The organism is Salinifilum aidingensis, assembly GCF_054782015.1.
Genome location: NZ_BAAGTH010000005.1, coordinates 1 through 57,366, shown reverse-complemented (window position 1 = coordinate 57,366; position 57,366 = coordinate 1). Strand labels below are relative to the sequence as shown.

52 protein-coding genes and 3 tRNA genes (1 of these 55 only partly in view) are annotated in these 57,366 nt (G+C 72.4%); 42 read left to right on the top strand and 13 right to left on the bottom strand.

Features of this window, described 5'->3' with window-relative positions; translation table 11 throughout:
• The 7 genes from ilvN to ACYVJE_RS08715 all read left to right on the top strand — a co-directional run.
• Positions 1–173 carry the end of an acetolactate synthase small subunit gene (gene ilvN / locus ACYVJE_RS08745; protein ID WP_461144075.1) on the top strand. The gene continues 337 nt to the left of window position 1, outside the view, so only the last 173 of its 510 coding nucleotides appear in the window; the start codon falls outside the window, past its left edge; it ends in the stop codon at positions 171–173.
• Positions 174–201: 28 nt separating this feature from the next.
• Positions 202–1,197, top strand: coding sequence for a ketol-acid reductoisomerase (gene ilvC / locus ACYVJE_RS08740; protein WP_459156965.1), 996 nt, complete (start codon positions 202–204; stop codon positions 1,195–1,197).
• A gap of 107 nt (positions 1,198–1,304) precedes the next feature.
• Positions 1,305–1,550, top strand: coding sequence for a DUF397 domain-containing protein (locus ACYVJE_RS08735; protein ID WP_459156964.1), 246 nt, complete (start codon positions 1,305–1,307; stop codon positions 1,548–1,550).
• Positions 1,551–1,762: 212 nt separating this feature from the next.
• Positions 1,763–3,358, top strand: a complete 1,596-nt coding sequence (serA, locus tag ACYVJE_RS08730) for a phosphoglycerate dehydrogenase (RefSeq protein ID WP_461144074.1) — start codon at positions 1,763–1,765, stop codon at positions 3,356–3,358.
• A gap of 148 nt (positions 3,359–3,506) precedes the next feature.
• Positions 3,507–4,559 carry a 3-isopropylmalate dehydrogenase gene (locus ACYVJE_RS08725; RefSeq protein ID WP_461144073.1) on the top strand — a complete coding sequence of 351 codons (1,053 nt, stop codon included), beginning with the start codon at positions 3,507–3,509 and terminating at the stop codon, positions 4,557–4,559.
• Between the two features lie 546 nt (positions 4,560–5,105).
• Positions 5,106–6,779, top strand: coding sequence for a citramalate synthase (gene cimA / locus ACYVJE_RS08720; protein WP_461144072.1), 1,674 nt, complete (start codon positions 5,106–5,108; stop codon positions 6,777–6,779).
• Positions 6,780–6,968: 189 nt separating this feature from the next.
• On the top strand, positions 6,969–7,751 hold the full coding sequence (locus ACYVJE_RS08715) for a fumarylacetoacetate hydrolase family protein (RefSeq protein WP_459156960.1): 783 nt from the start codon (positions 6,969–6,971) through the stop codon (positions 7,749–7,751).
• 147 nt (positions 7,752–7,898) lie between these two features.
• On the opposite strand, the gene ACYVJE_RS08710 is transcribed toward ACYVJE_RS08715, so the two are convergent.
• Entirely contained in the window at positions 7,899–9,128 is a 1,230-nt protein-coding gene (locus tag ACYVJE_RS08710; protein ID WP_461144071.1) for an FAD-dependent oxidoreductase, read from the bottom strand.
• A gap of 176 nt (positions 9,129–9,304) precedes the next feature.
• Between ACYVJE_RS08710 and gltX the strand changes: the two genes are divergently transcribed.
• From gltX to ACYVJE_RS08685, 5 genes are all read left to right on the top strand, one after another.
• Positions 9,305–10,807, top strand: coding sequence for a glutamate--tRNA ligase (gltX, locus tag ACYVJE_RS08705; RefSeq protein ID WP_461144070.1), 1,503 nt, complete (start codon positions 9,305–9,307; stop codon positions 10,805–10,807).
• Between the two features lie 116 nt (positions 10,808–10,923).
• On the top strand, positions 10,924–11,673 hold the full coding sequence (locus tag ACYVJE_RS08700; protein WP_461144069.1) for an HAD family hydrolase: 750 nt from the start codon (positions 10,924–10,926) through the stop codon (positions 11,671–11,673).
• A gap of 194 nt (positions 11,674–11,867) precedes the next feature.
• Positions 11,868–11,939 (top strand) — tRNA-Gln (locus tag ACYVJE_RS08695).
• 39 nt (positions 11,940–11,978) lie between these two features.
• Positions 11,979–12,051: transfer RNA gene (locus tag ACYVJE_RS08690), tRNA-Glu, on the top strand.
• 159 nt (positions 12,052–12,210) lie between these two features.
• Positions 12,211–12,283, top strand: a tRNA-Glu gene (locus ACYVJE_RS08685).
• A gap of 40 nt (positions 12,284–12,323) precedes the next feature.
• Here ACYVJE_RS08685 and ACYVJE_RS08680 read toward each other — a convergent pair.
• The gene (locus ACYVJE_RS08680; RefSeq protein ID WP_459156956.1) at positions 12,324–13,025 is read right to left on the bottom strand and encodes an IclR family transcriptional regulator; all 702 of its coding nucleotides are present in this window, start codon (positions 13,023–13,025) and stop codon (positions 12,324–12,326) included.
• A gap of 82 nt (positions 13,026–13,107) precedes the next feature.
• Between ACYVJE_RS08680 and leuC the strand changes: the two genes are divergently transcribed.
• The 3 genes from leuC (at position 13,108) to ACYVJE_RS08665 (ending at position 16,323) form a co-directional block, all read left to right on the top strand.
• A complete protein-coding gene (leuC, locus tag ACYVJE_RS08675; RefSeq protein WP_459156955.1) occupies positions 13,108–14,511 on the top strand; it encodes a 3-isopropylmalate dehydratase large subunit in 1,404 nt (467 codons plus the stop codon).
• A gap of 51 nt (positions 14,512–14,562) precedes the next feature.
• Positions 14,563–15,165, top strand: coding sequence for a 3-isopropylmalate dehydratase small subunit (gene leuD, locus ACYVJE_RS08670; RefSeq protein ID WP_461144068.1), 603 nt, complete (start codon positions 14,563–14,565; stop codon positions 15,163–15,165).
• Positions 15,166–15,399: 234 nt separating this feature from the next.
• On the top strand, positions 15,400–16,323 hold the full coding sequence (locus tag ACYVJE_RS08665; protein WP_461144067.1) for an HU family DNA-binding protein: 924 nt from the start codon (positions 15,400–15,402) through the stop codon (positions 16,321–16,323).
• A gap of 411 nt (positions 16,324–16,734) precedes the next feature.
• Here the strand turns inward: ACYVJE_RS08665 and ACYVJE_RS08660 are convergent, their stop codons facing one another.
• The 3 genes from ACYVJE_RS08660 to cofC form a co-directional block, all read right to left on the bottom strand.
• On the bottom strand, positions 16,735–17,700 hold the full coding sequence (locus tag ACYVJE_RS08660) for an NUDIX hydrolase (protein WP_461144066.1): 966 nt from the start codon (positions 17,698–17,700) through the stop codon (positions 16,735–16,737).
• A gap of 20 nt (positions 17,701–17,720) precedes the next feature.
• Positions 17,721–20,009, bottom strand: a complete 2,289-nt coding sequence (locus ACYVJE_RS08655; RefSeq protein WP_461144065.1) for an RNA degradosome polyphosphate kinase — start codon at positions 20,007–20,009, stop codon at positions 17,721–17,723.
• Positions 20,010–20,153: 144 nt separating this feature from the next.
• Entirely contained in the window at positions 20,154–20,954 is an 801-nt protein-coding gene (gene cofC / locus ACYVJE_RS08650; RefSeq protein WP_461144064.1) for a 2-phospho-L-lactate guanylyltransferase, read from the bottom strand.
• 192 nt (positions 20,955–21,146) lie between these two features.
• Between cofC and ACYVJE_RS08645 the strand changes: the two genes are divergently transcribed.
• The 6 genes from ACYVJE_RS08645 (at position 21,147) to ACYVJE_RS08620 (ending at position 27,553) form a co-directional block, all read left to right on the top strand.
• Positions 21,147–21,959 carry a lysophospholipid acyltransferase family protein gene (locus ACYVJE_RS08645; protein ID WP_461144063.1) on the top strand — a complete coding sequence of 271 codons (813 nt, stop codon included), beginning with the start codon at positions 21,147–21,149 and terminating at the stop codon, positions 21,957–21,959.
• A complete protein-coding gene (locus tag ACYVJE_RS08640; RefSeq protein WP_461144062.1) occupies positions 21,943–23,007 on the top strand; it encodes an NAD(P)H-dependent glycerol-3-phosphate dehydrogenase in 1,065 nt (354 codons plus the stop codon). The genes ACYVJE_RS08645 and ACYVJE_RS08640 overlap by 17 nt, the downstream gene beginning before the upstream one ends.
• Positions 23,004–24,119, top strand: a complete 1,116-nt coding sequence (locus tag ACYVJE_RS08635) for a cystathionine gamma-lyase (protein ID WP_461144061.1) — start codon at positions 23,004–23,006, stop codon at positions 24,117–24,119. Before ACYVJE_RS08640 ends, ACYVJE_RS08635 begins: the two co-directional genes overlap by 4 nt.
• 307 nt (positions 24,120–24,426) lie before the next feature.
• Complete coding sequence (locus ACYVJE_RS08630) at positions 24,427–24,891, top strand: cysteine dioxygenase (protein ID WP_459156946.1); 465 nt, start codon at positions 24,427–24,429, stop codon at positions 24,889–24,891.
• 93 nt (positions 24,892–24,984) lie between these two features.
• On the top strand, positions 24,985–26,397 hold the full coding sequence (pdxR, locus tag ACYVJE_RS08625; RefSeq protein ID WP_459160056.1) for a MocR-like pyridoxine biosynthesis transcription factor PdxR: 1,413 nt from the start codon (positions 24,985–24,987) through the stop codon (positions 26,395–26,397).
• Between the two features lie 64 nt (positions 26,398–26,461).
• Complete coding sequence (locus ACYVJE_RS08620; protein ID WP_461144060.1) at positions 26,462–27,553, top strand: D-alanine--D-alanine ligase family protein; 1,092 nt, start codon at positions 26,462–26,464, stop codon at positions 27,551–27,553.
• 180 nt (positions 27,554–27,733) lie between these two features.
• On the opposite strand, the gene ACYVJE_RS08615 is transcribed toward ACYVJE_RS08620, so the two are convergent.
• Positions 27,734–29,050 carry an MFS transporter gene (locus ACYVJE_RS08615; RefSeq protein WP_461144059.1) on the bottom strand — a complete coding sequence of 439 codons (1,317 nt, stop codon included), beginning with the start codon at positions 29,048–29,050 and terminating at the stop codon, positions 27,734–27,736.
• 447 nt (positions 29,051–29,497) lie between these two features.
• Between ACYVJE_RS08615 and ACYVJE_RS08610 the strand changes: the two genes are divergently transcribed.
• Positions 29,498–29,899, top strand: coding sequence for a MerR family transcriptional regulator (locus tag ACYVJE_RS08610; RefSeq protein ID WP_461144214.1), 402 nt, complete (start codon positions 29,498–29,500; stop codon positions 29,897–29,899).
• 399 nt (positions 29,900–30,298) lie between these two features.
• Positions 30,299–31,774 (top strand): SulP family inorganic anion transporter, encoded by a 1,476-nt coding sequence (locus tag ACYVJE_RS08605; protein WP_461144058.1) that lies wholly within the window; start codon positions 30,299–30,301, stop codon positions 31,772–31,774.
• A gap of 382 nt (positions 31,775–32,156) precedes the next feature.
• On the opposite strand, the gene ACYVJE_RS08600 is transcribed toward ACYVJE_RS08605, so the two are convergent.
• Both ACYVJE_RS08600 and ACYVJE_RS08595 read right to left on the bottom strand, forming a co-directional pair.
• Positions 32,157–32,735: a DUF3515 domain-containing protein gene (locus ACYVJE_RS08600; protein WP_461144057.1), complete on the bottom strand. Its 579-nt coding sequence runs from the start codon at positions 32,733–32,735 to the stop codon at positions 32,157–32,159.
• An 89-nt stretch (positions 32,736–32,824) separates the two neighbouring features.
• Positions 32,825–33,058 carry an Lrp/AsnC ligand binding domain-containing protein gene (locus ACYVJE_RS08595; protein WP_459156939.1) on the bottom strand — a complete coding sequence of 78 codons (234 nt, stop codon included), beginning with the start codon at positions 33,056–33,058 and terminating at the stop codon, positions 32,825–32,827.
• Between the two features lie 96 nt (positions 33,059–33,154).
• On the opposite strand from ACYVJE_RS08595, the gene ACYVJE_RS08590 reads away from it, so the two are divergent.
• From ACYVJE_RS08590 to ACYVJE_RS08580, 3 genes are all read left to right on the top strand, one after another.
• Positions 33,155–34,120: a thiamine-phosphate kinase gene (locus tag ACYVJE_RS08590; protein WP_461144056.1), complete on the top strand. Its 966-nt coding sequence runs from the start codon at positions 33,155–33,157 to the stop codon at positions 34,118–34,120.
• Positions 34,121–34,221: 101 nt separating this feature from the next.
• Positions 34,222–34,896, top strand: coding sequence for a uracil-DNA glycosylase (locus ACYVJE_RS08585; protein ID WP_461144055.1), 675 nt, complete (start codon positions 34,222–34,224; stop codon positions 34,894–34,896).
• A 228-nt stretch (positions 34,897–35,124) separates the two neighbouring features.
• A complete protein-coding gene (locus tag ACYVJE_RS08580; RefSeq protein ID WP_459156936.1) occupies positions 35,125–35,706 on the top strand; it encodes an Rv1733c family protein in 582 nt (193 codons plus the stop codon).
• 68 nt (positions 35,707–35,774) lie between these two features.
• Here ACYVJE_RS08580 and rpmB read toward each other — a convergent pair whose 3' ends face one another.
• Positions 35,775–35,966 (bottom strand): 50S ribosomal protein L28, encoded by a 192-nt coding sequence (gene rpmB, locus ACYVJE_RS08575; RefSeq protein ID WP_459160054.1) that lies wholly within the window; start codon positions 35,964–35,966, stop codon positions 35,775–35,777.
• Positions 35,967–36,372: 406 nt separating this feature from the next.
• Here rpmB and ACYVJE_RS08570 point away from each other — a divergent pair, with 406 nt between their 5' ends.
• On the top strand, positions 36,373–37,968 hold the full coding sequence (locus tag ACYVJE_RS08570) for a DAK2 domain-containing protein (RefSeq protein WP_461144054.1): 1,596 nt from the start codon (positions 36,373–36,375) through the stop codon (positions 37,966–37,968).
• Between the two features lie 304 nt (positions 37,969–38,272).
• Here the strand turns inward: ACYVJE_RS08570 and ACYVJE_RS08565 are convergent, their stop codons facing one another.
• Both ACYVJE_RS08565 and ACYVJE_RS08560 read right to left on the bottom strand, forming a co-directional pair.
• A complete protein-coding gene (locus ACYVJE_RS08565) occupies positions 38,273–38,476 on the bottom strand; it encodes a DUF397 domain-containing protein (protein WP_461144053.1) in 204 nt (67 codons plus the stop codon).
• An 11-nt stretch (positions 38,477–38,487) separates the two neighbouring features.
• Entirely contained in the window at positions 38,488–39,342 is an 855-nt protein-coding gene (locus ACYVJE_RS08560) for a helix-turn-helix domain-containing protein (RefSeq protein WP_461144052.1), read from the bottom strand.
• A gap of 424 nt (positions 39,343–39,766) precedes the next feature.
• Here ACYVJE_RS08560 and ACYVJE_RS08555 point away from each other — a divergent pair, with 424 nt between their 5' ends.
• A complete protein-coding gene (locus tag ACYVJE_RS08555) occupies positions 39,767–39,943 on the top strand; it encodes a hypothetical protein (protein ID WP_461144051.1) in 177 nt (58 codons plus the stop codon).
• Positions 39,944–40,729: 786 nt separating this feature from the next.
• Complete coding sequence (locus ACYVJE_RS08550) at positions 40,730–41,419, top strand: YdcF family protein (RefSeq protein ID WP_461144050.1); 690 nt, start codon at positions 40,730–40,732, stop codon at positions 41,417–41,419.
• 222 nt (positions 41,420–41,641) lie between these two features.
• On the opposite strand, the gene ACYVJE_RS08545 is transcribed toward ACYVJE_RS08550, so the two are convergent.
• Entirely contained in the window at positions 41,642–42,103 is a 462-nt protein-coding gene (locus ACYVJE_RS08545; RefSeq protein WP_461144049.1) for a hypothetical protein, read from the bottom strand.
• A 55-nt stretch (positions 42,104–42,158) separates the two neighbouring features.
• On the opposite strand from ACYVJE_RS08545, the gene ACYVJE_RS08540 reads away from it, so the two are divergent.
• From ACYVJE_RS08540 to ACYVJE_RS08520, 5 genes are all read left to right on the top strand, one after another.
• Complete coding sequence (locus ACYVJE_RS08540; RefSeq protein ID WP_459156930.1) at positions 42,159–42,857, top strand: response regulator transcription factor; 699 nt, start codon at positions 42,159–42,161, stop codon at positions 42,855–42,857.
• The gene (locus ACYVJE_RS08535; RefSeq protein WP_461144048.1) at positions 42,857–44,149 is read left to right on the top strand and encodes a sensor histidine kinase; all 1,293 of its coding nucleotides are present in this window, start codon (positions 42,857–42,859) and stop codon (positions 44,147–44,149) included. Before ACYVJE_RS08540 ends, ACYVJE_RS08535 begins: the two co-directional genes overlap by 1 nt.
• A 105-nt stretch (positions 44,150–44,254) precedes the next feature.
• Complete coding sequence (locus tag ACYVJE_RS08530) at positions 44,255–44,788, top strand: PepSY domain-containing protein (protein WP_461144047.1); 534 nt, start codon at positions 44,255–44,257, stop codon at positions 44,786–44,788.
• Positions 44,789–44,936: 148 nt separating this feature from the next.
• A complete protein-coding gene (recG, locus tag ACYVJE_RS08525) occupies positions 44,937–47,204 on the top strand; it encodes an ATP-dependent DNA helicase RecG (protein ID WP_461144046.1) in 2,268 nt (755 codons plus the stop codon).
• Positions 47,205–47,729: 525 nt separating this feature from the next.
• On the top strand, positions 47,730–51,107 hold the full coding sequence (locus ACYVJE_RS08520; RefSeq protein ID WP_461144045.1) for a pyruvate carboxylase: 3,378 nt from the start codon (positions 47,730–47,732) through the stop codon (positions 51,105–51,107).
• On the opposite strand, the gene ACYVJE_RS08515 is transcribed toward ACYVJE_RS08520, so the two are convergent.
• On the bottom strand, positions 51,088–51,381 hold the full coding sequence (locus tag ACYVJE_RS08515; RefSeq protein WP_461144044.1) for a phenolic acid decarboxylase: 294 nt from the start codon (positions 51,379–51,381) through the stop codon (positions 51,088–51,090). The two genes, ACYVJE_RS08520 and ACYVJE_RS08515, sit on opposite strands and share 20 nt — an antisense overlap.
• Before the next feature lie 366 nt (positions 51,382–51,747).
• Between ACYVJE_RS08515 and rsmD the strand changes: the two genes are divergently transcribed.
• From rsmD to mutM, 8 genes are all read left to right on the top strand, one after another.
• Positions 51,748–52,398 carry a 16S rRNA (guanine(966)-N(2))-methyltransferase RsmD gene (rsmD, locus tag ACYVJE_RS08510; protein WP_461144043.1) on the top strand — a complete coding sequence of 217 codons (651 nt, stop codon included), beginning with the start codon at positions 51,748–51,750 and terminating at the stop codon, positions 52,396–52,398.
• 69 nt (positions 52,399–52,467) lie between these two features.
• Positions 52,468–52,950, top strand: a complete 483-nt coding sequence (gene coaD, locus ACYVJE_RS08505) for a pantetheine-phosphate adenylyltransferase (RefSeq protein WP_461144042.1) — start codon at positions 52,468–52,470, stop codon at positions 52,948–52,950.
• 273 nt (positions 52,951–53,223) lie between these two features.
• Positions 53,224–53,685 carry a guanyl-specific ribonuclease gene (locus ACYVJE_RS08500; RefSeq protein ID WP_461144041.1) on the top strand — a complete coding sequence of 154 codons (462 nt, stop codon included), beginning with the start codon at positions 53,224–53,226 and terminating at the stop codon, positions 53,683–53,685.
• A gap of 178 nt (positions 53,686–53,863) precedes the next feature.
• Positions 53,864–54,604, top strand: coding sequence for a DivIVA domain-containing protein (locus tag ACYVJE_RS08495; protein ID WP_461144213.1), 741 nt, complete (start codon positions 53,864–53,866; stop codon positions 54,602–54,604).
• Between the two features lie 182 nt (positions 54,605–54,786).
• Entirely contained in the window at positions 54,787–55,356 is a 570-nt protein-coding gene (locus ACYVJE_RS08490) for a YceD family protein (protein WP_461144040.1), read from the top strand.
• A gap of 2 nt (positions 55,357–55,358) precedes the next feature.
• Complete coding sequence (gene rpmF, locus ACYVJE_RS08485; RefSeq protein WP_461144039.1) at positions 55,359–55,541, top strand: 50S ribosomal protein L32; 183 nt, start codon at positions 55,359–55,361, stop codon at positions 55,539–55,541.
• A 14-nt stretch (positions 55,542–55,555) separates the two neighbouring features.
• Positions 55,556–56,320 carry a ribonuclease III gene (rnc, locus tag ACYVJE_RS08480; protein WP_459156920.1) on the top strand — a complete coding sequence of 255 codons (765 nt, stop codon included), beginning with the start codon at positions 55,556–55,558 and terminating at the stop codon, positions 56,318–56,320.
• A gap of 23 nt (positions 56,321–56,343) precedes the next feature.
• Positions 56,344–57,243, top strand: a complete 900-nt coding sequence (gene mutM / locus ACYVJE_RS08475) for a bifunctional DNA-formamidopyrimidine glycosylase/DNA-(apurinic or apyrimidinic site) lyase (protein WP_461144038.1) — start codon at positions 56,344–56,346, stop codon at positions 57,241–57,243.
• The last annotated feature ends 123 nt before the right edge of the window (positions 57,244–57,366 follow it).

Below are 57,366 nucleotides of genomic sequence, written 5' to 3'. Positions count from 1 at the left end.
TGGTGGACGCCTCGCCGGAGGCGCTGACCGTGGAGGCCACGGGCACCGCCGACAAGCTCGACGCGTTGCTGCGCATGTTGGAGCCGTACGGGATCCGCGAGATGGTGCAGTCCGGCACCATCGCGATCGGTCGCGGCCCCAAATCGATCACGGCCACCGCCCCCGTGCGGTGACGAGCACAGCCGGAAAGGAAGAGGACCATTGGCAGCTGAGACTTTCTACGAAGCCGACGCCGACCTCGGCATCATCCAGAGCCGCAAGGTGGCCGTGATCGGCTACGGCAGTCAGGGCCACGCGCACGCGCTGAGCCTGCGGGACTCGGGCGTGGACGTGCGGATCGGCCTGCACGAGGGCTCGAAGTCGCGCCAGAAGGCCGAGGAGGACGGTCTGCGCGTGGCCACCGTCGCCGAGGCCGCGGCCGAGGCCGACGTCATCATGCTCCTGACGCCGGACACCAAGCAGCGCGAGATCTACGCCAACGACATCGCGCCGAACCTGAAGAGCGGTGACGCGCTGTTCTTCGGCCACGGCTTCAACATCCGCTACGACCTGATCCAGCCGCCGTCCGATGTGGACGTGGCGATGGTCGCGCCGAAGGGGCCGGGCCACCTGGTGCGGCGGCAGTTCGTCGACGGCAAGGGCGTGCCGTGCCTGATCGCCGTGGAGCAGGACCCCTCCGGGCGGGCCCAGGCGCTGGCGCTGGCCTACGCGGCCGGCATCGGCGGTGCCCGCGCCGGCGTCATCAAGACGACCTTCACCGAGGAGACCGAGACCGACCTGTTCGGCGAGCAGGCGGTGCTCTGCGGCGGCACGAGCGCGCTGGTGCAGAACGGCTTCGAGGTGCTCGTCGAGGCGGGCTACCAGCCGGAGATCGCCTACTTCGAGGTGCTGCACGAGCTCAAGCTGATCGTCGACCTCATGTACGAGGGCGGCATCGCCGGGCAGCGCTACTCCTGCAGCGACACCGCCGAGTACGGCGACCTCACCCGCGGTCCGCGGGTCGTCGACGACCACGTCAAGGAGTCGATGCGCAAGGTCCTCGGCGAGATCCAGGACGGCAGCTTCGCCAAGGAGTGGGTGTCCGAGGACGACAACGGCCGCCCGAACTTCAACCGGCTGCAGCAGCAGGGCAACGAGCACCAGATCGAGGAGGTCGGTCGCGAGCTGCGCTCGCTGATGTCCTGGACGATGAAGTGAGGGAGTCCGCGCGCTGAGCTCGTCCGCGACCCCGCCGCACTTCCCGGCGCGGCGGGGTCGCGGGCCGCGTTGCCCGGTTCCGCTGCGTGGGCGCTAGAGTTCGCAGCGTGCCAGAGGACGACGAGACCTACGACGACAAGGCGCACATCCGCGACGATCTCGATTTCAGCGCTGCGGAGTGGATTCCGAGCACCGACGACCCGGCGGAACCGGGAGTGGAGATCGCGTTCGTCGACGGTTACATCGGGATGCGCAACGGTGCCGATCCGGAAGGTCCGGTGCTGGTGTTCACCCCGGAGGAGTGGGACGCGTTCGTCGCGGGGGCCAAGGACGGCGAATTCGACGAGCCCTGACGGCCCCGCGGCTGATCCATTCGGGCGACACTCGAGTACCCGCGCGATGGCCTTGCTGACCTGCGAAGATTCACGAAAGAGCAATATTCTTCGCGGTGATCCGGGCTACACCCTTGTGAACGAGTTCTCAAATTGTCGCTAGACTGCGCCGCGTTCGGGACACAACGAGGTGCCCGTGCATCGACCGTGATCCCTCGCAATGGAGCTTTCTCGTGACCAATGCAAGCCGTCCTGTCGTGCTGATCGCAGAAAAGCTGGCGCCGTCGGTGATCGAGGCGCTGGGCAACGAGGTCGAGGTGCGCCAGGTCGACGGTACCGACCGCCCCGCGCTGCTGGAGGCAGTGGCCGACGCCGACGCGCTGCTGGTCCGCTCCGCCACGAAGGTCGATGCCGAGGTCCTGGCCGCGACCACCCAGCTGAAGGTGGTCGCTCGCGCCGGTGTCGGCCTGGACAACGTGGAGGTACCGGCCGCGACCGAGCGCGGCGTCATGGTGGTCAACGCGCCCACCTCGAACATCGTGTCGGCCGCTGAGCACGCCATCGCCCTGCTGCTGTCCGTGGCGCGGAACGTGCCGGCCGCGGACCAGAGCCTGCGCGGCGGCGAGTGGAAGCGCAGCGCCTACACCGGCGTCGAGCTCAACCAGAAGACCATCGGCGTGGTGGGCCTCGGCAAGATCGGCCAGCTGGTGGCGCACCGGTTGGCCTCCTTCGAGGCCAAGATCATCGCCTACGACCCCTACGTGTCCAAGGCGCGCGCCGCCCAACTGGGCATCGAGCTGGTGAGCTTGGACGAGCTGCTCTCCCGCGCGGACGCCATCTCCATCCACCTGCCCAAGACCCCGGAGACGCTGGGGCTCATCGGCGCGGAGGAGCTCAAGAAGACCAAGCAGGGCGTCATCATCGTCAACGCCGCCCGCGGCGGGCTCGTCGACGAGGAGGCGCTGGCCGACGCGGTGCGCAACGGGCACGTCGGCGGTGCGGGCATCGACGTGTTCAAGGAGGAGCCCACCACCTCCAGCCCGCTGTTCGAGCAGCCCAACGTCGTGGTGACCCCGCACCTGGGCGCCTCCACCGTGGAGGCGCAGGACCGCGCGGGCATCGACGTGGCGAAGTCGGTGCGCCTGGCGCTGGCCGGCGAGTTCGTGCCGGACGCGGTCAACGTCCAGGGCGGTGCCGTCGGCGAGGAGGTGCGCCCGTACCTGCCGCTGACGCAGAAGCTGGGGCAGCTGCTGGCCTCCCTGGCGGGCACCACCCCCACCTCGGTCACGGTCGAGGCGTGCGGCGAGCTCGCGGACGAGGACGTCTCCGTGCTGCAGCTGGCCGCTCTGCGGGGCGTCTTCGCCGGAGCGGTGGAGAGCCAGGTCACCTTCGTCAACGCGCCGCAGATGGCCGAGGAGCTCGGCGTGTCGGTGGAGGTGCAGAAGAGCCCCGAGAGCCCGAACCACCGCAGCCTCGTGACCGTCCGCGCCGGCATGCCGGACGGCTCGATCGCCCGCGTGTCGGGCGCGCTGACCGGTTCGAACCTCGTCGAGAAGGTCGTCGAGGTCAACGAGCGGCACTTCGACCTGCGCGCCGAGGGCAACATCCTGCTGCTGGAGTACCCGGACCGCCCCGGTGTCATGGGCAAGGTCGGAACCCTGCTCGGCGAGGTCGGCGTGAACATCGACGCCGCCACGGTCAGCCAGACTACCGAGCGGGACAACGCCGTCATGCTGCTGCGCGTGGACCGTCCGGTGGACGCCGGCGTGTTGGAGCCGATCGGTAACGCGGTCGGCGCGCGCATCGTGCGTACGGTGAGCTTCGAGTGACGAGCGGGGTGGGCAGGTCGTCCCACCGAGTGGGATATGTGAACCACTAGGTGGGTCGGCCTGCGGCCGCCGCCACGGGAACGAGTAGCCTTCGGCGCAACGGTTTCGAGGCCCCGCGACACGGGGTGTTCGCTCGGGAGGTGTGTAGATGCGGCTCGCTGTGATCCCCGGTGACGGGATCGGGCCGGAGGTGGTGACCGAGGCGCTGAAGGTCCTCGGTGAGGTCGTCCCGGACGCCGAGATCACTCGCTACGACCTGGGAGCCGCTCGGTGGCACGCGACGGGGGAGCTGTTGCCCGAGTCCGTCCTCGGGGAACTGCGCGAGCAGGACGCGATCCTGCTCGGCGCCGTCGGTGACCCCTCGGTGCCCAGCGGGATCCTCGAGCGCGGTCTGCTGCTGCGGCTGCGGTTCGAACTCGACCACCACGTGAACCTGCGCCCGGCGCGGTTGTACCCGGGCGTGTCCAGCCCGGTCAGCGATCCGGGCGAGATCGACATGGTGGTGGTCCGGGAGGGGACCGAGGGTCCCTACGCGGGCAACGGTGGGCTCCTGCGCAAGGACACGCCGCAGGAGGTGGCCACCGAAGTCAGCCTGAACACGGCGTTCGGGGTGGAGCGCGTGGTGCGCGACGCGTTCGCGCGCGCCAACGTGCGCCCGCGCAAGCACCTGACCCTGGTGCACAAGACGAACGTGCTCAGCCACGCGGGATCGCTGTGGTCGCGCGTGGTGGAGGAGGTGTCCCTGCAGTACCCGGACGTGACCGTGGCTTACGAGCACGTGGACGCGGCCACGATCCACCTGGTCACCGACCCGGGCCGGTTCGACGTCATCGTCACCGACAACCTGTTCGGCGACATCCTCACCGACATCGCCGGCGCGGTGACCGGCGGTATCGGTCTGGCGGCCAGCGGCAACATCGACGCCACCGGCCGGAACCCGAGCATGTTCGAGCCGGTGCACGGCAGTGCCCCGGACATCGCCGGGCACGGCGCGGCCGATCCGACCGCGACCGTGCTGTCGCTGGCGATGCTGCTCGACCAGCTCGGCGCGGCCGAGGCCGCGCGGCGGGTGGAGGCCTCGATCTCCTTCGACCTGGCCACGCGCGATCACGCCGCCCCGGGGACGACCCAGGCGATCGGTGACCGGCTCGCGGCGCTGGTCTCCTCGCGGGAGGTCGCCGTGTCGAGCAACAGCGCCTGACGCGCCCGCCCGCGGCCGTCCGGTCGTGCGCACCGCTGCCGTGTCGGGTGCCTTCCGCGGAAGGCACCCGACACGCGTGTGCGCGGCCCCGTTGGCGTTCCCGAGCTGCGGCGTCCCCGCGCTGGTGTTCTCGCGTCGGCGTTCCCGCTCGCGTGCCCGGTGGTCCCCGCCGGCCGCTGCCGCGACCACCGCGGTGGTGTGACCGGACGCACAGCTCGAGCTCCGCGGTGGCGGCCGCTCGCGCCGCCGCGCGGCCTGAACTGCGCGAACGTCCGCGGGCAGCAGCGGACCCCGCGGGTCGGCGACGGTGCGCGAATCGTTCAACATGCGGGAAGCGGCGCCCGACGAGTGATCCCGCTTGCCGGATGTGGCAGCATAGCGGCGTGGCTTACCGCATCACCATTATTGGCGGGCGCGCCGGGTAGGAGACTCCGCACTCCCCGGCGCGCAGACCTCTCGCATCCCGCGGGGGGTCTTTTTTGTTGCCACGGCCAGGCACGCAGTCAGCACGCAGTCAGCAACACTGAACCAGTCGAGGAGCAGGCAGTGACGCGCACGACCCCGGCAGCGACCCCTCTGGGCGACTCGTTCCACGTTTACGACACCACGTTGCGGGACGGGGCCCAGCGGGAAGGCATCTCCTACTCGGTCACCGACAAGCTCGCGGTGGCGCGGCAGTTGGACTCGCTCGGCGTCGGGTTCATCGAAGGCGGCTGGCCGGGCGCGCTGCCCAAGGACACCGAGTTCTTCCACCGCGCCGCGCAGGAGCTCGAACCGCAGCACGCCGCGCTCGTCGCGTTCGGGGCGACGCGGCGGCCCGGTGCCCGGGCCGAGGACGACCAGCAGGTGCGCGCCCTGCTCGACGCCCGGGCCCCCGTGGTCACGCTGGTGGCCAAGGCCGACCGCAGGCACATCGAACGGGCGCTGCGCACCGAGGTCGCCGAGGCCTGCGCCATGGTCTCCGACACCGTGCGGCACCTGGTCGCCGAGGGCCGGCGGGTGTTCCTCGACGCCGAGCACTTCTTCGACGGCTACGACCACGACCCGGACACCGCGCTGCGCGTGCTCGAAGCCGCGGGCGGGGCAGGCGCCGACGTCGCCGTGCTCTGCGACACCAACGGCGGGCAGCTGCCCATGCGGCTGGCCGAGACCGTCGGCGAGGTCATCGCGCGCACCGGTCTGCGGGTGGGGATCCACTGCCAGGACGACACCGGCTGCGCCGTGGCCAACAGCGTGGCAGCGGTGCAGGCGGGCGCCACCCACGTGCAGTGCACCGCGAACGGGTACGGCGAGCGCGCGGGCAACGCGGACCTGTTCGCCGTCGTCGGGAACCTGGCCACCAAGCTCGACATGCCGGTGCTGCCGGGGGGCAAGCTCGCCGAGATGACGCGCGTGGCCCAGGGGGTCACCGAACTGGCCAACCTCTCCCGGGACACGCACCAGCCGTACGTGGGGGACGCCGCGTTCGCGCACAAGGCCGGTCTGCACGCCAGCGCGATCAAAGTGGACCCGGAGCTGTACAACCACATCGACCCGGCCCTCGTCGGCAACGACATGCGCGTGCTCGTCACCGAGATGGCCGGACGAGCCAGCCTCGAGCTCAAGGGCGCCGAGCTCGGTGTGGATCTCGCGTCCAATCCGGACGCCGTGACCGGTGCGGTCCGCCGCGTGAAGGAGCTCGAAGCCCACGGCTGGTCGTTCGAAGCGGCCGACGCCTCGCTGGAGCTGCTGCTGCGCCGCGAGATCGCGGCCACCGAGACCGAATCCACCGGGAGCGAGCCGGAATCGGGGAGCCCGCAGGGCGAATCCCGCTTCGCCGCGCCGTTCTCGCTGGAGTCCTACCGGGTCGTGCTGGACCACCGCCCCGACGGCAACGTGGTCTCCGAGGCGACGGTGAAGGTCGTCGTCGACGGCGAACGAGTCATCGCGACCGCCGAGGGCAACGGCCCGGTCAACGCGCTCGACGCGGCGCTGCGCGAAGCGCTCGTGCCGCACCTGCCGTGGGTCGGCGACGTGGACCTGGTCGACTACAAGGTGCGCATCCTCACCGATGCGGCCGGCACCGACGCGGTCACCCGCGTGCTCGTGGAGTCCCGCGACGGCGAACGCGAGTGGAACACCGTCGGCGTGCACGGCAACATCGTCGAGGCCAGCTGGATGGCGCTGTGCGACGCGCTGGCGTACAAGGCGGCCCACCGCAACGCCCTCACGACCGGCTGAGGAAGGTGAGGTCGGGGCGCCTGCGCGGTCCTGCAGCCGAACCTCCGGGGCACACCGCGTGGTGTGCCGGCCACGGTGGGGGCGCGGGTCCCGGTCCCCGCTGCCCGTGCGCGTGGAGCGGCTGCGCACGCGGGTTAGGCTGGGTGCTTCCGACTGTCGATTGTTCCCATCCCTGTCAGGGAGGTCGCTGTGCGCCTGGCTCGCGTAGCCCACTCCGACGGCGTGTCGTTCGTCGCGCTCGAACCGGATCCGCAGAACCCGCAGGAGAAGGTCCTCGCGGTGGAGATCGACCAGCACCCGTTCGGCGATCCCCAGTTCACCGGCCGCAAGTGGCCGATGTCCGAGGTCCGGTTGCTCGCGCCGATCCTGCCGACCAAGGTGATCTGCGTCGGCAAGAACTACGCCGAGCACGCGCGCGAGATGGGCGGGGAACCGCCGGCGAACCCGGTGATCTTCATGAAGCCCTCGACGAGCGTGACCGGGCCGCACGCGGCGATCAAGCGGCCGCCGAGCTCGAACCGCGTGGACTACGAGGGCGAGCTCGCCGCGGTGATCGGCCAGCCGTGCCGCAACGTCCCCGAGGCCCGCGGGACCGACGTGCTGCTGGGCTACACCATCGGCAACGACGTGACCGCGCGCGACCAGCAGCAGGAGGACGGGCAGTGGACCCGGGCCAAGGGCCACGACACCTTCTGCCCGATCGGTCCGTGGATCGACACCGCCGTGGACCCCGGTGATCTGGGCATCCGGACCGAACTGGACGGTGAGATCAAGCAGGAGTCCCGCACCTCGCTGCTGCAGCACGACGTGGGCGGCCTGGTCGCCTGGGTCTCCGCGGTGATGACCCTGCTGCCGGGGGACGTGATCCTCACCGGCACGCCCTCGGGCGTGGGCCCGATGGAAGCGGGGCAGAAGGTCTCGGTGTCCATCGACGGCCTGGGCACGCTGACGAACACCGTGCAGGACGCCTGACCCCGCGCCACGCTCGACCCAGCGCGCCCGGGACGCGGGCGGGCCGACCGCGCGGCGGGTCCGCGTCCGGGGTTCGTCCCGCTGGCCCTCGCGCACCGCGCACGAGGGGGTGGACATTTCGCGCGAAATGTCCACCCCGGCCGGGCGTCACGTCTGCAGCGCGGCCGCGGGCGGGCGTTCCGGCACGGCCCCGTAGGCGATGATGTACGGCGGGACGCGGCGCAGCCGGGGCACGCGCCCGGCCAGTCGCAGCGGCAGCGGAGGACGTGCCGCGGACAGGTCGAGCTCGCCGCGCAGCGCCGGCCCGACCACGTTGTCGTGCGCGAGCCGCTGCAGCCGCTGCACCAGGGCGGTCGCGGGGTACCGGCGGCGCTGCACCGCCGCGACGTGCCTGCGCTGCAGCGTTCCGGTGCGCAGCGGTTCGGCGAGGTGGCGGGCGGCAGCTACGGCGTCCTGCACCGCCAGGTTGATGCCCACGCCGCCCACCGGCGACATCGCGTGCGCCGCGTCGCCGAGGCACAGCAGACCGGGGCGGTGCCACCGGCGCAGCCGGTCCAGGCTCACCCGCAGCAGCTTCACCTCGGACCAGTCGGCGACGAGCGCGCGGCCGTCGCCGAGCCACGGCAGCGCCGCCACGAGGTCGGCGTTGAGCTCCTCGACGGGCACGTTCCCGCGGCGGTGGGCGTCGCTGTCCTTGGAGATGGTCGAAGCGACCTGGTAGTAGTCGCCGCGGTCGATCAGCACGGTGAACCGGCGGTCGGCGATCGAGCCCAGCCCCCCGGCCGGATCGGTGTCCCGCCGCGGCAGGCGGAACCACTGCACGTCCATCGGAGCGGGGAAGTCCCGCAGCGGCAGGTCCGGCAGGTCGCGGGCGAAGGAGCCGCGGCCGTCGCAGGCGACGGTGATCGTCGCGCGCAGTTCCCCGGTGGCGCCGTCGCCGGTGCGGTAGCGCACCCCGTTGACGCGCCCTCCCTCCCGGATCGGCTCGGTGACCTCGGTGCCCATCCGCAGCGTGAACGCGGGTTCCCGCCCGGCGGCGTCGGCGAGGAGGTCGAGCAGGTCCCACTGCGGGACCATGGCGATGTAGTTGTACGGCTCCGGCAGCGTGCGCAGGTCGCCGAGCACGCGGGGCTGCCCGTCGAGGAGGAGGCCGACCGTCTCGAGGCGCCGCTGCGGCAGCCGGGCGAAGTCCTCGAACAGGCCGAGCTCGTCCAGCAGGCGCAGCGTGGTCGGGTGCACCGTGTCCCCGCGGAAGTCGCGGAGGAAGTCGGCGTGCTTCTCCAGCACCGTGACGTGCACCCCGCAGCGGGAGAGCAGGAGCCCGAGGACGATGCCGGCGGGCCCGCCGCCGACGATGCAGCAGGTGGTTCGCTCCATTGCGATCCCCTCCAGCGTTCAACGCCTGTTGAATTCATGGCACCACCGGCGGTGCGCCCCCGTCAACCCGGACGGGCTCGCCCGACGCGGTGCTTCCGACGCCGCCGCGGTGCCCGCGGCGGTGAACAGCTCCCCGCACCCGCTCGGCGCCGCCGACTGGATACGCTGAAACCGTGATGAGCACGCCAGAAGCCGCAACGACACCTGTCCGCGCCCGGTTCTGCCCCTCACCGACCGGGACGCCGCACGTCGGACTGATCCGCACCGCGCTGTACAACTGGGCCTTCACCCGGCACCACGGGGGAACGCTCGTGTTCCGCATCGAGGACACCGATGCCAGCCGGGACAGCGAGGAGTCCTACGCCGCGCTGCTCGACGCGCTGCGGTGGCTCGGCCTCGACTGGGACGAGGGCCCCGAAGCCGGCGGGGAGCACGGGCCCTACCGGCAGAGCCAGCGCGGCGAGATCTACCGCGACGTCGCGCGGCGGCTGCTCGAGGCCGGCGAGCTCTACGAGGCGTTCTCCACTCCCGAGGAGGTCGAGCAGCGGCACCGCGCGGCGGGGCGCGACCCGAAGCTCGGCTACGACAACCACGACCGCGACCTGACCGAGGAGCAGAAGGCGGCCTTCCGCGCCGAGGGGCGCACCCCGGTGCTGCGGCTGCGCATGCCCGACCGGGAGATCGGGTTCACCGACCTCATCCGCGGTTGGATCTCCTTCCCCGCGGGCAGCGTGCCGGACCCGGTGCTGGTGCGGGGCAACGGCGATCCGCTCTACACCCTCACCAACCCCGCCGACGACGCGCTGATGCGCATCACGCACGTGCTGCGCGGGGAGGACCTGCTGTCCTCGACGCCGCGGCAGATCGCGCTGTACGAGGCGCTGCAGCGGATCGGTGTCACCGATTTCACACCGGAGTTCGGCCACCTGCCGTTCGTCATGGGGCCCGGCAACAAGAAGCTCTCCAAACGCGACCCCGAGTCCGACCTGTTCCACCACCGCGATCGCGGGTTCGTCCCGGAGGGGCTGCTCAACTACCTGGCGCTGCTGGGGTGGTCGATCTCGGACGACCGCGACGTCTTCACGCTCGACGAGATGGTCGCGGCCTTCGACATCGGCCGCGTCAGCGCCAATCCCGCCCGGTTCGACGTGAAGAAGGCCGAGGCCATCAACGCGGCGCACCTGCGCCGGCTGGACGCGGCGGACTTCGCCGAGCGGGTGGTTCCGCACCTCGTCGGGGCCGGTGTCCTCCCCGGGCAGCCGACCGAGCAGGAGCGCGCTCTGGTGCACGCCGCCGCACCGCTGGTGCAGGAGCGGATCGCCGTGCTCTCCGAAGCAGCGGGCATGATGCGGTTCCTGTTCGCGGGCGGTGATTTCGAGATCGAGCAGTCCTCCGCGGACAAAGCGCTCACCGGTGACGCGGCGTCGATCCTGGACGCCTCGCTGTCCGCGCTCGACGAGCTGCCGGAGTGGACGGCCGCTGCGATCGAGTCCGCGCTGAAGGGCGCCGTCGTGGACGGACTCGGCCTCAAACCGCGCAAGGCCTTCGCACCGGTGCGCGTGGCCGTGACGGGACGCACGGTTTCGCCGCCGCTGTACGAGTCCATGGAACTGCTCGGCCGCGAGGTCTCGATGGACCGGCTGCGCGCCGCGCGGGAGCGCGTGCCGGCGGCGGAGTAGTCCGCGCACTGCTCAACCGAATCAGCGGCGGAGGATCACCGCGTTGGCAGAGTCGCTCCCGGCGGGTGAGCGCGTAGCCTCTCGGGGTGATCTCCGCCCCTGACGAACCCACGCGTGTGTCCAGGTCCCGCCGCGAGCGCGCGATCGCGGCGGTGAGCCTGGACATCGACGACACCCTGCTCGACAGCGAGAGCGCTGCACGCGCCGGATTGCGCGCCCTCGTCGGAACGGAGCGGGCGTGGCCGGTGTGGCGCTCGGTCACCGAGCGCCACGAGCAGCACTACTTCGCCGGGGAGTTCGACTTCGACACCATGCGGGTGCGCAGGACGCGCGCGTTCTTCGCGGAGTTCGGCGAGCACATCGACGACGCCGAGGCGGACCGCCGCGAACGCGTGCGGGCGGCGGCCATGCGGCGGGCCTGGCGGCTGTTCGGGGACGCCCGTCCGTGCCTGGACTGGCTGCGCGCCAACGGTATGCGCCTGGCCGTGGTCACCAACGCGCCCGGGCAGTACCAGCGCGCGAAGATCGAGGCGCTCGGTCTCGCGGGGTGTTTCGACGCGCTCGTCATCTCCGGCGAAATCGGTGTGCGCAAACCGGACCCGCGCATCTTCCGCGGGGCGAGCGAGGCGCTGGGACTGGCCCCGGAGCGGATCGTGCACATCGGTGACCGCCTCAGCACCGACGCCCTCGGTTCGGGCCGCGCGGGCATGCGCGGGGTCTGGCTGAACCGGGCGCGCGCGGGGCACCCGCCGCCCGCGGTGCCGATGATCTCCAGCCTGCGCGAGCTGCCGCTGCTGATCACCGGGTTCGCCGCCGGCGGCGGGTTGCCCGCGCAGCGGACGGTGCTCGCCGGCGCGCACGGCTGATCCGGCGGCGGTGCCGCCCCTCCGACCTCCCCGCCGGGGAAGCGTCCTCACCTGCGGGAACAGCGAAGGAGGGGGGTGGTTTCAGGGCCGCCTGCGGCGTGGTCTAAGATATTCATCAGACGGCGACGGGGAGCGCCGGGGACGAAAAACCCGCGGGTTGGAGGTCCTGGCAGCGCCCTGGAGCCGATGAACAATGGGGTATGGTGTAATCGGCAGCACGACTGATTCTGGTTCAGTTAGTCTAGGTTCGAATCCTGGTACCCCAGCTGGTCGGTCCGACTCCTTCGAAGTTCGGGCAGGACCGGGGTCCCGTCGTCTAGCGGCCTAGGACGCCGCCCTCTCAAGGCGGTGGCGCGGGTTCGAATCCCGTCGGGACTACGCTGAGCGCCGGCACCTCCTGGGTGCCGGCGCTTTCGCTTTCGCCGGCTTCGCGTTCGCTCGTTCCGCTTGCGGGCGTGCGCCGGTTCCACCCCGGCGGTACCGCGCTGCGGCCGTACGGTAGGGTTCCGTGCGGACACAGCGAGGTCCACTTGGTGCGGTCCCGTCGTCTAGCGGCCTAGGACGCCGCCCTCTCAAGGCGGTGGCGCGGGTTCGAATCCCGTCGGGACTACGGAGAACCCCGGTGCCTGCGGCGCCGGGGTCTTCTCGTCTCAGAGGCGGTTCTGCAGCGCGTCGGCCGCCGCGAGGAGGTCCGCGGCCCACCGCGAGCCCGGCCTGCGCCCCATGCGGTCGACGGGGCCGGACACGGAGATGGCCGCGATGACGTTGCCGCTGGCGTCGCGGACCGGCGCGGACACGCTCGCGACGCCGGCTTCGCGCTCGGCGACGCTCTGCGCCCAGCCGCGCCTGCGCACCTCCATCAGCGTGCGTTCGCCGAACACCGCTTCGGACAGCACCGCCCGCTGGGTTGCGGCGTCGGCCCAGGCGGCGAGCACTTTCGCCCCGGATCCCGCGTACATGGACACCGCGGTCCCCACGGGGACCGTGTCGCGCAGCCCCGAGGGCGGTTCGGCGGTTGCGATGCACAGCCGCTGCATCCCGTCGCGCCGGTAGAGCTGCACGCTCTCCGAGGTCGCGTCGCGCAGCTTCGGCAGCACCGTCGACGCCGCCTCCAGCACCGGGTCGACGGCGCCGCCGGCGAACTCGGCCAGGGCGGGTCCCGGCCGCCAGTTCCCGTCCGAGCCGCGCCGCAGCATCCGGTGGACCTCGAGGCCCACCGCCAGCCGGTGCGCCGTCGCCCGGGGCAACCCCGTGCGTGCGCACAGCTCGGCGAGGCCGCAGGGCTCCTCGGCGATGGCCGAAAGTACGGCCACGGCCTTGTCCAACACTCCGATACCGCTATGCTGTCCCACGTAACGATATTAACGTCTCGTCATATGGGATGTCCACTCTGTGGGAGGTTCCGCGACGAGCGTCACTCCAGTGGGAGCAGCAATGGGAAAGACACTCGCCGAGAAGGTCTGGGACGCGCACGTCGTCCGCGAGGGAGAGGGCAGCGAACCCGATCTGCTCTACATCGACCTGCACCTGGTGCACGAGGTGACCAGCCCGCAGGCGTTCGAGGGGCTGCGGTTGGCCGGGCGGCAGGTCCGCCGCCCCGACCTCACCCTGGCGACGGAGGACCACAACGTCCCGACCACCGGTACCGAACTGCCGATCGCCGACCCCGTTTCGCGCACGCAGGTCGACACGCTGCGCCGCAACTGCGACGAGTTCGGCGTCCGGCTGCACCCGATGGGCGATGACGAGCAGGGCATCGTGCACGTCGTCGGCCCGCAGCTGGGCCTGACGCAGCCGGGCGCCACCGTGGTGTGCGGTGACAGCCACACCTCCACGCACGGGGCGTTCGGCGCGCTCGCCTTCGGCATCGGAACGTCCGAGGTGGAGCACGTGCTCGCCACCCAGACGCTCCCGCTCAAGCCGTTCCGGACGATGGCCGTCAACATCGAGGGCACGCTGCGGCCCGGTGTGACGAGCAAGGACGTCATCCTCGCGGTGATCGCGAAGATCGGCACGGGCGGCGGCCAGGGCTACGTCCTGGAGTACCGCGGCGAGGCCGTGCGCGCCATGTCCGTGGAAGCCCGCATGACGATGTGCAACATGTCCATCGAAGCCGGGGCGCGCGCCGGCATGATCGCACCGGACGAGACGACTTTCGCCTACCTCGCGGACCGCCCGCACGCGCCCAAGGGCGAGCAGTGGGACGAAGCCGTCGCCTACTGGACCTCGCTGGCCACGGACGAGGACGCGCGCTACGACGCGGAAGTCACGATCGACGCCGACGCGCTCACGCCGTTCGTCACGTGGGGGACGAACCCGGGGCAGGGCCTGCCGCTGGGCGAGAGCGTGCCGAACCCGGCCGAGATGGCCGACGAGGCGGAACGAGCAGCGGCCGAAAAGGCGTTGGAGTACATGGATCTGCAGCCCGGCGCGCCGCTGCGGGAGGTCGCCGTGGACACCGTGTTCCTCGGTTCCTGCACCAACGGCCGCATCGAGGACCTGCGCAGCGCGGCGGAGATCATCGAAGGGCGCAGGGTTTCGGACGACGTCCGGATGCTCGTCGTCCCCGGGTCGATGAAAGTCCGCAACCAGGCGGAGTCCGAGGGGTTGGACGAGGTCTTCCGCGGTGCCGGGGCGGAGTGGCGTTCGGCCGGTTGTTCGATGTGCCTGGGGATGAACCCGGACCAGCTCTCCGCCGGCGAGCGCAGCGCCTCGACGTCCAACCGGAACTTCGAGGGCCGCCAGGGCAAGGGCGGCCGGACGCACCTGGTCTCCCCGCTGGTCGCGGCCGCGACCGCCGTGCGCGGCACGCTGTCCTCCCCGGAGGACCTGGACTGACCCGGCGCTCCGCGCGCCGTGCCCACCACGAACGACAAGGAGCAACCGCCGATGGAACCCTTCACCACGCACACCGGTGTCGGCGTGCCGCTGCGCACGTCCAACGTGGACACCGACCAGATCATCCCGGCCGTGTACCTCAAGCGGGTCGCCCGCACGGGCTTCGAGGACGCGCTGTTCTCCGCGTGGCGCGCCGACCCCGACTTCGTGCTGAACCAGGAGCCCTACCGCCGCGGCAGCGTGCTCGTCGCCGGACCGGACTTCGGCACGGGTTCGTCGCGCGAGCACGCGGTCTGGGCGTTGCACGACTACGGATTCCGGGTGATCATTTCGTCCCGATTCGCCGACATCTTCCGGGGCAACGCGGGCAAGCAGGGACTGCTGACGGCCCAGTGCGCCCAGTCCGATGTGGAGCTGCTCCAGGAGGAGCTGGAGGCGAACCCCGGTGCTGAGCTCACGGTCGACCTGCGCGAGCGCACCGTGCACGCGGGCGGCCGCACCGTGTCCTTCGACATCGACGACTACACGCGTTGGCGCCTGCTGGAAGGGCTCGACGACATCGGGCTGACCCTGCGCCACGTAGAGACGATCGACACGTTCGAGTCGCGGCGTCCGGACTTCAAGCCGACCACCGAGGAGTTGGACGCGAGCTGACGCGCTGTTCGCGCCAGCGGTATTTTTCGGCGCACAGCAGGAAGAACGAGGTTTTCCGGAACAACTTCAACACCTCCGCCGGAGCGAACGGCAGCCCCCTCGGGGCGACTTGATTGCCAGCCGCGCCAACGAAAAAATAGGCGTGGCGAATGGCATTTGTTTGTCATGGGCTTTACCGTTGACATTGAGTCGGCCCGAGGGGGCCGTTAGTCGTTGTCCTGGGAGGGACCTGAAGTGAACAAGGCCCAACTCATCGAGGCCCTGGCCGAACGGCTCGGTGACAAGAAGACCGCGAGCCAGGCCGTGGAAAACGTCGTGGACATCATCGTCCGCAACGTGAACAAGGGCGAGAAGGTCAACATCACCGGATTCGGCGTCTTCGAGAAGCGCGCTCGGGCCGCTCGCACCGCGCGGAACCCCCGCACGGGCGAGACCGTGAAGGTGAAGAAGACCAACGTGCCGGCCTTCCGCGCCGGTACGCAGTTCAAGGAAGTCGTCGGCGGACAGCGGAAGCTGCCGCGGGTGTCCGGGTCCAAGGCGGGCACGGCGCGGGGGCAGACCACGCGGACCACCTCGTCGCGGTCTGCGGCCTCCTCGTCGGCCACCTCGGCGAAGACCAGCCGTGCCACCACGAAGGCGAGCACCGCCAAGACCGGCACGAGCAAGGCCAGCACCGCCAAGGCGAGCACGGCCAAGACGGGCACCGCCAAGACGGGGACGTCGAAGGCGAGCACCGCCAAGACCGGCACGGCCAAGACGAGCACGGCCAAGGCGAGCACCGCCAAGACCGGCACGAGCAAGGCCAGCACCGCCAAGGCGAGCACGGCCAAGACGGGCACCGCCAAGACGGGGACGTCGAAGGCGAGCACCGCCAAGACCGGCACGAGCAAGGCCAGCACCGCCAAGGCGAGCACCGCCAAGACCGGCACGAGCAAGGCCAGCACCGCCAAGACGGGCACCGCCAAGACGAGCACGGCCAAGGCCGCGCCGAAGAAGTCGACGGCGAGCAAGTCGACGTCCGCGGCGAGCAAGTCGACCTCGACGGCGAGCAAGTCGACCTCGACGGCGAGCAAGTCGACGTCCGCGGCGAAGACGTCGGGGACGCGTTCCACCAGCACCAAGAAGTCGCAGTCCGCCGGCAAGACCACGCGGAAGTGAACGTGCTCGCCGATGCGGTGAGCACGTTTTCCACCATCCGGCAACGGGCGGTGTCCTGACCCCTCGCGGGGAACGCGGACACCGCCCGTTCGTCGTGCGCGGGCCGCCTGCAGCGGCTTCTCAGCGCTTCGCAGGGCGCGCCGGGGTGTTTCCCCGCATCACCCGGGATCGAGCGGCACAGCGGCCGCTGCGGGCTCGTGACGGGGTTTCCGCGGCCTCATCCGGAGAAGCTCGGCATGCGGACGCGCGGCGACCCCGCACCGCGGGCCCGAACCCCGTGCCTCCGGGGCACCGCCGCGCGCAGCGGTTCGCCCGTGCGGCGGCTGGCCCGCCGCACCGCCGGGCTCGCGGCGCGCGCCGCGCGGTGGGACTGGAGCCCTCGGGGGGATTCACCCGCGGGCCCGCGCGGACTCACGCGCGGGCCTCGGGGAAGTAGTCCGCGGCAACGAGCCGCGCAGCCGGACCGTGCCCGTTGTTCGGATGCCCACCCCGGCGGAACATCAAGCTCCACACGCTTCCCTTGGCGCTGCTGACGCCGTCGTCCAGCTGCACGCCCCCGGCCCGCGCCAACCGCGCCACGAGGTCCGGGACGACCCCGCCCTGGCTGCACACCACGACAGCGCCGGTCTCGGCCGCCAGCCGCGCCAGACGGCCGGCGGCCGCCTCCGGATCGGAGGCGTAGCCCTCCTCCGACAGCAGCGGTTCGTCGACGACGTCGGCGCCCAACCGTTCGGCCAGCGGTTCCACCGTCTGCGTGCACCGCACGCGCGGGGCCGAGTGCACGCGCGTCGGGCCGTACAGCGACAGCAGCTCGGTCAGCGCATCGCGCTGCTCCCGGCCCGCCCCGGAGAGCGGCCGCAGGGCGTCGTCGCCGGTCCACTGCGCCCGGTCGCCCGCGTCGGCGTGGCGCACCAGCAGCACCATCACCGCATCCGTCGGGAGGCGTTCGAAGGCCGCCACCACCGGAACGTCGACGGGGTAGCTCAGCTGTTCCCGCGCCCGCTCCGGTGACATCCACCGGAGTTCGTCCACCTCCTCGTTGGCGGTGAACGCGCCGGGCAGTGCTTCCGCGGCGAAGTAATCGACCGTTTTGCCGCCGCGTTTGACCGTGTAGGCGATCTGCGTCAGAAAGCGGGAGAGGACGCAGCGAAAACCGGTCTCCTCGAGCACTTCGCGCACAGCGGCCGCCGGTGCGATCTCACCGGGGTCGATCTTGCCCTTCGGCAGGGTCCAGTCGCCGTAGCGGGGCCGGTGCACCACGGCGATCTCCCGGCCCTGCGCACCCCACCGCCACAGCACGGCCCCCGCGGCGCGCGTCACCACCGCGGGCGGACGCTGGTCGCTCTCCTCGGCGGGCCGGTCCTCCGTCCTGTCCATGCTCCACGACACCTCGTGCTTCACGACACCTTCGCACCGTGCGTTCGCAGCATCTCCAACTGGTGGTCGCGCACGCGCTCCACGCCGCGCGGAGACGCCTCCCAATCGCCCTTCGCGTTGAGCACCCAGCAGCGCGTGGCCGGGTGCAGGGCGGAATCCAGGATCGAGTCCAGCTGAGCGGTCAGCCGCGGATCGGTCACCCGCACCTGCGTCTCGATGCGCCGGTCCAGGTTGCGGTGCATCATGTCCGCGCTGCCGATCCAGTGCTCCTCGCAACCCTCGAAGTGGAAGATCCGCGAGTGCTCCAGGAACCGCCCCAGGATGGAGCGTACTTCGATGTTCTCGCTCAGTCCGGCGACCCCCGGCCGCAGCGCGCAGATCCCGCGCACGACGACGCGGATCGGCACGCCCGCCCGCGAGGCGTGGTACAGCGCATCGATGATCTGCTCGTCCACGAGCGAGTTGACCTTCATGCGGATGCCGCTGCCCAGTCCCTGCCGGGCGCGTTCGGCTTCCGCCTCCACGCGTTCCACGATGCCGCCGCGGATCCCCTGCGGTGACACGAGGATCTTGCGGTAGGTGTCGTGCTTGGCGTAGCCGGTGAGCACGTTGAACAGGTCGGTGAGGTCCGCGCCGACCTCGGGCGAGGCGGTCAGCAGCCCCAGGTCCTCGTACAGCCGCGCGGTCTTCGGGTTGTAGTTGCCGGTGCCGAGGTGGCAGTAGCGGCGGATCGTCGAGCCCTCCTGCCGGACCACCAGGGCGGTCTTGCAGTGCGTCTTCAACCCGACGAGGCCGTAGACCACGTGCACGCCCGCGCGTTCCAGCGTGCGGGCCCACTGGATGTTGGCCTGCTCGTCGAACCGCGCCTTCAGCTCCACCAGGGCGACGACCTGCTTGCCCGCCTCGGCCGCGTCGATGAGCGCGTCGACGATGGGCGAGTCCCCGGACGTGCGGTACAGCGTCTGCTTGATCGCCAGCACGTTCGGGTCCGCGGCGGCCTGCTCGATGAAGCGCTGCACCGTGGTGGAGAACGCGTCGTACGGGTGGTGCAGCAGCACGTCGTCCTCGCGCAGCGTGGCGAAGATGCTCTTGGACGTCCCCTCGGCGAACGCGGGGTGCGTCGCGGGCACGAACGTCTGGTACTTCAGTTCGGGGCGCTGCAGCCGGTGCAGCTGGAACAGGCACGACAGGTCCAGCAGCCCGCGCCCCTCGACCACGTCGTGCCGGTCCACCTCGAGCTCGCGCAGCAGCAGCTCGAGCATGTTCTCGCTCATGGTGTCGGTGACTTCCAGCCGCACCGGTGGGCCGAACCGGCGTCGTGCGAGTTCCCGCTCCATGGCCTGCAGCAGGTCCTCGTCGCGGTCCTCCTCCACCTCGAGGTCGGCGTTGCGGGTCACGCGGAAGATGTGGTGCTCGGCGACCTCCATGCCGGGGAAGAGCTTGCCCAGGTGCGCGGCGATGAGCTCCTCCAGCGGCAGGAACGTGGCGCGCTCGCCGTTGCGCTCGGACTCCACGCGGACGAGGCGGGCGACGTTGTCCGGCACCTTCACGCGGGCGAACCGGCGCACGCCGGCCTCCGGGTCGGCCACGTTCACCGCGAAGTTCAGCGACAACCCGGAGATGTACGGGAACGGGTGCGCCGGGTCCACCGCGAGCGGCGTGAGCACGGGGAAGATGTGCTCCTCGAAGTAGGCCGACATGTGCTCCCGGTCCTCGGCGTCGAGCTCCTCCCAGCTGATGACGGTGATGCCGTGGCTGCGCAGCTCCGGCAGCAGCTCCTCGGTGAACACCCGGGACACCCGCCGCATCAGGTCCTGGTTGCGCGCCGCGATCCGCTCCAGCTGCTCGTGCGGTGTGAGCCCGTCGGCACTGCGCACGGCCAAGCCGGCTTCCTCGCGGCGCTTCAGGCCGGCCACCCGCACCATGTAGAACTCGTCCAGGTTGGAGGCGAAGATCGCGAGGAACTTCACGCGCTCCAGCAGCGGCTGCGAGGGGTCCTCGGCGTGCGAGAGCACCCGCGCGTTGAAGTCGAGCGAGGACAGCTCGCGGTTGAGGTACCGGTCGTCGGGCAGGTCGGTGCTGGCGGCGGCCCGCGTCGCGGCGGGCGGCGCCGACGGCACGCGCGCGTCCCCGTCGGATTCCGGCGGCGCGCCGTCGGCGAGGGACGGTCCCGCGGGCACGCCGGGCTCGAGCGTCCGCGGCGCGGCGTCCGCGCCCCGGGGCCCTTCCGGCGAGTCGACCGCCGAGGTGCGCGCCGGTTCGTTCGTCCGGTCCGTGCTGTCCGAGTTCACCTGGTCATTGTCGCTCATGCGGCGGGGGTTCCTCGACGGTTGAACGGGTTCGAAACGCAGCGGTCACTCCGCGGCCCCGGGCCGGCCGCGGAGTGTTCGGCCGCGCTTGGCGATTGTCCGCGACCAGCGGGTTCCCGGCGAACCCGGTGCGCTGCGGCGCGCTCAGCCGAGCGGGTCCGGCGCGGTGCTGCCCGGGGCCGCTGCACCGCCCGGTGCCGCGCCGCCCTGATTCGCGCCGCCCTGCGGCGCGCCCTCCTGCGCCGTTCCCCCGGGGGCGGTTCCCCGCGGGCTCGCGTGCGAGGCCAGCGCCCGCCGCGTGCGCGTTCCGAGGCCGAGGCGCGCGGCGTGCTCGAGGTCCGCGGCCGTGTCCACGTCGCACCGCAGCGAGGGCCACGGGCCGGTGAGGGCCGGCGCGCCGGAGCGCGCGTGCGCCGCGGCCGAGGACGCGCCGAAGCGCGGTTCCAGCGGTTCGTCGCGGCCCGCCACCAGCAGGGTCGTGCCGGTTCCGTGCCGGTCCGGGCAGAACGCCCGTCCGCCGCCGGAGGCGCGCAGCGCCGCGTCGAGCTCCTCCGGCCGCAGCGCGGGAAGGTCGGCCTGCAGCGCGCCCACGCGGCGCGCGCCCCGCCGCACCGCGAGCTGCGCACCGTGCCGCAGGGCCGCGTTCAGGCCCGCGTCCGGGGCGTCCGCGCACGTTTCCACCCCGTGCTCGCGAAACAGCGCCCGCAGGGCCGGATCCGAGGTAACGACCGTCACATCCGCCACACCGCTCGCGGCGCGCGCGGCGAGCACCGTGTCCAACACCACCGCCGCGACCAGGGCGGTGTGCGCCGTCCGCCGCCCGGCACCCGCGTCCGCGGCGCCGTGCAACCGTGTTTTCGCCAGGTCGAGCGGTTTGACCGGGACCACCAGATGAGCGCGGTGCTCGTCGACCGCGGAGCGCGTGCTCGCCGGGGGAACGGTCACCGAGCCCTCCCGGTTCCTCTGGCGTGCGGGGAGTGGTCGCCTGCTGGGTGGTCGCCGCGGGCGCACCGGGCGCGCGGCACCCCCATTGTGCCGCCTCGACCGGAACCGGGAGGGTGCACCTCGGACGGCGGCGGGTAGGTTGACGTGGACCCGAAGCGGCCCGAGGCGGGCGAGGTGTGCGAAGGAGCTGTCGTGGCGGAACCGAGGAGGAGTCTCCGGCGTGAACGTCGCCGCACCCGCGAGGCGGCGCGGGGCGTCGGCAAGCTGTGGATCGGCCTGGCTCGCGCGGTGTTCTACTCGCTGACCGCCGCGCTGTCGCGCACCCGCGCGTGGGGGATGCGCAACGTCCCCGAGCGGGGTCCAGCGCTGCTGGTGCTCAACCACGTCTCGCACCTCGACCCGATCTACGACGCGGTGACCGTGCACCGCACCGGGCGCATCCCCCGATTCCTCGCCAAGGCCGACCTGTGGCGGGTGAAGGTGGTGGGGTCGCTGCTCACCGGTGCGGAGCAGATCCCGGTCCCGCGCGGCACGACCGACGTGGAGAAGAGCCTGCAGGCCGCGCACGAGGCGCTGCGCGAGGGCAAGATCGTGCTCATCTACCCCGACGGCACCATCACCAAGGACCCGGACGGGTGGCCGATGCGGCCGAAGAGCGGGCTGGCGCGGCTGGCGCTGCACCACGACGTGCCGGTGATCCCGGTCGCCCGGTGGGGCACGCGGGACATCTACGACCACTACGCCAAGCGCTTCCGCCCGTTCCCGCGCAAGCGGGTCACCTACCACTTCGGCGAACCGGTGGACCTGTCCGCCCACCGGGAGGGCACGCCGGACGCGCACGCGATCCAGGAGGTGACCCTGCTCGTGATGGGGCGGGTCCGCGCGCTGCTGGGCGGGCTGCGCGGCGAGCAGCCGCCCGAGGAGTACTACTCGCCGCGGCGCGGGGGGTCGCGCGGCCGCTCGGGTGGTGCGGAGCGGAAGCGGGGCGATGACGGTGCGGCCTGAGCGGACTCCGCACATCGCCGTGCTCGGCGCGGGCTCCTGGGGCACCGCCTTCGCGAAGGTCCTCGCCGACGCGGGCAACGACGTGCTGCTGTGGGCGCGCCGCACCGAGATCGTCCGGGACGTCAACGACGAGCACCGGAACGCGGCGTACCTGCCGGAGATCGCGCTGCCGGAGCGGCTGCGCGCCACCACCGACGCCGCCGCGGCCCTGCACGGCGCCGAGGCCGTGGTGCTGGCCGTGCCGAGCCAGAGCCTGCGGGAGAACCTCGCCGGGTGGCAGCCGCTGCTGCCCGCCGGGGCCACCCTCGTCAGCCTCGCCAAGGGCGTGGAGCTGAGCACGCACAAGAGGATGAGCGAGGTCATCGCCGAGGTGGCCGATGTGCCCAGCTCGCGCGTGGCCGTGGTCTCCGGGCCCAACCTGGCGCGGGAGATCGCCGAGGAGCAGCCCACCGCCACGGTCGTGGCCTGCGCCGAGCACGAGCGCGCGGTGCGGCTGCAGCGCGCGTGCTCGACCGGGTACTTCCGCCCGTACACCGACACCGACCTGGTGGGCATCGAAATCGCCGGCGCGTGCAAGAACGTCATCGCGCTGGCGTGCGGCATCGCGGCCGGCCTCGGCTGCGGGCAGAACACCACGGCCTCGCTCATCACCCGCGGGCTCGCCGAAACCGCGCGGCTCGGCGAGGCGCTGGGGGCGGACCCGCTGACGTTCTCCGGGCTGGCCGGGCTGGGCGACCTCGTGGCCACGTGCGCGTCCCCGCTGTCGCGGAACCGCACGTTCGGCGAGCGCCTGGGGCGCGGTGAGAGCCTCGCCGCCGCGCAGGAGGCCGCCCACGGGCAGGTCGCCGAGGGCGTGAAGTCCTGCACCTCGATCCGCGCGCTCGCCGAGCGGCACGGCGTCGACATGCCCATCGCCGACGTGGTGCACCGCGTCTGCCACGAAGGCCTCGCCCCGGGGCCGGCGGCGGCGGAGCTGCTCGGCCGCGAGCGCAAACCGGAGAAACCGCGCACGACGTCCGAGCACGGCGGAACAGGAGCGCCGCGATGAGCCCGATCCGACCGGAGGAATTCGGCGACGGCACGCGCTGCGTGCACGGTGGACACCCCGTCCCGGAGCCCGGGGCGCCGCTGCACCCCGGCCCCGTGTTCGCCGCGCCGTACCACCTCGGCGAGCCCGGTGGGGGAGAGGACTTCTACGGCCGCGCGGGCAATCCCGCGTGGCGCGCGCTGGAGGCCGCGCTCGGCGACCTCGACGGCGGGCGCTGCGTCCTGCTGCCCTCGGGGATGGCGGCGGTGAGCACGCTGTTGCGCAGCGTCCTGGAACCGGGCGACGCCCTGGTGCTGCCCGATGACGGCTACTACGCCACGCGTGACTTCGTGCGCAGCGAGCTCGCCTCGCTGCGGCTCGAGGTGCGGGAGGTGCCGACACCGGGACCGTGGAGCCCGGACGTCCTCGCCGGGGCGAAGCTGGTCCTGCTGGAGACCCCGTCCAACCCCGGCGGGGACGTCTGCGACATCGCCGCGGTGGCCGCGGCCGCGCACGCGGCCGGCGCGCTGGTCGCGGTGGACAACACGACCGCGACCCCGCTGGGGCAGCGCCCGCTGGAGCTGGGCGCGGACGTGACCCTGGCCAGCGACACGAAGGCCCTCGCCGGGCACAGCGACGTGCTGCTCGGGCACGTGTCCGCGCGGGACGAGGAGCTGGCCCAGCGCCTGGAGCGCGCCCGCGCGTTGTCCGGGGCGATCCCCGGGCCGTTCGAGACGTGGCTGGTGCACCGCAGCGCGAGCACCCTCGATCTGCGGCTGGCGCGCCAGGCGGAGAACGCGGCGGCTCTGGTGGACGCGCTCGCGGAGCACCCCGCGGTGTCGGACGTGCGCTGGCCGGGGTCGCCGGCGGACCCGGCGCACGAGGTGGCCGCGCGCCAGATGCGGCGCTGGGGCGGGGTGTTCCGCTTCCGGCTGGCCGACGCCGCTGCCGTCGACCGGCTCGTGGAGCGCAGCGACCTGCTCGTCGCGGCGACCAGTTTCGGCGGTGTGCACAGCACGGTGGATCGGCGGGCCCGCTGGGGCGATCCGGTGCCGGAGGGCTTCGTCCGCTTCTCCGCCGGCTGCGAGGACCCGGCCGACCTCGTCGCGGACGTGCTCGCGGCGCTCGGGTGACGCGCGGCACGCCCGGGGTGCTGGGCGCACGCCGGTGATGCTGGGTACACGGGAGTGTGACCGGCGCATCTCCCGCTTGACGGGGCGGTCCGGGACTGGTTTGGTGCGTGGCGTGTTGCAGCGTGCGTGGACAGTCCGACGCCTCGATCTGGGCGTGCGCCGGGGTACCGGCCTGCGCGCCCACATCGATCTGCGCCGTGTCGCCAGCGCGCTGTGTCCGTGTCTTTCGCGCTGATCGGTTCCGCACCTGGCCGCTGCGCGTGCGCACCGCCGCCGCGCGCCCCTGCTCGCGAAGGATGCCCCTCCCGTGTTCGCCGTTCCGGAAAACACCGTGACTCTGCCTGCCGAGGCCTCCCCCGCCGATCCGGTGAGGCCCACCGCCTTCCGCCCGTCCACCGCGCACCCGGTGCGCCTGGCGCGGGAACTGGCCGCCGACCGCGCGCGCTGGGCCCACCTGCTGCGCTACGACCCGGACGAGCGCTGGGCGAAGCGCTTCCTCGTCACCGAGGACCACGAGGTCTGGCTGCTGAGCTGGCTGCCGGGCCAGGGCGCCGAACCGCACCACCACGGCGGCGCCACCGGCGCGTTCACCGTCGTCAACGGCACGATCACGGAAAACGTGCTGCGGGCCGGTTCCGAAGCGGTGCACGTGCTCGGTCCGGGCCAGTCCCGCGTGTTCGGCCCGGACTACGTGCACCAGATGCGCAACGAGGGCGCGGACCCGGCCGTGACGATCCACGTCTACAGCCCGGAACGCCGCATGGGGCGGTAGGCCCGCCGTGACTCGGACAGGACCGCACCGCCGGTGCAGCGCGGAGTCATCGCGGTGCAGCGCCGGGTCGCCGCGGTGGGGGGCGGGGAACCGGTGAACGCCTCCGCCGTGGAACCGGCGATCGCGCTGTCCCGGGACAGCGCGATCCCGCTGCCCGCGCAGATCGCCGACGCGCTGCGGCAGGCGGCCGCCGACGGCCGCCTGCGGGGCGGGGACCGGTTGCCCTCGACGCGCGTGCTCGCCCGGCAGCTGGGGGTCAGCCGCACGGTCACCGCCGCGGCCTACGAGCAGCTCCACGCCGAGGGGTGGATCAGCGGTGTGCGCGGCTCCGGCACCTACGTCACCACGACCCCGCCCGCCGCGGCGTCCCGGCTCGCCGCGGCACCCGCGGCGCCGCGGGGACCGGGGCCGGAGCAGGAAACGCCGCTCGTGCCGGGCGCGCCGTGGGCCGAAGGCGTGGACACCGCAGCCTGGCGCCGGGCGTGGCGGGCCGCCGCGGACCACCCGCCGGACTGGCGCACCAGCCGGGCGGGTCTGCCGGAGTACCGCGCGGCCGTGCTCGAACACCTGCTGCGGCACCGGGGACTGGCGGTGACCGCCTCCGCCGACCCGGTCGGCAACGTGCTGGCGACCGGTGGCACGACCGCCGCGGTCTCCGAGCTCGCCGCGGTCGCGCTGCGGCCGGGCGACGTGGTCGCCGTCGAGGAGCCCGGCTACCAGCGCGCGGTGGCGGCCTTCCGCGACGCGGGCGTGCACGTCGTCCCCGCGCCGGTCGACCGCGCCGGGGTCCTCGTCGAGGGAGTCCCGTCCGGGGTGCGGGCGGTGTACTGCTCGCCCGCGCACCAGTACCCGCTCGGGGGGCGGCTGCCCGCGGAGCGGCGGATCGCGCTGGTGGAGCGGGCCCGCACCGAGGGGTGGTTGGTCGTCGAGGACGACTACGACGGCGAGCTGCGCTACGACGTGTCGCCGCTGCCGGTGCTCGCCTCGCTGGCACCGGACGTCGTCGTGCACCTCGGCACCACGAGCAAGCTGCTCAGCCCCACGCTGGGGGTGGGGTGGATGGTCGCCCCCGCCGCGGTGCTCGCGGCGGTGCTGGACCACCGGGAGCGCACCGGCACCGGCCCCGCGCCGGCGGGGCAGCGGCTGCTGGTCGAGTTCGCCCGCACCGGGGACCTGGCGCGGCACCTGCGACGGCTGCGCCGGGAGCTCTCGCGCAGGCGTGCCGAGGTGGTGCGCGCTCTCGAGGAGTCCGGGGTCCCGGTGTTCGGCGACCAGGCGGGGGCGCACGTCGTGGTCCCGCTGCCCAGCGCCGAGGCGGAGCGCGACGTCCTGGCCAGGGCGCGGGAGGAGGGGCTCGTGCTCGACGGCCTGGCGCGGCACCACCAGGGCGAGCAGGTGTGGTGCGGCATCGCGCTCGGGTTCGCCGCGTGCCCGCGCGAGGAGCTGCACAGCGCGCTGTCGCGGCTGGTCCGGTTGTGCGGCGGGACGGCGGGAGCAGCGGGTTGAGGGGCCGCGCAGCGGGTGCACGTCCCGCCCGCGCGGCCTGCCGGGGCGCGGTATCGTCCGGTGCATGGCACAGCGCAAGACCCGGGTGGCGGTCGTTTTCGGTGGACGCAGCAGCGAGCACGGCATTTCCTGCCTGTCGGCCGGAAGCGTGCTGGCGCACCTGGACCGGGAACGCTTCGAGGTCGTCCCCGTGGGGATCACCGCGGAGGGCGGCTGGGTCCTCGGCACCGACGATCCCGCGCAACTGGCCCTGCACGGCCGGCAGGAGCCCAGCGTGGCCGAGGACACCGCGCTCGTGCTGCCCGCGGACCCGACGCGGCGCGAGCTCGTGCACCTCGACTCCGACCGCGCCGGGAGGCCGCTGTCCGATGTGGACGTGGTGCTGCCCGTGCTGCACGGCGCCTTCGGCGAGGACGGCACCATCCAGGGGTTGCTGGAGATGGCCGCGTTGCCCTACGTGGGCGCGGGCGTGCTCGCCAGCGCCGTGTCGATGGACAAGGAGTACACCAAGAAGCTCCTCGCCGCGGAGGGGCTCCCGGTCGGCGAGTACGCCGTCGTGCGCCGCGGGGCGCGCACGCTCGACGACGAGCAGCGGGCGCGCCTGTCGCCGCCGCTGTTCGTCAAACCCGCGCGGGCCGGTTCTTCGGTCGGCATCACCAAGGTCGCCGACTGGGGCGGGTTGGACGACGCCATCGCCGAGGCCCGCAGGCACGACCCCAAGGTGATCGTCGAGTCCGCCTGCAGCGGGCGCGAGGTCGAGTGCGGTGTGCTGGAGTTCCCCGACGGCCGGGTGGAGGCCTCGATGCCCGCGGAGCTGCGCGTGACAGGCGAGGCCGACTGGTACGACTACGAGTCGAAGTACCTCGACGACGTCACCGAGTTCGACATCCCCGCGAAGCTCCCGGACGAGGTGGCCGAGGGCGTGCGCGACGCGGCCGTGCGCGCCTTCCGCGCGCTCGAGGGCCAGGGCCTGGCCCGGGTGGACTTCTTCGTCGCCGAGGACGGCGCGCTCGTGCTCAACGAGGTCAACACCATGCCCGGGTTCACTTCGATCTCGCTGTACCCGCGGATGTGGGAGCACATGGGCGTGGACTACGGCGCGCTGCTGACCACCCTCGTGGACACCGCGCTGGCGCGCGGCACCGGCCTGCGGTGATCCCGCGACCCGGTGGGGATTCCGCTGGTCGGTTGACGCGGGGAGTCCGCGGATCGGCTGGTGCAGCGGCTCGGGCGGGGGAACCTCCGGCGAGGCCTCGCTGCGGGATCCCCACCGGGTCGCCACCTGCTCCCCGCTGCCCCGGCCCTCCGCCCCGGACAGCGGACATCGGGCGCCCTCCTACTCCCAGCTGCCTCCGGCCGCCGCTCGGGCGCGGCCCGGCGGTTCCGGCGGCGGGTGCTTGACCACGAGCGCGAGCAGCAGCACGGCCAGCGGCAGTGCGCACATGGCCAGCAGTGCGGGCCGGTAGGACTCGGCCGCCGAGCGGCCGAGGGCCAGCAGCAGCGGCCCGAGCGAGGAGGCCCCCACGGTCACCGAGTGCACCGTGCCGCGGAGCGCCCCCAGGTGCCGCAGGCCGAAGCAGCGGGGGAAGGCCACGGCTTCGAGCGTGCGGACGCCGTTGATGCAGATGCCGAGCGCGCAGCCGTAGGCGAACGCGCTCCACCCGGGCTGCACCCAGCCGGCGCCGGCGGTCGCACCGGCGAGTACGGCCATGACGCCGATGATGAGCGCCCGATCGCCGATGTGGTCGGCGAGCCAGCCGAGCGCGAAGCTCGCGCCGAGCCCGGCCAGGGTCTGCGGGACGAACGTGGCGGCGGCCTCGGCCGGGCTGAGCCCGCGTTCGCCGAGCACGGACACGAGGTGGAACGTCAGGCCGGTGGATACCAGGCTGCACGTTCCGACGCCGCTGGCGACCAGCCAGAACATGCCGGTGCGCACGGCTTCCGCGGGGGTCCAGTCCACCGCGGGCAGGTTGCGGCGGCCGCGGCCGGAACCGCCGTCCCCGGACTCCTCCGCTCCGCGCGGCGCCCGAGGCGGTTTCCGGGGCAGCACGAACGCCGCTGCGGGCACGACGAGCAGGAGGACGGCCACGCCTTCCCAACCCCACACCGCGCGCCAGCCCAGCTCGGCGATCAACCGCTCCAGCAGCACCGGTGCCAGCGAGATCCCCGCGGTGCCCAGTGCCGAGGTCACGCCCATCGCGAAACCCCGGTGGCGGTGGACGTAGACGGCGACGGTCGTGGTGGCCACGAGGTTCAGCGCGCCCTGGCCGCCGACGCGGATGCCGATGAAGGCGGCCGTGAGCCCGACGACCTCGGTCACCGCGGTGGCCGCCAGCAGGACGCCGCCGAAGCACAGGCCGATCGCGAGCATGACGCGCCGCGGCCCGTACCTGTCGATGAGCCTGCCGAGCAGCGGCAGCACCAGCGCCCCGGAGAGCGAACCGACGAGGTAGGCCGTGGAGACCGCCGCGCGCGGCAGTTCCAGCGAGCGGATCAGCGGGTCGATGAACACCGAGATCGCGGCGGTCTGCCCCGGGGCGGTGAGGGCGAGGGCGATCGACGCCGCGGTGATCACCCGCACCCGGTCGCCGCGCCCGGTCCCCGGATCCGCGGTCGGCTGCGTCGGTGCTCTCGTCTCGGAAGCGGTGTGCACGCGGCTCCTTCTCCGTCCTCGCGTGTGCTGTCACTGCGGCCGGCGTACCGTGCTACGCCTCCGCGGGTGCGGCGGACACCGCGCGGTGACGCATCCCACGACAGAACGTTCGTGTTTCACACGAACGTTCGCAGCGCAGTGCTCCGCGTTGCGGTGGTTCTGCGGGGAACTCCGCGCCGAGCGGTTCCGCGCCGGACGAGCGCGAGCTCGGGCGTGCGCGGAACGCGGCCGCTCCGGCCCGCTGCCCGGAAGCGCAGCGGTGCTCCGCCCGGAACCCTATCGCGACGTCAGGGTTGCCCGCGGCGCGCGGTCAGCGGCCGCGTCGCCGCCCCGGTGCGGTCGGTAGCCTCGGTGCGACGAGCGGACGCGGGCGAGCGGAGCACGACGTCACAGCGGTGCGGGGCGCCGCAGCGGGACGAGGAAGGACGCGGTGTGGCCGACGAGCGGATGCAGATCGGCGAGGTGGCGGAACGCACGCAGCTGTCCCTGCGCACGATCCGCTACTACGAAGAGGTCGGCCTGGTCGTGCCCAGCGCGCGCAGCCAGGGCGGGTTCCGCCTGTACACCGAGCCCGACGTGCAGCGGCTGCTGCTGATCAAGCGGATGAAACCGCTGGGCTTCCAGCTGGGCGAGATGCGCGAGCTGCTCGCCATCCTCGACCCCGCGCCGGGCGGTCCCGAACTCGACGACCCCGCCGAGCGGCTCGCCGAGTTCGCCGGGAACGCGGACGAGTCCTGCGCGGACCTGCGCGAACAGCTCCGCGACGGCGAGGAGTTCGCCGCTCTGCTCAAGGCGTACGTGGAGATCGCGCGGCGCGGCACGTGGCCCGCGCACATCCACCGCGACTGAGGGGGTCCGCGGACTGGTCGGCGCAGGTGCCGCACCTCCCGGGCCGCTGTGACGCGGCTCGCGACGTGATCCGGCGCTCATCGGGCGGGTGGGGGAGTGCGCCGCCCCGCGAGCGTTGTCTAACGTCAGGGAAGAGTTGCGGCCGTTGCGGCCTCGCGCCGCTCGGTCTCTGGGGTCACCGACGCCCCCGGCCTTCGACCGCGAAACCGAGGAGCGTCCATGCGTACCGAGCAGGGTGTGATCCGGCCGATCTGAGCCGTCACCCGTGACCGCCCGGGTGGACGGGAGTCCCGTCCCCGTCACGTCTGCCTTCTCCCCGCGCGCCGCCGCGGTGGGCACATCGCGCCGTGAGAACGGCGCCCGAGCACGTCAGGTTGAGTTGTGTCGAACACTGTGTCTTTGTCCCGTCTGCGCGGGGTGCGCCCCGCGTGGTTGTCCCCGAAAGTCGCCCGCACCGAGATCCTCGCGGGGCTGGTCGTCGCGCTGGCGCTGATCCCCGAGGCGATCTCGTTCTCGATCATCGCCGGTGTCGACCCGAGCGTGGGGCTGTTCGCCTCCTTCGTGATGGCGGTGGTGATCTCCGTCGTGGGCGGGCGCAGCGCGATGATCTCCGCCGCCACCGGCGCGGTCGCGCTCGTGCTGGCCCCGCTCGTGCACGAGCACGGGCTCGGCCACCTGCTCGCCGCGGTGGTCCTCGGCGGGGTGTTCCAGGTGCTCCTGGGGTCGATCGGGGTGGCGCGGCTGATGCGGTTCATCCCGCGCAGCGTCATGGTCGGCTTCGTCAACGCGCTGGCCATCATGATCTTCATGGCCCAGGTGCCGGAGCTCGTCGACGTTCCCTGGCAGGTGTACCCGCTGTTCACCGCCGGGCTCGCGCTCATGGTGCTGCTCCCGCGGCTGACCAAGGCCGTCCCGGCGCCGCTGGTGTCCATCGTGGGCCTGACCGCGTTCACCGTCGCCGCCGGCATCGCGGTCCCCGCGGTCGGCGACAAGGGCGAGCTCCCGAACTCCCTCCCGGTGCCCGGGATCCCCGAGGTTCCGTTCACTGTGGACACCCTGACGACCGTCGCTCCCTACGCGCTGGCGTTCGCGCTCGTGGGGCTCATGGAGTCGTTGATGACCGCCAAGCTCGTCGACGACCTCACCGACACGCACTCGAACAAGACCCGCGAGTCCATCGGCCAGGGCGTGGCGAACATCCTCACCGGCGTCTTCGGCGGCATGGGCGGCTGCGCGATGATCGGCCAGACCATGATCAACGTGAAGAGCGGGGCCCGCACGCGGCTCTCCACGTTCCTGGCCGGGATCTTCCTGCTGATCCTGTGCCTGGCGCTCGGACCGGTCGTCTCGCAGATCCCGATGGCCGCGCTGGTGGCCGTGATGGTGCTCGTGGCCTTCGGCACCTTCGACTGGCACAGCATCCACCCGCGGACGCTGCGCCGGATGCCGCTCGGCGAGACCACCGTCATGGTGGCGACCGTGGTCGTCGTCGTCGCCACCCACAACCTCGCCATCGGCGTGGTCGTCGGCAGCATCACGGCCATGGTCCTCTTCGCCCGCCGCGTCGCCCACCTCGTCGAGGTCACCGCGAGCGAGGATCCCGAGGGCGGCCAGATCGTCTACGCGGTCACCGGCGAGCTGTTCTTCGCCTCCAGCAACGACCTCGTCTACCAGTTCGACTACGCCGGCGATCCGCAGCACGTGGTCATCGACATGACCGACGCGCACATCTGGGACGCCTCCACGGTCGCCTCCCTGGACGCGGTGACCACGAAGTACGAGGCGCACGGCAAGACCGTGGAGATCGTCGGGCTCAACGAGCGCAGCGAGGCCATGCACACCAAGCTCACCGGCGAGCTCGCCGGCAGCCACTAGCAGGAGGGTCGGGCATCGCGCCCCACGAGCGCGGTGCCCGGCTCGGTCGGCCGCTTCCGGGACGGCGGCGATCCCCGTCGCCGGTGACCGGCGACCGGGGGCCAACCCCCAGCAGCGCGGGCGTGCTGGACCGGGCGTCCAGCCACTCGTCGATCGACGAGGAGATCCACCGCACCAGGGTCGCGAGGTCCTCGTGGATCTCGGCCGGGCGGCGCCGCGTCTTCGTCCCCGGCACGCGCACCCCGGCGCACCGTTCCGCGCCCCCGCCGACGGCAGCACGTCGGTGCAGCAGTGCTGGCGCGGAACCTCCGCGGACCGGTGCTGGAGCGGACGGCGCGGGAGCGGACCGGCGCGGGGTGGGAGGGGCCTCGGCCCGCGGGTGCTACTTGAAGACCTCGCCCTCCGGCAGGCTCGAGCCGAGGACGTTCGCGAGGTCCTGCAGCGGAGCGCTGCCCGAACCGGCGGGCAGGGTCAGCGCCACGTAGACCGACCGGTCCACGGCGAGCCACGTGGTGTCCCCGGCCTGGTTGATCTCCAGCCAGCGCACCCCGTTGACCTCGACCAGCGGCGAGGTCGGCCGCAGCTCAGCGGGAGCGGGAACCCCGCAGCGCAGGGTGATCGGGTCGTGGTCCGCATCGCCCCAGGCCACGGCGCCGTCCGGGGCGGGTTGGGCGATCGCGCGCCGCGGCACCTGCTGACCGCCGATCTCGAGCGACTCCGGCAGCGCCTCCACCACCCGGGCGCACTCGGGGCCGCCGGCAGCGGGCGCGGGCACGGGCGGCATCGCCAGCGGGCCGGAGCGCCGCGCCTGCTCGGCCCGCTCGACGGCCTGCTGGCGCTGGTGCTCGGTGTACCGGGAGTAGGCGCCCAGCCCCGCCACGACCAGGGCCAGCACCGCGCTCAGCGCGATCGCCGCGATCAAGGCAGGTTTGGGGATTCCGGACACCGTCTGCTTGCGCACGCACCCACTACAGCATCGCAGGCCGGCCACCGCGCACACCCCCCGGACGGATGCGCGGTGGGCAAAACCCCAGCAGCCGGCCGCCGGGCTCAGAGGTGGACGATCGGGCAGGTGAGCGTGCGCGTGATGCCGCTGACGTTCTGGATGCGCGCGACCACCATCTTGCCCAGCTGGTCGACGTTCTCGGACTCGGCGCGCACGATGACGTCGTACGGACCGGTGACGTCCTCGGCGGTGAGGACGCCGGGCATGCCGGCGATCTCCGAGGCGACGTCGGCGGCCCTGCCGACCTCGGTCTGGATGAGGATGTACGCCTGTACCACGGTGTGCCCTTTCCGCTCGTCCCTGCACTCGGGTAGGAAACTGGCAGCGTAGTACCCCACTGCCCCGAGCCGATACTCGAGGAAGGACGGTTTCCGTTGGGGCCCGATGCGACGGAGAACACGCGCACGATCGCTGAGCTCGGTGAGTTCGACCTGATCTCCCGGGTGGCGGCGGGGCGCTCCCAGTCGGAGGCGACCCTGCTGGGACCCGGCGACGACGCGGCCGTGCTCGCGGCCCCCGGCGGCAGCGTCGTCGCCGGCACCGACGTCCTCGTCGACGGCGTGCACTTCCGGCTCGACTGGTCCACGCCGCACCAGGTCGGCCGCAAGGCCGCGGCGGTCAACCTCTCCGACATCGCCGCGATGGGGGCCGAGCCGACCGGACTGCTCGTCGGCCTCGCCTGCCCCGCGGGCACGCCGCTCGACCTGGTCGACGGCCTCTCCGCCGGGCTGGCGGAGGAAGGCGGGAAGGTCGGCGTCGGCGTGATCGGCGGGGACATGGTCTCCTCCAGCGTGCTCACCCTCTCCGTCACGGCCCTCGGCGACCTGCGCGGGCGGGAACCCGTCACCCGCGCCGGTGCGCGCCCGGGCGACGTGCTCGCCGTCGCCGGGCGGCTCGGCTGGTCCGCGGCCGGGTACGCGGTGCTCGCGCGCGGGTTCCGCTCGCCGCTGGCCGTCGTCGGCGCCCACCGCGTCCCCGAACCGCCCTACGACGCCGGTCCGCAGGCCGCAGCAGCCGGCGCCACGTCCATGGTGGACATCTCCGACGGACTGCTGGCCGACCTCGGCCACGTGGCAGCGGCGTCCGATGTGGCCATCGACGTGCGGTCCGAACTGCTCGACGTGCCGCACCGGTTGAGCGAGGTCGCCTCGGCGCTCGGCGCCGACGCGCGGACCTGGGTGCTCACCGGAGGGGAGGACCAGGCGCTCGCCGCCACGTTCCCCGCCGGGTCGGCGGTGCCCGGAGGGTGGCGCGTGCTCGGCGAGGTCGCCGAAGGCAGCGGGGTCACCGTCGACGGGGCGGAGTTCGACGCGGAATCCGGTTGGCAGCACTGGCGTTAGGGAGTCCGGTCACGCCCAGCGCGAGGGCTCGCCGGGGTGCCCGGCGCTCCCCGGCCACCCACCCGCGACGGCCCGTCCGCGGACTCCCTAAGCTGGCGAGCATGGCAGCACGTCCTCTGCACGAACAGATCGAGGCCGGGTGGGCCGAGGCGCTCGAGCCCGTGGCCGACCGCATCGCCGAGATGGGCGCGTTCCTGCGCGACGAGGTCGCCGCGGGGCGGACGTACCTGCCCGCCCCGGAGAACGTGCTCCGCGCCTTCCAGCAGCCGTTCCACGACGTGCGGGTGCTCATCGTCGGCCAGGACCCGTATCCCACGCCGGGGCACGCGGTGGGGTTGAGCTTCTCCGTGGCGCCGGACGTGCGCCCGCCGAAGAGCTTGGTCAACATCTTCCGCGAGTACGTCTCCGACCTGGGGCACCCGATGCCGTCGAGCGGCGATCTCACGCCGTGGGCGGAGCGCGGCGTGCTGCTGCTCAACCGGGCGCTGACCGTCGAACCGCACAAGCCCGGCTCGCACCGCGGACGCGGGTGGGAGGAAGTGACCGCCCAGGCCATCCGCGCGCTCGCCGGGCGCTCCGAACCGCTCGTCGCCGTGCTGTGGGGCCGGCACGCGCGCGAACTGCGCTCGCTCATGCCCGGCGTGGCCTGCGTCGAGTCCCCGCACCCGAGCCCCATGTCGGCCGACCGCGGATTCTTCGGCTCGCGCCCGTTCAGCAAGGCCAACGAGCTGCTCGAGCAGCAGGGCGGCCGCCCCGTCGACTGGAAGCTCCCGTAGCCCCGGCGCGGGGGAGCCGAGCCCGCCGTTCAGGAGCTCGCCGCACGGCCCGGAGCGCAGCACCGCGCCCCGGTGCGCTGGGACGAACCGGGCGCTCGTCACCCGGTCCAGTGACTAGCGGGGCTGCGTCCGGCCAGTGCTGGAGGGAGGCTCCGTCTCGGACGTACATTGGAACAGACGGGGCCATCCGTAGCGTCAGTGCTGGTCACTGCGGGGAGAGGGCTCGTTATGGCAGCCGGGAGGACGCCCTTCGGCCTGCGGTTCCTGTTCCGCGGGGGGCGAGACCGCGCGAATCCGCTGTGGCGCGGCACGGACTGGTTCGAGCCGCTCGCGGTGGCGCTCCTGGTCGCGTTCCTCATCGGCGGCTTCGTCACCGCGATGTTCGTCGGTCAGCTGGAACTGGCCCGGGGGGTCGACCAGGCCCGGGCCGAGCAGAGCGCGAAGAACGAGGTCGCGGCGACGGTCGTCGCCCGCGCGCCGCAGGAGCGGGGCGTGGAGAGCGTGGCCGTACGGCTCGGCCGGGGCGACGACGCGCGGTTCGCCATCGTCGACGTGCCCCGCAACGTCGCATCGCGGCCCGAGGTGCCCGTCTGGGTCGACAGGTCCGGCGACATCACCAGCCCGCCCATGACCGAGGGCGATGCCGTCCAGGCAGCCGGGGTGACCGGCGCGTTCGTGGCCGTCGGCTTCGCGGTCACCGGTGCCCTCGGCTACGGCGCGGCGCGCTGGTACATCACGCGGCGGCGCCTGCACGCCTGGGAAGAGGAGTGGGAGAAGGTGGAACCGCGCTGGCGGGGTCAACCCAACTGACGCCCCGCGGACGCGAAAAACCCCGGGTCGGTCCGACCGGCCCGGGGTTTTTCGCACGAGATGCGGTTTCAGCCGCGCACGACCTTGCCCGCCTTCAGGCAGGAGGTGCACACGTTCATCCGCTTGCGCTGCGAGAGACCGATCTTGGCGTGCACGGTCTGAATGTTCGGGTTCCACCGGCGCCTCGTCTTCCGGTGGGAGTGCGAGACCCAGTTGCCGAAGCCAGGTCCTTTGCCGCAGACGTCGCAGACGGCAGCCACGTCAGACACCCCTTCTTCGCGTTGACGGTTACAGCGATGAGAGCCACGCAAGCGACTCCCACTTGCGTGTGGTCTGTCACCCAGGGGTGACTGCGCTTGCTGTGTACCGCCGTTGGCGGCTAGGCGCCCCGAGTCCGGTTCCCACGGGAACGCGGTCGCCCTGGGTTTCGCCGCCCGGGACCGGATCAGTGTAGCTCACCGGGGTCCTCCCCCCGCGCGGCGGGTCCGTTGTCCCGGCGCACCGTGCTGTCCCGCGCAGCGTACCGCCCGCCCCGCCGCGGTGTGCAGCGGAGCGGTGCCACGTGCGAGCTGAGTCACTCGGTGCCGGCCTCCGACTGCTGAACGCCTGGCGCGGCCCGGCGGGCTACTAGGCTGCGGGGCGCACGACACGGACGAGGAGGGGCCGGTGCTGCGGACGCTGGACGTCTCCGCTGCTCGTCGCTGGATGGCGCGGACGGTGGGGCATCTCACCGACGAGCGTGCCGCCATCGACCGGATCAACGTCTACCCGGTCGCCGACGGGGACACCGGGACGAACCTGCTGCACACGGCTCGCGCCGGCTGGCGCGCCATGGCCCCGGTGGGGGCTGCTGACCTCGGGGCCGCCCTGGAGGCGGCGGCGAAGGGCGCGGTCGCGGGCGCGCGCGGAAACTCCGGCGTGCTGCTGGCCCAGGCGCTGCGCGGTTTCGCCGCGGCCTTCGGCGGGTGCGCCACCGGGGACGGGGCGGCGCTCGCCGCCGCGCTGCGGCAGGCGGAGCGGGCGGCCGCCGCGGCCGTCGCGGAACCCGCGCAGGGCACGTTCCTGTCGGTGACCCGGGCCGCGGCCGAGGCCGCCGACCGCGGCGGTGAACTGGGCGGCGGCGAGCTGGCCGAGGTGGTGCGGGCGGCCACGGTGGCCGCGGTCGACGCGCTCGCCGCCACACCCGGCCAGCTGTCCGCGCTGCGGGAGTCGGGCGTGGTCGACGCCGGCGGGCGGGGTTTCGTGGTCCTGCTGGACGCGCTGCACGAAACCGTCTGCGACGGGCGGCGTCTCGCCGCCGAACCGCCCGGCGGTCCCGCTGCCGCGGAGGACGCGACCGAGGCGGGCGGGGCGGCGCCCGCCGGCGGTTTCGAGTACGAGGTGATGTACCTGCTGTCCGGGACCACCCCGGAGCGCGCCGAGCAGCTGCGGCAGCGCCTGGCCGAGCTCGGCGACTGCATCTCGGTGGCCGGGGACGGCGCGGAGTCCTGGGCGGTGCACGTGCACTGCGACGACATCGGCGCGGCGATCGAGTGCGGCATCGAGTCCGGCCGGGTGCACCGCATCTCCGTGACGCGGTTCGCCGACGCGACCCCGGCCGAACCCCCCGCCGGCGTGCGCAGCGCCGTCCTCGCCGGTGCGCCGAGCCCCTCGGTGGCCGAGCTGTTCACCGCCGAGGGCGTGCACGCGGTGCTCCTCGACGCCTCCGCGGGTGCCGCGCGCCTGGGCGCAGCCGTCCGGGAGACCGCGGCGACCCACGTGGTGCTGCTGCCGAACGACGCGGAGGTCGCCGCTGCGGCGGAGGCCGCGGCGCGCCAGGCCGAGCGCGAGGGGCAGGAGGTCGTGGTCGTGCCCACCGTCTCGCCGGTGCAGGGCTTGGCGGCGGTGGCCGTGCACGATCCGCACCGGCGGCGCTCGGACGATCACGTCGCCATGGCCGAGGCCGCCGCGGCGACCCGCCGCGGGGAGCTGCGCGTGGCCGACACCGAGGCGTTGACCTGGGTGGGCCGGTGCCGGCCCGGGGACGTGCTCGGCCTGGTGGACGGCGAGGTCGTGCTCATCGCCGCCGACCGGCTCAGCGGTGCGCGGGAGCTCGTCGACCGCGTGCTGGACACCGGCGGGGAACTGCTCAGCGCGCTCGTCGCCGACCCGGAGCTGGCGGAGGAGCTGGGCGGCCACCTGCGCCGGAGGCACCCCGAGGTCGAGTTCACCGCCCACAGCGCACCGGACCTGGACGCGGTGCTCCTGCTCGGCATCGAGTGAGGGCGCAGCTGGAGCTGGGGTGGCGCCGCTGTGCGACAACGCCACGGCGTCCGGGCCAACCCCGCACGAGCGGATCAGCCGCCCGCCGCTGCCCGGGTCCACGGTCGGTGTCCCAGCTCGGGACGGTGCCGAGGTGTGCAGCTGGAAGGCGCGAAATCCCGCACCTCCATGGCCTCTCTTGGCCCGAGAAGCAAGCGTTGCCGCTTATCGCAACCATGTGCAGCTACGCCAGAACGGGTGGACTTCCAGTCGTGGGACGAGGCGAACCTGAGCTGCGGTAGTTTGCCGTGGGCACGGACGGCCTTCAGGTACCAAGCTCGTCGCGCTTGAGCGCCGTGAGAAACCTCGTCCAGGTGCGCCGCTCGAACATGAACGCGGCGCCTTCGGGGTCCTTGGAGTCCCGGACAGCCGTAGCCTCCGGGAGACTCGCGACTTCAACACAGTTGTTGTTGCCGGTAGAGCGGCTGGACTTCCGCCACGCGACCGGGCCGAGGTCCGGGGCTCGCATGAGTACCCCTCCTAGGTCAGTTCGTCGATCCGCCGTTCGAGCATCTTCGTTGACTCATGGTCACTCAATGCCGCGACACGGAGCTTATCGAACACGTGTTGATATGCGGCGGTGTGGCTGGGGCGATCGAGGTAGTCAGCGTCCGTCAGCCCTTCAAGGTACGCGAACGTCGCCATCGGATCCGCAAGATGGAGCAACGTAAACCCCGTGCCCAGAGCGACGTGCTCGCCTGACGAAAAGGGCAGAACCTGGATGGTCACGTTGCGCTTCGCGGTGAGCTCGACCAGGTGTTGCAACTGGTCACGCAAGACGTGCTGTCCGCCCACCAAGCGGTACAGGATGGCTTCGCCGAAGACTGCCCACAGGTTCGGAGCGTCGTCGATGTTGAGCCGATCCCCTCGCTGCACGCGTTCACGGGCACGCTCGTCGATCTCGTCAGCAGTGTTCTCCAGCGAGTTCGACAATACGGCACGCGCGTAGGCCTCAGTCTGCAACATGCCAGGCAGGAGCTCACCGTCGTAGACCTTGATCTCTGCTGCTGCGGCTTCGAGCGCGGCGTACGTCTGGCCCCAGTCAGGTACACGCGAAGGGCGGTCTCGTTTGCGGGCCTCGGTGCCGAGACGGCGGACCTTCTCAGCCTCAGGAGTTTCGGCCTGGTAAAGCTCAATGAGCCGGTCTATCTCTGCCGCGCTGATGGTGACGCCGCCCTTCTCAAGCTTGGTCACCTTGGCTTGGTACCAGCCGAGCTTCGGAGCGATGTCTTTCGGCTTCAGCTGACTACGCTCCCGGAGCAGGCGAAGGATGATCCCAAGCTGGACCCTGCGGACAGCCGGGTTCAGGGTGTCTGAGTTGACCATGTAGGTCATCTTCCACGGCCCGTCGCGGGCTTGTCACGGCCGTCTCTACTCCATTCAGGTGGCTTCTAGTTAGGAATTACTGACTCGGACTTTCTGATTGTGCTACTACTCTGAGGAAGATCGAAAAGGGGCCTTGGCGGAATGACTGGGTCTGTGAATCGGGTTGGAGGCTGTGTGCAGCGGTTTCGGTATCGCCCCGGTGTTGTGGGCGAGTTGCAGCGGGTGGTGCACGTGCGCGCTGGTGGGCGTGCGGACGGTGCGTTGCGATCGCTGTGCGGCCGGGGGTTTCTGGCTGCGGAGGTGGAGGGCGTCGACGCGGTGGCGGGGATGCCGTGCATGTCCTGCGTGGCCTTGGCGGCTCAGTTGAGCGGGTCCGGTGCGGCCGAGTCCGCCGTGCGCACGCCGCCTGGTCTCGGTGGCGAACTGGAGGGCGGTGGCCCTGGTGCCTGAGCGGGTGGAGTTGCCGGGAACGGAGGTGTTGTTCGTGTACCGCTGCGTGATGGCCGGCTGCGGGCATCAGGACCGGTATCACGACGCCGTGGCGTGGCACGAGTACTTCTGCCACGGGATCGCGGTGGAGCGGGCGCTGCCGCGCGAGGTGCGGCGCTAGCGGTGCTTCCCTGGGTGCTGGGGTAGTCGCGCGGCCGGATTCACCGGCGTGCGGCGTTGTTTCGCGAGTGCGTGGATTCCGCGCTGCAGCGCGCTCGGATTCTTCCCGGGACGAGGACTTGCGCAAACAAGGGATTTCGCGGACAGGGAGGAGTGTGTCCGGTGGTGCTCTCGGTGGTGTTGCTGGCTGTGGCGGTGCCGCTGTTGATGTGGCTGGCCTGGGGCTCGTATGACGATCACCGGCAGGAGTGGGGTGGTTCGGGAAAAGGCTGAACCCGCCCCGTCCGCCGGTGGAGCCCGTGCCGGACATGGGGGAAGCCTCGCCGCCGCTGCCGGTGGCCGGTGATCGGGTATGGGTGGCGAGCAAGCGGGAGTCGGTGTTCCACCTCGCAATACCGGATGAGCGTGCGTCGGTGCACTCATCACCGGGTGCGTGCGGGCACCAGGTGCGGGCGGTCGCCTATCGGAAGACGGCGCCGGTGCCGGAGGCCGCGGGCGGCTACCGGGTGTGCCCGAACTGCGTGATCGCAGCCGAGGCGGACGTCGAGCCGGTGGCACAGCCGCGGGTGCGGGTGGGCCACTGGTTGTCGCAGCGGGGGACGTGGGCCGGGGCGGAGGAGCCGACGGCGTTCCTACCCGGGTTGCGGCGAAGCCTGGACGCGTTGCAACGGCGGGAGACAGCGCACCGCTACCCAGCGCACCACCACGTGGTGCCAGAGTCCCGGAGCGCGTATCGAGGTGGTGCGGGCACCGCGCAACGCGGATCCTGCACGTTCAACATCCCGGATTGATCGAGTTGTGCGAGGACGCCGTGGGGACACCGGTACCGGCCATTCCGGAGGAGCTGCGCGCGGACGTCGAGCGCCTGTGGCGCTATCACGACCTCGGGCACGAGCCGCGGCCGTGCGACGCGGGGATCGGCCTGGGCAGCCACGACCCCGGGGTCGCCGATCACACCGCCGAGCTGTACGCCGCCGGGATGTTCCCGCTGATCGTGTTCACCGGTGCCAACGCACCGACCACGGTGGCGCGGTTCCCGCGCGGCGAGGCGGTGCACTACCGGGAACGCGCCCTCACCCGCGGGGTGCCCGACTCGGCCGTGCTCGTCGAACCCGCTGCGACGAACACCGGGGAGAACATCGCGTTCACCCGCGACCTGCTCGCCGCGCGGGGCCACCAGGTCGCTTCGGTGCTGCTGGTCTGCCGCCCGTACCAGCAGCGCCGCGCCTTCGCCACGGCCCGCGAGGTCTGGCCCGAGGTGGAAGTCGTGTGCAGCTCGCAGCGGCTCGCGCTGGACGACTACGTCCGCTCGGTCGGCGACGCCGAGCGGGTCGTGTCCATGCTCGTCGGCGACACCCAGCGGATCACCCGCTACGCCGAGCTCGGGTTCGCCGCGCCGCAGGAGGTTCCCGCCGAGGTCGACCGGTCGTACCGGCGCCTGGTCGAGGCGGGCTACACCGCACGGTTGCTCCCGTGAGAGGACCGGAAACCGCAGGGCCCCGTGGCCCGCGGCGGGGTCGTTGCGCTGCCCGCCGCACACTGCTCGACGAACGGGCCTACGCCCAGCCCTGCAGCACCGAGACCAACGGCGCGCAGCCTTGCCCGCCTGGCTGCACGGCTACAACCACCACCACCGCCACCACACCAGCACCGGCGGCCCACCCATCAGCCGCGTACCCGACCTCACGGGGCAGTGCAGCTAGTGGTCCACCTCGACCGAGGTGCGGGGCTTCCCCTCCTGGCACTGCACGGAGACGTCCACGTCCCGCTCGTCGGACTCGAAGGTGATCTCCGCCTCGTCGGCCGGGCCGTCCTGGACGTCGTCGGCCTGGAACCCCTGCGCCGGGCTCCAGGACAGCAGCGAGGCCTGCCCGGCCTCGTCGCAGCCGGCCACCACGGTCCCGCCCGGGGTGCGTTCGACGTGGCGCTCCTGCGGCCGACCGCTCGGCCCCTCGGGCGCGGGGTCCGCCGGCGCGGGCGGCGCGGGGCGGGCCAGCTCCGCTTCGACCTCGCTCGGATCGGTCATCGGCGGTCCCGGGGCGAGGATGCCGCGCCCGAGGGCGGAGACGGCGACGAGGCCGACCGCGACCGCGACAGCGGCGGCGGCCAACCAACCCACCACCGCCAGGGCGGTGCGCGCGACGCGGGTGGGGCGAACCATGGTGTCCACTATGCCAAGCCGTGGCCCGCGAGCCGAGCGGGCTACGGTGCGGTGCGTGGCGCAAGTGTTGTTGGTCGAGGACGACGCGACCATTCGCAGCTCGTTGAGCAAGGCGTTGCACGAACTCGGGCACGCCGTCACCTCGGCGGCGACCGCCATGCACGGGCTGAACCAGGTGGTGGCGCAGAACCCGGACGTGGTGGTGCTCGACATCGGCCTGCCCGATCTGGACGGGCGGGAGATGCTGCGCATGCTCCGCGCGGTCAGCCGCGTGCCGGTCGTGGTGGCCACGGCCCGCGGTGCGGAGGACGAGATCGTGGAGGTGCTGGACTCGGGCGCTGACGACTACGTCGTCAAACCGTTCGGGGCCGGTCAGCTGGACGCGCGCATCCGCGCGGTGCTGCGGCGCGGCGGGGAGCGCCCGGCTCCCGAGGTCCTGGTCGTGGGCGGACTGCGCCTCGACCCCGCCTCGCGCACGGCCACATTGGACGGTGCGGTGCTGGAGCTGACCCCCCGGGAGTTCGACGTGCTGCACTACCTCGCCCTGCGCCCCGGGCAGGTGGTGAGCAAGCGGGAGCTGCTCACCGAGGTGTGGCAGCTGCCCTACGGCGGAGCGGACAAGACCGTGGACGTGCACCTGTCGTGGATGCGGCGCAAGCTCGGGGAGACCGCGAAGAACGCGCGGTACCTGCACACGGTGCGCGGGGTGGGCGTGCGGCTGGGCACCCCCGAGGAGCAGGGGGGTGCCTCCTGATGCGGCGGCGAATCGCGCTGCTCGTCGTGGCCACCACCGTGCTCGTGGTGGTGGCCTTCCTCATCCCGCTGGCCGTGCTGGCGCGCACCGTGGCCTTCGACAGGGCGGTCAACGACGCGACCGTGCAGGCGCAGGCGCTCACCTCGGTGGTGTCCACCGCGGATCCGCGCGTGCTGGAGCTCAGCGTCCAGCAGGCCAACGCCGAGGGGCGGTTCCCGGTCACCGTCTTCCGCGGTGACGGCACGCAGCTCGGCGCGGAGTCCGAGCGCACTCCGGCGGTGCGGCTGGCCGAGCGGGGCCGCAGCCTCACCGTGGACACCGAGGACGGCGTGGAAGTGGTGGTGTCGGTGGGCGACGCCGCCGGCGGTCGGGCGGTCATCCGCACCGCGGTCAGCGAGGCGGAGCTCATGCGCGGGGTGCACCGCGCGTGGCTGCTGCTGGCCGGTCTGGGCGCGGCGCTGTCGGCGCTGAGCGTGCTCGTCGCCGACCGGATGGCGCGCGGTCTCGTGCGTCCGACGCGGGAGCTCGCCGGGGTGTCGCACCGGCTGGCGTCCGGGGAGCTGGACGCGCGCGCCCGGGTCCAGGCCCCGCAGGAGATGCGCGACGTCGGCACCGCGCTGAACCACCTGGCCGCCCGGATCCGCGAGCTGCTCGCCGAGGAGCGCGAGCGCGCCGCGGACCTGTCCCACCGGCTGCGCACGCCGCTGATGTCGCTGCGGCTGGACGCCGAAGCGCTGTCCGACCCGGACGAGTCGCAGCGGATCACCGACCACGTGGACGCGCTGCAGCGCGCGGTCACCAGGATCATCGATGAGGCGGGGCGGCGCAGCGGCACCTCCACCGGCGAGGTCGCGGAGCACTGCGACGCGGCCGCCGTCGTGTCCGAGCGGGTGTCCTTCTGGTCGGTGCTCGCCGAGGACACCGACCGCGAGGTGCGCACCGACCTCGCCGCGGGGCCGCTGCCGGTCGCGGTCAGCGGGGCGGACCTGGCCGCGTGCGTGGACGCGCTGCTCGGCAACGTCTTCGGCCACACCGAGGACGGGGTCGGGTTCTCCGTGACGCTGGCGCCCGGGGACGGCGTGGTGCTGCTGGTGGTCGACGACGAGGGCGCGGGTTTCCCGACCTCGGACACCGGTCCGCTGCGGCGCGGGGCCAGCGGGAGCGGGTCGAGCGGTCTGGGCCTGGACATCGTCCGCCGCGCCGCCGTCGACTCGGGTGGCGGTGTGCGCCTGGAGCAGGCGCCCGGCGGAGGCGCCCGCGTGACCGTCGAGCTCGGGAGCGCAGCTTCGTGACCTGCGATGACGCTTTTTAACTTTTTCTTAGCGCTCGAGTAGCGCCCGGTTAGTCGCACCGCTGGGAACGTCGTGGTCGACGGCGACGCGAAGACGCGGAGCCCGATGGAAGGACACGTGGAAAGGCACGGCGTGATGGGCAACAAGAAGCTGATCGGAGCGGTCGCGGTTACCGGCGGAGTGCTGGCGCTGGGCAGCACGGCGGTCGCGTTCGCAGGCGACGGGGGCCAGAACGGAGGTCAGCCCGCCGAAGTCCGCCCGGCGTCGGCGCAGCAGCAGTCCGACCAGCCCTACACCGGACCGGACCCCGATGAGATCTACACCGGCCCGGGCGAGCACTACACCGGGCCCGACCCGGACGAGATCCGCACCGGTCCGGACGCGGACCGGGCGCACCCCCACCGGGGCAACCCGTGGCCCGAGCACTGCTCGACCGGGCAGCCCTCGGTCGACGAGAAGCAGGCCGAGCGGATCGCGCTGAAGAAGGTGCCCGGTGCGAGCGCCACCGAGATCGACCTCGACCGCTGCTACGGCGTGGAGTGGGAGCTCGACCTCCGCAAGGGCAACACCGAGTACGAGGTCGAGATCAACGCGGACAACGGGCAGATCGTCTCCTTCGAGGAGGACACCGACGACTGAGCCGAACTGCCCCCGCCGCCGCGCGGGGCGCCCGGGCGGGCGCCCCGCGCGGCGGCACGGCCCCGGCGGGACCGGTGGTGCGCACGGTGTCGGCCCGATCCGATAGCTTTCTCAGCGGGAGTTCGGATCGAAGCTGGTGACGTGCACGATGACCACGAATTCGGAACAGGGGCGGACGACGACCACCGGGGACACCCGGCTGGACCGCGTCCTGGGGCGCAAGACGGCCAAAGCGCTCGACTCCGCGCTCGGCTTGAGCGCGGTGGGCGATCTGCTGCGGCACTACCCGCGCCGCTACGCCGAGCGCGGCGAGCTCACCAAGATCTCCGGCCTGGAGATCGGCGAGCACGCGACGGTGCTCGCCCAGGTGGAGCGCGTCGGCAAGCGGAACATGCGCTCCCGCCGGGGCACGATCGTCGAAGCGCGGATCACCGACGGTCAGCGTTCGCTGATCTGCACGTTCTTCAACCAGGCGTGGCGCGAGCGGGAGCTGCAGCCGGGGCGGCGCGGCATGTTCGCGGGCAAGGTCACCGCCTACCGCAGCCAGCTCCAGCTGGCCCACCCGGAGTACCAGCTGTTCACTTCGGACGGTGCCGACGCGGACTCGGCCGCCGAGGAGTTCGCGGCAGCGCTGATTCCCGTGTACCCGGCCGCGCAGGGGATGCCGTCCTGGTCGATCGCCCGCTGCGTCCGGCAGGTGCTCGACGTCTGGGACGGCACCGACGATCCGCTCCCCGCTGAGGTCCGCGAACGCCACGAGCTGTCCGACTTGGAATCGGCGCTGCGCCGGATCCACCTGCCGCAGGACCACGCGGACGTGGAGGCCGCGCAGGAGCGGCTCAAGTGGGACGAGGCGCTGGCGGTGCAGCTGGCCCTGGCGCGGCAGCGCGCCGACGTCGAGCACCAGCCCGCGCCCGCGAGCCCGCCCCGGGAGAGCGGGCTGCTGAGCCGCTTCGACGAGCGGATCCCGTTCGAGCTCACCACGGGCCAGCGCGAGGTGGGCGAGCACATCGCCGCCGACCTGGCGGCCGAGCACCCGATGAACCGCCTGGTGCAGGGGGAAGTGGGCAGCGGCAAGACCGTGGTGGCGCTGCGCGCGATGCTGCAGGTGATCGACTCCGGCAGGCAGGCGGCGATGCTCGCGCCGACCGAAGTGCTCGCCGCCCAGCACGCCCGCTCGCTCGCGGAACTGCTCGGCGAGCTGGCGCGCGGCGGCGAGCTCGGCGCTGACGACGAGGCCACGCGGATCGTGCTGATCACGGGCTCGCTGCCGGCGGCGCAGCGCAGGCAGGCCCTGCTGGACGCGACCTCGGGGCGGGCCGGCATCGTCGTCGGCACGCACGCCCTGATCCAGGACCAGGTGTCCTTCGCCGACCTGGGGATGGTGGTCGTGGACGAGCAGCACCGCTTCGGGGTGGAGCAGCGCGACGCCCTGCGGGGGCGCGCAGGGGCGGGGATGTCCCCGCACGTGCTGGTCATGACCGCGACGCCGATTCCGCGCACGGTGGCGATGACCGTCTACGGCGATCTGGAGACCTCGGCGCTGCGGGAACTGCCGCACGGGCGCCCCCCGATCAGCACGAGCGTGGTGCCGGCGGCGGAGAAACCCGCGTGGCTGACCCGGGCGTGGGAGCGCATCCGCGAGGAGGTCGGCACCGGCCACCAGGTCTACGTCGTCTGCCCGCGCATCGGTGATGATCCCGATTCCCGGCGTTCCGAGGAGTCCACATCGGATTCGGACGAGGAGGGGGCGAGCAACCAGTCCGATGAGGACGCCGCAGGTGACTCCGGGAACGGGCAGCGGCAGCCGCTCGCGGTGCTCGACGTGGCCGAGCAGCTGCGCCGCGGCCCGTTGTCGGACCTGCGCATCGGCGAGCTGCACGGGAGACTGTCCTCCGAGGACAAGGACGAGACGATGCGCGCCTTCGCCGCGGGGGAGCTCGACGTGCTCGTGGCCACCACGGTGGTCGAGGTCGGCGTGGACGTGCCCAACGCGACGGTCATGGTCATCATGGACGCCGACCGGTTCGGCGTGAGCCAGCTGCACCAGCTGCGCGGCCGCGTCGGGCGCGGCCGCGCCCCCGGGCTGTGCCTGCTGGTGACCGAAGCGCTGGCGGGGACGACCACGCGCGAACGGTTGGACGCGGTCGCCTCCACCACGGACGGGTTCGAACTCGCGCGGCTGGACCTGCAGCTGCGGCGCGAGGGCGACATCCTCGGAGCGGCGCAGTCGGGGCGCCGCTCCGGCCTGCGGATGCTCTCGCTGCTGCGGGACGAGGACGTCATCGCCCGGGCGCGGGAGGAGGCGGAGCGGCTCACCAGCGACGATCCGCGCCTCCAGCGCCACCAGGGCCTGCGGCGGATGGTCGACGAGCTGGTCGCCGACGAGCAGGCCGAGTACCTGGAGAAGGTCTAGTGGTGCTTTGTTGTGTCACTGACACATCGCTACTCGAGGTCGAGCACCCGGAGCGAGAGCCGTGCAGGAGGTTCCTCCCATCTGCCCCCAGCCGCCCGCCCTCAACCGTGCGCAAAACGACCTGACGAAGTCCTTCTCGGCCCCTCGCGCGGCCCGCGCACGTCCTCCACGGTGGCCGGGAAGGGCGTGCGGACCAGCTGCTCCACCGGGCCGCTGCCGGTGGATTCCCAGGCGCACGCCGAGTCGCCGCGCATCTTGGGCATGTTCGGCGCAGGACCGGTGGGGGTTCGGCGAGCGCCGCGGGGGCGTGCGGCGGGCGGGTCCGCGCCCCGCTGCTCGCCCCTTCTTACCTGAACGAAAAATTTCCAAAAATTTTCTCCTCCTGCTCGCTTGTGTCGCTGGCGAGTCCGTGCAGGTCATGAAGCTGATGCGCGTTTCACCACGCGGGAGGTTCTCCCGCTCCGGAGAAATTTCGCGGTAATGTTCGAGCATCAACCGACACCCGCCCGTAGGAGGTAGCCGGCAATGTTCCGCAAGGTGCTCGTCGCCAATCGCGGGGAGATCGCGATTCGAGCCTTCCGCGCCGCCTATGAACAGGGGGCCGGGACCGTCGCGGTCTTCCCGCACGAGGACCGCAACTCCATGCACCGGCTCAAAGCCGACGAGTCCTACGAGATCGGCGAACCCGGCCACCCGGTGCGCGCCTACCTCTCCGTGGACGAGATCATCGCTGCGGCGCAGCGCTCCGGCGCGGACGCGGTCTACCCCGGCTACGGGTTCCTGTCGGAGAACCCCGAGCTCGCGCGCGCCTGCGAGCAGGCCGGCATCACCTTCGTCGGGCCGAGCCACGAGATCCTCCAGATGACCGGCAACAAGGCCACCGCCGTGGCCGCCGCCGCCGAGGCGGGCGTACCGGTGCTCGACTCCTCGGAGCCCTCCCGCGACCGCGACGAGCTGCTCGCGGCCGCCGAGAACATGCCGTTCCCCGTGTTCGTCAAGGCCGTCGCCGGCGGCGGCGGGCGCGGCATGCGGCGCGTCGACGACCCCGCCGCGCTCGGCGAAGCGCTCGACACGGCGATGCGCGAAGCCGAGTCCGCCTTCGGCGACCCGACCGTGTTCCTCGAGCAGGCCGTGGTCAACCCGCGGCACATCGAGGTGCAGATCCTCGCTGACACGCACGGAAACGTCGTGCACCTGTACGAGCGGGACTGCTCGTTGCAGCGGCGGCACCAGAAGGTCATCGAGCTCGCCCCCGCACCGAACCTCGATCCCGAGCTGCGCGAGCGGATCTGCGGCGACGCGGTGCGGTTCGCCCGCCAGATCGGCTACCGCAACGCCGGCACCGTCGAGTTCCTCGTCGACGAGCACGGCCGGCACGTGTTCATCGAGATGAACCCGCGCATCCAGGTCGAGCACACCGTCACCGAAGAGGTGACCGACGCCGACCTGGTGCAGTCGCAGATGCGCATCGCCGCCGGTGCGAGCCTGCCGGAGCTGTCCATGCAGCAGGACCAGATCCGGCTGCGCGGCAACGCGCTGCAGTGCCGCATCACCACCGAAGACCCGGCCAACGGGTTCCGCCCGGACACCGGCATGATCAGCGCCTACCGCTCGCCGGGCGGCGCGGGCATCCGGCTCGACGGCGGCACCGCGATGGCGGGCAACAGCATCAACGCGCACTTCGACTCGATGCTGGTGAAGCTGTCCTGCCGCGGCCGCGACTTCTCCACGGCCGTCGCACGCGCGCGCCGGGCCGTCGCCGAGTTCCGCATCCGCGGTGTGGCCACCAACATCCCGTTCCTGCAGGCGGTGCTCGACGACCCGGACTTCGCGGCGGGGCGCGTCACCACGTCCTTCATCGACGAGCGGCCGCAACTGCTCACCGCGCGGCACTCCGCCGACCGCGGCACTCGGATGCTGACCTACCTCGCCGACGTCACCGTCAACCAGCCCAACGGCCCGCGGCCGACCGCCGTCGAACCGGTGGCGAAACTGCCCAAGCTGCACGGCGGTGCCGCACCGCAGGCCGGGTCGAAGCAGCGGCTCGACGAACTCGGCCCCGAGGGGTTCGCCGGCTGGTTGCGGCAGCGCTCCGCCGTCGGCGTCACCGACACCACCTTCCGCGACGCGCACCAGTCGCTGCTGGCGACCCGGCTGCGCACCAGGGACCTGCTCGAAGCGGCCCCGCACGTCGCCCGCGCGACCCCGGAGCTGCTGTCCGTGGAGTGCTGGGGCGGCGCCACCTACGACGTGGCGCTGCGGTTCCTCGCCGAAGACCCGTGGGAGCGCCTGGAGAAGCTGCGCGCGGCGATGCCGAACATCTGCCTGCAGATGCTGCTGCGCGGGCGGAACACGGTCGGCTACACGCCGTACCCCACCAAGGTCACCGAGGAGTTCGTCCGCGAGGCCACGGAAACCGGCATCGACATCTTCCGCATCTTCGACGCGCTCAACGACGTCGAGCAGATGCGCCCCGCGATCGAGGCCGTGCGCAACACCGGGTCCTCGGTCGCCGAAGTGGCGCTGTGCTACACCGGCGACCTGTCCGATCCGAACGAGGACCTGTACACGCTGGACTACTACCTGCGGCTGGCCGAGCGCATCGTCGAAGCGGGCGCCCACGTCATCGCGATCAAGGACATGGCCGGTCTGCTGCGCGCGCCCGCGGCGGCCACTCTCGTGTCGGCGCTGCGCGCTGAGTTCGACCTGCCGGTGCACCTGCACACGCACGACACCCCCGGCGGCCAGCTGGCCACCTACCTCTCCGCCATCCAGGCGGGGGTGGACGCCGTCGACGGCGCCAGCGCCTCCCTGGCGGGCACCACCTCCCAGCCGGCGCTGTCCTCGATCGTCGCTGCCACCGACCACACCGACCGGGCGACCGGGATCGACCTGCGGTCGGTGTGCGACCTGGAGCCCTACTGGGAAGCGGCCCGCCGCATCTACCAGCCCTTCGAGGCCGGCCTGGCCTCGCCGACCGGGCGCGTGTACGAGCACGAGATCCCCGGCGGGCAACTGTCCAACCTGCGCACCCAGGCGCGCGCCCTCGGGCTCGCCGACCGGTTCGAGGACGTCGAAGCGATGTACGCCGCGGCCGACCGCATGCTCGGGCACCTGGTCAAGGTCACCCCCTCGTCCAAGGTCGTCGGCGACCTCGCGCTGCACCTCGTCGGAGCGGGGGTCTCCCCCGAGGACTTCGAGGCCGATCCCCGCCGGTTCGACATCCCCGACTCGGTGATCGGTTTCCTGCAGGGCGAGCTCGGTGACCCGCCCGCCGGGTGGCCGGAGCCCTTCCGCACGCGCGCGCTGGAGGGGCGCACCGCCACCCGGGGCGTCACCGAGCTGTCCGAGGAGGACGAGCAGGGGCTGCGGGAGAACCCGCGCGCCACGCTGAACCGGCTGCTGTTCCCCAAGCCCACCGCCACGTTGGAGGAGCACCGCGCCGCCTACGGCGACACGTCGCTGCTGCGCAGCAAGGACTTCTTCTACGGGCTCCGGCCGGGGGAGGAGTACTCCGTCGACCTCGAGCCGGGCGTGCGGCTGATCATCGCCCTGGAGGCGATCAGCGAACCCGACCAGCGGGGCATGCGGACCGTCATGGCCACGCTCAACGGGCAGATGCGGCCGATCCAGGTGCGGGACCGCTCGGTGTCCTCCGAACTGCCCGCCGCGGAGAAGGCCGACCGCACCGACCAGGGGCACGTGGCCGCACCGTTCTCCGGGGTCGTGACCCTCGCCGCGGCCGAGGGCGAGAGCGTCGACGCGGGTCAGACCGTGGCCACGATCGAGGCGATGAAGATGGAGGCCGCCATCACCGCGCCGCAGGCCGGGCAGGTCAAGCGCTTGGCGATCGCCGCCGTGCAGCAGGTGGAGGGAGGCGACCTCATCGTCGAGCTCGGGTGACCCCGGCTCCCGGTGCCGTGCCGCGGCACCCGCCCGGCCCGAGCTGCGGTCCGGCCGGAGCCCCGCGGGGTGCTCCGGCCCCCTCGGCCGGTCCCCTCGTCCGGTCTCCGCGGCCGGTTCGCTCGTCCGCGTGAGCGCGGACGCGGTAGTCGATCGCGGTGGCGTTCTTGGCGTACATCTCGTACTGCCAGCCGTTGGCGCAGGTGCAGGGGAAGCGCGCGCCGAGAATGCCGGAAAGATCCTGTTCGGGAGCGGGGTCCGCCGCCGCCGTCATGCTCGTCCCTCCGGAGTGCGGAGCGTGTGCCGATCTCCCGCTTCCAGGGCAGTCAACTGATTCCTTGGGAAAACTAAATTCATCGGGCCTCTCGTGCCGGAGCCGAGGTCCGGTGCTGGCCTCGCTGCCGTCCCGGGCAGCGACCTGCTGCCCCGCAGGACCTATCCTGGAGGTGAGGCCGTGCCCGGTGGAACGAGGAGGCCTGCGCCCGGGGGTTCGGGCATCTCCCGGGGAATGTCCGACAGCCCGGGGCGTCCGCGGAGCGGTCCCGGCGCGGTTCCGCAGGGTTCCAGGGCTCCGCGGGCTCGTCGGGGCGGCGCGGAGGGGATCGGCGGCGCGCCGGTAGCGCAACGGAGGATGGTGCTCGTGACCCGCATTGTGGCCGGCAGCCTCGGGGGCCGGCGTCTGCACGTGCCGCAACGGGGGACCCGCCCCACGTCCGAGCGGGTCCGCGAGGCGGTGTTCAACGCGCTGGAAGCGATGCTCGACCTCGACGGCGCGCGCGTGCTCGACCTCTACGGCGGGTCCGGTGCCATGGGTCTGGAAGCCCTCTCCCGTGGTGCCGAGCACGCCCTGTTCATCGAATCGGACCGCCGCGCCGCGGAGACGCTGCGTGGCAACATCCGCTCGCTCGGCCAGCAGCGCTCGGCCGCCGTCACCGTGGCCAAGGCCGAATCCGCGCTGGCGGCGCACGCGGACGCGCCCTACGACGCGGTGCTGGCCGACCCGCCGTACGCGCTGACCGGAGCGCACCTGCGCCAGGTGCTCGAAGCGCTGGTCACCGGCGGTTGGGTGGCTGCGGGCGGCCTCGTCGTGATGGAGCAGTCCACCCGGGGCGACGCCTGGGAGTGGCCGGAGCCGCTGCGGCAGACGCGCGTGCGCCGCTACGGCGAAACGGTGGTGTACTGGGCCCTCCACGAACCGGCGGACACCGAAGCCCCGGCGGACACCGAAGCCCCGGGCAGCGCCGGGGGAGTGGCGGACGCCGAGGCCTCCGCGGCGAGCGGGAACAGCTGAGTGAGCGCGTGGTGAGCCACACCACGCGCGCGTGGGGGAGGGTGCTATGCGCTGTTACGGTTCCGCCTCATGAGGCGCGCGGTGTGTCCGGGGTCGTACGACCCGGTGACGAACGGCCATCTGGACATCATCGAACGAGCCGCGAAGCTCTTCGACGAAGTCGTCATCGCGGTGCTGGTGAACAAGAACAAGAAGAGCCTGTTCACCGTGGACGAGCGGATGGGGATGCTCGCCGACGTCACGGCGAGCTGGCCGAACGTGCGCATCGACTCCTGGCACGGGCTGCTCGTCGACTACTGCCGGGACAACGGCATCGGTGCGATCGTCAAGGGGCTGCGCGCGGTCAGCGACTTCGACTACGAGCTGCAGATGGCGCAGATGAACCAGCGCCTGTCCGGTGTGGAAACGCTGTTCATGTCCACCAACCCGGAGTACAGCTTCCTGGCCTCCTCCCTGGTCAAGGAGGTCGCCACCTACGGCGGGAACGTGACCGGGCTGCTGCCGCCGAAGATCGAGCAGCGGCTGCGCGAGCGCCTGGCCGAGACCTCCTGAGGCTCGGAGTCCTGCGGTACCGGAGCTCTGCGGTCCCGGGGCTCTGCGGTGCCGGGGCCTGCTGGAACCTCGTCGGACCGCGGGAGCGGGCAGGACCCTCGCCGGCGTTCCCCCGGTGCCGGGAGGCCCGGGGGGACCGCTTCCCGTGCGCAGGAGGGCCCCTTCCCGGGCGGCGATCCGGACCTCCCGCGTTATCGCCCGAGCGGGTGAGAGTCCGACGTGTTCACGTCAACGCCCCTTCGAGGTCATCGAGCGCGGCTACGGTCAGCGACCATGCGGTGGATCACACGGAACAGCACCAGCACGCGCCCCCTCGTCGCCGCGCTCTTCGCCGCGGTGCTCGTCCTGGCACCCGCCGGGGCGGCCGCGGCCGAAGCTCCCGCGGCCGGAACCCCCGCAGCCGCGGCTCCGCCCGCGCAGGTGGCGGCCGCGCCGTGCGGTGACACGAGCGAGTTCGAACGCGTCGACCTCTCCCAGCTCCCGCCGGAAGCCGCCGACACGGTGGAGCTGATCCAGCAGGGCGGCCCGTTCCCGTACCCGCAGGACGGACAGACCTTCGAGAACCGCGAGGGCATCCTGCCGGACTGCGCCGAGGGCTACTACAAGGAGTACACGGTGGAGACCCCCGGTGAGGACGACCGCGGTGCCCGCCGGTTCGTCGTCGGGCGGGGCGAGGAGTACTTCTACACCGCCGACCACTACGAGAGCTTCCGGCTGACCGACGTCAACGCCTGACCGACCGCTCCGCCGAGCCGCCCCGGGACGTGCTGCGGCCGTGGACACGCGGATCGCCGAAATTGCGGGACGCGGCGGCCGATCAGGGGCAGACTGGCGGGGGCACTACCCGTGATCGCCGGTCGCGGGTGCTCTGACATGCTTGTCCCGAGGCGGCGACGACGGCAGGGGGATCAAGGTGTACCGGGTGTTCGAGGCTCTCGACGAGCTGGTCACGATCGTCGAAGAAGCGCGCAGCGTGCCGATGACGTCCGGTTGCGTGGTGCCGCGCGGGGACGTGCTGGAACTGCTCGACGACGTGCGGGACGCCATCCCGCGCGAGGTCGACGACGCCCAGGACGTGCTCGAGCAGCGCGACGACGTCGTGTCCAAGGCCGAGTCGCAGGCCGAGCAGCGGCTCACCGAGGCGCGCCAGCAGGCCGAGCGCACCGTCTCCGAGGCCCGCGCCGAGGCCGAGCAGCTCCTGGCCGACGCGCGCGAGCAGGCCGACCAGGTGAAGGCCGAGGCCCGCGCCGAGGCCGAGCAGGCCGCGACGTCCGGGCGGCGGGAGTACGAGGACTACATCAGCCGTGCGCAGGCGGAGGCCGACCGGATGGTGCAGGCCGGGCGGGCGGCGTACGAGCAGTCCGTGCACGAGGGGAAGTCGGAGCAGTCCCGCCTGGTCACCGACACCGAGGTGGCCCAGGAGGCCCACGCCGAGGCCAAGCGCATCGTGGACCAGGCCAACAGCGACGCCGAGCGGCTGCGCAGCGACTGCGACGCCTACGTCGATTCGCGCCTGGGCGAGCTGGAGGACCTCCTCTCGCGCACCCTGCGGACCGTGGGCCGGGGCAGGCAGCAGTTGCGCACCCCGTTGAACCAGCCGTTCGACTACGAGGACTGGCAGGAGTCCTCCTCCGACCACGCGCCGGCGAACTGAGCGGCGCACCGGCGGGTCCGCCGTTGCGGTGCTCGCGCGGCGGCGCGGGCCCTGTGTCAGGTGCGCGCGCTGTTCGCGTAGCCTGGACGGGCTGGCCTCGGGTGACGCCGTCACTCGGGATCGTCGCACCCGACCGCCGGCCCACTCATCGACCGCGTACCGAAAGCACGACCGGATCTGTGATGCCTGAGCAAGCCGACGCGCACGTCCCCGGGGACTCCTGGATCCTCGATGTCCGGGAACTGGCGCACCAGCCGGGGAGCAGCCGCGCGTACTCCCGGCAGGTCCCCGCTCCGGAGGGGTTCGGCCTGGACCTGATCTCGGTTCCGACCGGTGCTGCGGTGCGGCTCGACGTGCTGGCGGAGTCCGTGGTGGAAGGCGTGCTGGTGTCCGGCACCGCCGCGGCGGATCTGGCGGGCGAGTGCGCCCGCTGCCTGGACCCGGTCGCGGAGGAGGTCGAGGTCGAGGTGCGGGAGCTGTTCGCGTACCCGGACAGCGCGACGGACGCCAGCACCGAGGAGGACGAGGTCGAACGGATCGCGGACGATCAGATCGACCTGCAGTCGGTGGTTCGCGACGCGATGCTGCCCGCGATGCCCTCGGCCCCGGTGTGCTCCCCGGACTGCCCGGGGTTGTGCGCCGGCTGCGGGGCGAAGTGGGTGGACCTCGCCGCTGACCACACGCATGAGACCATTGATCCGCGCTGGGCCGCGTTGCGTGAGCGGTTCGGCGGGACCGAGAAGGAGAGCTAGTCGTGGCCGTCCCGAAGTTCAAGAAGTCCCGCTCCAACACTCGCCACCGTCGTTCGCAGTGGAAGGCGTCGGCTCCCACGGTTTCGGAGTGCCCGAATCGTTCGTGCCGTCAGCCGAAGCTGCCGCACACGGTCTGCCCGGCTTGCGGCCAGTACAAGGGTCGCCAGGTCGGGCAGCCTGCCTGATCGGCGGTTGAGCTGTGGGGGGAAAGCAATCTCGGGGCCGCAAGGCCGACCGAAGTGCACTGTTGCGGGCGCTCGGCATCGAGATCGATGCCGAGCTGCTCACCCTCGCGCTGACGCACCGGTCCTACGCGTACGAGAACGGGGGACTGCCGCCGAACGAGCGGCTGGAGTTCTTGGGTGACGCGGTGCTGGGACTGGTGATCACCGACCGGCTGTACAACGACCACCCGGATCTTCCGGAGGGGCAGCTGGCGAAACTGCGCGCGAGCGTGGTCAACCAGCACGCGCTGGCCGGTGTGGCCCGCCAGCTCGGTGACGGCGGCCTGGGCAGTTACCTGCTGCTGGGGCGCGGTGAGGAGCTCACCGGCGGCCGGGACAAGGCGAGCATCCTCGCGGACGGGCTCGAAGCCGTGCTCGGGGCCGTGTACCTGCAGAGCGGTATCGACACCTCCCGCGAGGTCATCCACCGCCTGTTCGACCCGCTGCTGAACGAGGCCCCGCAGCGCGGGGCGGGGCTCGACTGGAAGACCAGTCTGCAGGAGCTCACCGCCGCCTCCTCGCTCGGCGTGCCCGAGTACCACGTCGACGAGCAGGGGCCGGACCACCGCAAGGAGTTCCACGCCTCGGTGTCCGTCGGTGGTGACGTGCTCGGCCGCGGTGACGGCCGCACCAAGAAGGAGGCCGAGCAGAAGGCCGCTGAGACCGCGTGGCGCGCGCTCTCCGAGAGCCAGGTCGCCGCGGGGGCCGAGGACGCGGCCGGAGCGGGCGCTTCGGAGTAGCCCCCGACCGCCGAGGACGTGTCGTGCCTGAACTGCCGGAAGTCGAAGTCGTCCGCAGCGGGGTGGACGAGCACGTCGCGGGACGCACCATCGCCGCGGTCGAGGTGCTGCACCCGCGCGCGGTGCGGCGCCACGTCCCCGGTGCGGACGATTTCGCCGCCCGCACGGTCGGACGCCGCGTGCGCGGCGTGCGGCGCCGCGGCAAGTACCTGTGGTGCGAGCTCGGCGCGGAGGAGCAGCCCACCGCCGCCGACGCCGGTTTCGGCGACTCCGTGGTCGTGCACCTGGGCATGAGCGGACAGTTGCTCGTGCAGCCCTCCGGTGCTGCCGACGAGCGGCACCTGCGGGTGCGGTTCCGCTTCGCCGACGGCGGTCCCGAGCTGCGGTTCGTGGACCAGCGCACGTTCGGCGGCCTGCACCTGGCCGAGCTCGTGCCCGCCGCCGGGCTCGCCGTGCCGAAGCCGATCGAGCACATCGCCGTCGACCCGCTCGAGGAGGCCTTCGACCTGGCCGCGCTCACCGAGCGGCTCCGCGCGCGCAGGACCGGGGTGAAGCGCGCGCTGCTGGACCAGGGTCTCGTCTCCGGCATCGGCAACATCTACGCCGACGAGGCGCTGTGGCGGGCGCAGCTGCACTGGGCCCGTCCCACTGCGACGATGAACCGCCCCGCGGTGCACCGGTTGTTCGACGCGGTCACCGCGGTGATGCGCGAAGCGCTGGAGGCGGGCGGCACCTCGTTCGACGAGCTGTACGTCGACGTCAACGGCGAATCGGGCTACTTCGAGCGTTCCCTGTCGGTGTACGGCAGGACGGGCCTGCCGTGCCCGCGCTGCGGTGCGGCGGTGCGCCGCGACGTGTTCATGAACCGCTCGGCCTACAGCTGCCCCGCGTGCCAGCCCCGCCCGCGCAACGCGCACTACTAGGGCGTGTTTCAGAAGTGGATCTCTGGGTGAGATGATCTTGGTGTGGGACGTGGAGATCTGACCGATCAGCAGTGGGCGAAGCTGGAGCCGTTGCTGCCGGTAGGGGTCAAGAGTGGGCGGCCG

Coding starts and splice junctions, on each gene's coding strand:
- ACYVJE_RS08500 (WP_461144041.1), top strand. CDS start 53,224: ATGCGGTGGATCACACGGAACAGCACCAGCACGCGCCCCCTCGTCGCC.
- ACYVJE_RS08580 (WP_459156936.1), top strand. CDS start 35,125: ATGGCAGCCGGGAGGACGCCCTTCGGCCTGCGGTTCCTGTTCCGCGGG.
- ACYVJE_RS08725 (WP_461144073.1), top strand. CDS start 3,507: ATGCGGCTCGCTGTGATCCCCGGTGACGGGATCGGGCCGGAGGTGGTG.
- ACYVJE_RS08565 (WP_461144053.1), bottom strand. CDS start 38,476: ATGCGAGCCCCGGACCTCGGCCCGGTCGCGTGGCGGAAGTCCAGCCGC.
- ACYVJE_RS08635 (WP_461144061.1), top strand. CDS start 23,004: ATGAGCCCGATCCGACCGGAGGAATTCGGCGACGGCACGCGCTGCGTG.
- coaD (WP_461144042.1), top strand. CDS start 52,468: ATGAGGCGCGCGGTGTGTCCGGGGTCGTACGACCCGGTGACGAACGGC.
- ACYVJE_RS08610 (WP_461144214.1), top strand. CDS start 29,498: ATGCAGATCGGCGAGGTGGCGGAACGCACGCAGCTGTCCCTGCGCACG.
- ACYVJE_RS08655 (WP_461144065.1), bottom strand. CDS start 20,009: ATGAGCGACAATGACCAGGTGAACTCGGACAGCACGGACCGGACGAAC.
- ACYVJE_RS08520 (WP_461144045.1), top strand. CDS start 47,730: ATGTTCCGCAAGGTGCTCGTCGCCAATCGCGGGGAGATCGCGATTCGA.
- recG (WP_461144046.1), top strand. CDS start 44,937: ATGACCACGAATTCGGAACAGGGGCGGACGACGACCACCGGGGACACC.
- ACYVJE_RS08620 (WP_461144060.1), top strand. CDS start 26,462: ATGGCACAGCGCAAGACCCGGGTGGCGGTCGTTTTCGGTGGACGCAGC.
- leuC (WP_459156955.1), top strand. CDS start 13,108: ATGGGAAAGACACTCGCCGAGAAGGTCTGGGACGCGCACGTCGTCCGC.
- ACYVJE_RS08490 (WP_461144040.1), top strand. CDS start 54,787: ATGCCTGAGCAAGCCGACGCGCACGTCCCCGGGGACTCCTGGATCCTC.
- ACYVJE_RS08560 (WP_461144052.1), bottom strand. CDS start 39,342: ATGACCTACATGGTCAACTCAGACACCCTGAACCCGGCTGTCCGCAGG.
- ACYVJE_RS08535 (WP_461144048.1), top strand. CDS start 42,857: ATGCGGCGGCGAATCGCGCTGCTCGTCGTGGCCACCACCGTGCTCGTG.
- ACYVJE_RS08585 (WP_461144055.1), top strand. CDS start 34,222: ATGGCAGCACGTCCTCTGCACGAACAGATCGAGGCCGGGTGGGCCGAG.
- gltX (WP_461144070.1), top strand. CDS start 9,305: ATGAGCACGCCAGAAGCCGCAACGACACCTGTCCGCGCCCGGTTCTGC.
- ACYVJE_RS08545 (WP_461144049.1), bottom strand. CDS start 42,103: ATGGTTCGCCCCACCCGCGTCGCGCGCACCGCCCTGGCGGTGGTGGGT.
- ACYVJE_RS08660 (WP_461144066.1), bottom strand. CDS start 17,700: ATGGACAGGACGGAGGACCGGCCCGCCGAGGAGAGCGACCAGCGTCCG.
- leuD (WP_461144068.1), top strand. CDS start 14,563: ATGGAACCCTTCACCACGCACACCGGTGTCGGCGTGCCGCTGCGCACG.
- ACYVJE_RS08640 (WP_461144062.1), top strand. CDS start 21,943: ATGACGGTGCGGCCTGAGCGGACTCCGCACATCGCCGTGCTCGGCGCG.
- ACYVJE_RS08530 (WP_461144047.1), top strand. CDS start 44,255: ATGGAAGGACACGTGGAAAGGCACGGCGTGATGGGCAACAAGAAGCTG.
- ACYVJE_RS08515 (WP_461144044.1), bottom strand. CDS start 51,381: ATGACGGCGGCGGCGGACCCCGCTCCCGAACAGGATCTTTCCGGCATT.
- ACYVJE_RS08710 (WP_461144071.1), bottom strand. CDS start 9,128: ATGGAGCGAACCACCTGCTGCATCGTCGGCGGCGGGCCCGCCGGCATC.